The sequence below is a fragment of the Spirillospora sp. NPDC048823 genome, assembly GCF_043198445.1.
Taxonomy (GTDB): Bacteria; Actinomycetota; Actinomycetes; order Streptosporangiales; family Streptosporangiaceae; genus Spirillospora.
Genome location: NZ_JBICUT010000009.1, coordinates 272,246 through 327,695, shown reverse-complemented (window position 1 = coordinate 327,695; position 55,450 = coordinate 272,246). Strand labels below are relative to the sequence as shown.

General features: G+C 71.8%; 55 protein-coding genes and 1 pseudogene (2 of these 56 cut by a window edge). 35 read left to right on the top strand and 21 right to left on the bottom strand.

Annotated features, from left to right (window positions below):
• Positions 1–1,557, top strand: the 3' portion of a protein-coding gene (locus ACGFK0_RS22520; RefSeq protein WP_392907620.1) for a DUF222 domain-containing protein. The gene continues 75 nt to the left of window position 1, outside the view; 1,557 of the gene's 1,632 nt are visible here — the last part of the coding sequence; the start codon falls outside the window, past its left edge; it ends in the stop codon at positions 1,555–1,557.
• A gap of 91 nt (positions 1,558–1,648) precedes the next feature.
• On the opposite strand, the gene ACGFK0_RS22515 is transcribed toward ACGFK0_RS22520, so the two are convergent.
• Positions 1,649–1,981 (bottom strand): Rid family hydrolase, encoded by a 333-nt coding sequence (locus ACGFK0_RS22515; RefSeq protein ID WP_392907584.1) that lies wholly within the window; start codon positions 1,979–1,981, stop codon positions 1,649–1,651.
• A 193-nt stretch (positions 1,982–2,174) separates the two neighbouring features.
• Between ACGFK0_RS22515 and lhgO the strand changes: the two genes are divergently transcribed.
• Positions 2,175–3,377, top strand: coding sequence for an L-2-hydroxyglutarate oxidase (gene lhgO, locus ACGFK0_RS22510; RefSeq protein ID WP_392907580.1), 1,203 nt, complete (start codon positions 2,175–2,177; stop codon positions 3,375–3,377).
• A gap of 31 nt (positions 3,378–3,408) precedes the next feature.
• Here lhgO and ACGFK0_RS22505 read toward each other — a convergent pair whose 3' ends face one another.
• Complete coding sequence (locus ACGFK0_RS22505) at positions 3,409–4,980, bottom strand: FAD-binding oxidoreductase (protein WP_392907577.1); 1,572 nt, start codon at positions 4,978–4,980, stop codon at positions 3,409–3,411.
• A gap of 99 nt (positions 4,981–5,079) precedes the next feature.
• Entirely contained in the window at positions 5,080–5,979 is a 900-nt protein-coding gene (locus tag ACGFK0_RS22500) for a hydroxymethylglutaryl-CoA lyase (protein WP_392907575.1), read from the bottom strand.
• 115 nt (positions 5,980–6,094) lie between these two features.
• Between ACGFK0_RS22500 and ACGFK0_RS22495 the strand changes: the two genes are divergently transcribed.
• The 6 genes from ACGFK0_RS22495 (at position 6,095) to ACGFK0_RS22470 (ending at position 14,889) form a co-directional block, all read left to right on the top strand.
• A complete protein-coding gene (locus ACGFK0_RS22495) occupies positions 6,095–6,739 on the top strand; it encodes a GntR family transcriptional regulator (RefSeq protein WP_392907573.1) in 645 nt (214 codons plus the stop codon).
• 95 nt (positions 6,740–6,834) lie between these two features.
• Entirely contained in the window at positions 6,835–8,058 is a 1,224-nt protein-coding gene (locus ACGFK0_RS22490; RefSeq protein WP_392907570.1) for a CaiB/BaiF CoA transferase family protein, read from the top strand.
• Between the two features lie 22 nt (positions 8,059–8,080).
• Positions 8,081–10,144, top strand: coding sequence for a hydantoinase/oxoprolinase family protein (locus tag ACGFK0_RS22485; RefSeq protein ID WP_392907568.1), 2,064 nt, complete (start codon positions 8,081–8,083; stop codon positions 10,142–10,144).
• The gene (locus ACGFK0_RS22480; protein WP_392907565.1) at positions 10,144–12,042 is read left to right on the top strand and encodes a hydantoinase B/oxoprolinase family protein; all 1,899 of its coding nucleotides are present in this window, start codon (positions 10,144–10,146) and stop codon (positions 12,040–12,042) included. The genes ACGFK0_RS22485 and ACGFK0_RS22480 overlap by 1 nt, the downstream gene beginning before the upstream one ends.
• Positions 12,039–12,695: an isochorismatase family protein gene (locus ACGFK0_RS22475; protein ID WP_392907563.1), complete on the top strand. Its 657-nt coding sequence runs from the start codon at positions 12,039–12,041 to the stop codon at positions 12,693–12,695. Before ACGFK0_RS22480 ends, ACGFK0_RS22475 begins: the two co-directional genes overlap by 4 nt.
• Before the next feature lie 94 nt (positions 12,696–12,789).
• A complete protein-coding gene (locus ACGFK0_RS22470) occupies positions 12,790–14,889 on the top strand; it encodes an MMPL family transporter (RefSeq protein WP_392907560.1) in 2,100 nt (699 codons plus the stop codon).
• A gap of 78 nt (positions 14,890–14,967) precedes the next feature.
• Here ACGFK0_RS22470 and ACGFK0_RS22465 read toward each other — a convergent pair whose 3' ends face one another.
• The 3 genes from ACGFK0_RS22465 to pdhA form a co-directional block, all read right to left on the bottom strand.
• Positions 14,968–16,296, bottom strand: a complete 1,329-nt coding sequence (locus ACGFK0_RS22465) for a dihydrolipoamide acetyltransferase family protein (RefSeq protein WP_392907556.1) — start codon at positions 16,294–16,296, stop codon at positions 14,968–14,970.
• Positions 16,293–17,327, bottom strand: a complete 1,035-nt coding sequence (locus ACGFK0_RS22460) for an alpha-ketoacid dehydrogenase subunit beta (protein WP_392907553.1) — start codon at positions 17,325–17,327, stop codon at positions 16,293–16,295. Before ACGFK0_RS22460 ends, ACGFK0_RS22465 begins: the two co-directional genes overlap by 4 nt.
• Positions 17,328–17,390: 63 nt before the next feature.
• Positions 17,391–18,491: a pyruvate dehydrogenase (acetyl-transferring) E1 component subunit alpha gene (gene pdhA, locus ACGFK0_RS22455; protein WP_392907551.1), complete on the bottom strand. Its 1,101-nt coding sequence runs from the start codon at positions 18,489–18,491 to the stop codon at positions 17,391–17,393.
• Positions 18,492–18,611: 120 nt separating this feature from the next.
• On the opposite strand from pdhA, the gene ACGFK0_RS22450 reads away from it, so the two are divergent.
• The 6 genes from ACGFK0_RS22450 to paaE all read left to right on the top strand — a co-directional run bounded on the left by ACGFK0_RS22450 (position 18,612) and on the right by paaE (position 22,990).
• Positions 18,612–19,121: an Lrp/AsnC family transcriptional regulator gene (locus ACGFK0_RS22450; RefSeq protein WP_392907548.1), complete on the top strand. Its 510-nt coding sequence runs from the start codon at positions 18,612–18,614 to the stop codon at positions 19,119–19,121.
• A 91-nt stretch (positions 19,122–19,212) separates the two neighbouring features.
• Entirely contained in the window at positions 19,213–20,181 is a 969-nt protein-coding gene (gene paaA / locus ACGFK0_RS22445; protein ID WP_392907546.1) for a 1,2-phenylacetyl-CoA epoxidase subunit PaaA, read from the top strand.
• Positions 20,178–20,471, top strand: a complete 294-nt coding sequence (paaB, locus tag ACGFK0_RS22440; RefSeq protein WP_392907543.1) for a 1,2-phenylacetyl-CoA epoxidase subunit PaaB — start codon at positions 20,178–20,180, stop codon at positions 20,469–20,471. Before paaA ends, paaB begins: the two co-directional genes overlap by 4 nt.
• A gap of 17 nt (positions 20,472–20,488) precedes the next feature.
• Positions 20,489–21,409 (top strand): 1,2-phenylacetyl-CoA epoxidase subunit PaaC, encoded by a 921-nt coding sequence (gene paaC, locus ACGFK0_RS22435; protein WP_392907540.1) that lies wholly within the window; start codon positions 20,489–20,491, stop codon positions 21,407–21,409.
• Positions 21,406–21,903, top strand: a complete 498-nt coding sequence (gene paaD / locus ACGFK0_RS22430) for a 1,2-phenylacetyl-CoA epoxidase subunit PaaD (protein WP_392907538.1) — start codon at positions 21,406–21,408, stop codon at positions 21,901–21,903. The genes paaC and paaD overlap by 4 nt, the downstream gene beginning before the upstream one ends.
• 1 nt (position 21,904) lies before the next feature.
• Complete coding sequence (paaE, locus tag ACGFK0_RS22425) at positions 21,905–22,990, top strand: 1,2-phenylacetyl-CoA epoxidase subunit PaaE (RefSeq protein WP_392907536.1); 1,086 nt, start codon at positions 21,905–21,907, stop codon at positions 22,988–22,990.
• On the opposite strand, the gene ACGFK0_RS22420 is transcribed toward paaE, so the two are convergent.
• The gene (locus ACGFK0_RS22420) at positions 22,987–23,616 is read right to left on the bottom strand and encodes a TetR/AcrR family transcriptional regulator (protein ID WP_392907533.1); all 630 of its coding nucleotides are present in this window, start codon (positions 23,614–23,616) and stop codon (positions 22,987–22,989) included. The two genes, paaE and ACGFK0_RS22420, sit on opposite strands and share 4 nt — an antisense overlap.
• A 128-nt stretch (positions 23,617–23,744) precedes the next feature.
• Here ACGFK0_RS22420 and ACGFK0_RS22415 point away from each other — a divergent pair, with 128 nt between their 5' ends.
• A complete protein-coding gene (locus ACGFK0_RS22415) occupies positions 23,745–24,047 on the top strand; it encodes a putative quinol monooxygenase (protein ID WP_392907531.1) in 303 nt (100 codons plus the stop codon).
• Between the two features lie 660 nt (positions 24,048–24,707).
• Here the strand turns inward: ACGFK0_RS22415 and ACGFK0_RS22410 are convergent.
• Together ACGFK0_RS22410 and ACGFK0_RS22405 are read right to left on the bottom strand one after the other, a co-directional pair.
• Positions 24,708–24,914 carry a DUF397 domain-containing protein gene (locus ACGFK0_RS22410; protein WP_392907528.1) on the bottom strand — a complete coding sequence of 69 codons (207 nt, stop codon included), beginning with the start codon at positions 24,912–24,914 and terminating at the stop codon, positions 24,708–24,710.
• A gap of 24 nt (positions 24,915–24,938) precedes the next feature.
• Entirely contained in the window at positions 24,939–25,802 is an 864-nt protein-coding gene (locus ACGFK0_RS22405; protein ID WP_392907526.1) for a helix-turn-helix domain-containing protein, read from the bottom strand.
• 222 nt (positions 25,803–26,024) lie between these two features.
• Between ACGFK0_RS22405 and ACGFK0_RS22400 the strand changes: the two genes are divergently transcribed.
• Genes ACGFK0_RS22400 through ACGFK0_RS22385 form a run of 4 tightly spaced genes read left to right on the top strand, consistent with a single transcriptional unit; the run spans position 26,025 to position 27,341 of the window.
• Positions 26,025–26,279, top strand: a complete 255-nt coding sequence (locus tag ACGFK0_RS22400; protein ID WP_392907524.1) for a hypothetical protein — start codon at positions 26,025–26,027, stop codon at positions 26,277–26,279.
• The gene (locus ACGFK0_RS22395; protein WP_392907522.1) at positions 26,267–26,551 is read left to right on the top strand and encodes a hypothetical protein; all 285 of its coding nucleotides are present in this window, start codon (positions 26,267–26,269) and stop codon (positions 26,549–26,551) included. Before ACGFK0_RS22400 ends, ACGFK0_RS22395 begins: the two co-directional genes overlap by 13 nt.
• Complete coding sequence (locus ACGFK0_RS22390; protein ID WP_392907519.1) at positions 26,548–26,970, top strand: ATP-binding protein; 423 nt, start codon at positions 26,548–26,550, stop codon at positions 26,968–26,970. The genes ACGFK0_RS22395 and ACGFK0_RS22390 overlap by 4 nt, the downstream gene beginning before the upstream one ends.
• On the top strand, positions 26,967–27,341 hold the full coding sequence (locus tag ACGFK0_RS22385) for a hypothetical protein (RefSeq protein ID WP_392907517.1): 375 nt from the start codon (positions 26,967–26,969) through the stop codon (positions 27,339–27,341). The genes ACGFK0_RS22390 and ACGFK0_RS22385 overlap by 4 nt, the downstream gene beginning before the upstream one ends.
• A 5-nt stretch (positions 27,342–27,346) precedes the next feature.
• Here the strand turns inward: ACGFK0_RS22385 and ACGFK0_RS22380 are convergent, their stop codons facing one another.
• Positions 27,347–28,261, bottom strand: a complete 915-nt coding sequence (locus tag ACGFK0_RS22380) for a LysR family transcriptional regulator (protein WP_392907515.1) — start codon at positions 28,259–28,261, stop codon at positions 27,347–27,349.
• 104 nt (positions 28,262–28,365) lie between these two features.
• Here ACGFK0_RS22380 and ACGFK0_RS22375 point away from each other — a divergent pair, with 104 nt between their 5' ends.
• The 6 genes from ACGFK0_RS22375 to ACGFK0_RS22350 are packed head-to-tail and all read left to right on the top strand — an operon-like array spanning position 28,366 to position 34,263.
• Positions 28,366–29,319: a fumarylacetoacetate hydrolase family protein gene (locus ACGFK0_RS22375; RefSeq protein WP_392907512.1), complete on the top strand. Its 954-nt coding sequence runs from the start codon at positions 28,366–28,368 to the stop codon at positions 29,317–29,319.
• On the top strand, positions 29,316–30,263 hold the full coding sequence (locus tag ACGFK0_RS22370) for a cyclase family protein (RefSeq protein WP_392907510.1): 948 nt from the start codon (positions 29,316–29,318) through the stop codon (positions 30,261–30,263). The genes ACGFK0_RS22375 and ACGFK0_RS22370 overlap by 4 nt, the downstream gene beginning before the upstream one ends.
• Before the next feature lie 29 nt (positions 30,264–30,292).
• Positions 30,293–31,402, top strand: a complete 1,110-nt coding sequence (locus ACGFK0_RS22365) for an FAD-dependent oxidoreductase (RefSeq protein WP_392907508.1) — start codon at positions 30,293–30,295, stop codon at positions 31,400–31,402.
• Positions 31,399–32,391, top strand: coding sequence for an amidohydrolase family protein (locus tag ACGFK0_RS22360; protein WP_392907506.1), 993 nt, complete (start codon positions 31,399–31,401; stop codon positions 32,389–32,391). Before ACGFK0_RS22365 ends, ACGFK0_RS22360 begins: the two co-directional genes overlap by 4 nt.
• 1 nt (position 32,392) lies before the next feature.
• Complete coding sequence (locus tag ACGFK0_RS22355; RefSeq protein ID WP_392907504.1) at positions 32,393–33,325, top strand: VOC family protein; 933 nt, start codon at positions 32,393–32,395, stop codon at positions 33,323–33,325.
• Positions 33,325–34,263, top strand: coding sequence for a fumarylacetoacetate hydrolase family protein (locus tag ACGFK0_RS22350; RefSeq protein WP_392907502.1), 939 nt, complete (start codon positions 33,325–33,327; stop codon positions 34,261–34,263). The genes ACGFK0_RS22355 and ACGFK0_RS22350 overlap by 1 nt, the downstream gene beginning before the upstream one ends.
• Before the next feature lie 49 nt (positions 34,264–34,312).
• On the opposite strand, the gene efeB is transcribed toward ACGFK0_RS22350, so the two are convergent.
• The 4 genes from efeB to ACGFK0_RS22330 form a co-directional block, all read right to left on the bottom strand.
• Positions 34,313–35,551: an iron uptake transporter deferrochelatase/peroxidase subunit gene (gene efeB, locus ACGFK0_RS22345; RefSeq protein WP_392907500.1), complete on the bottom strand. Its 1,239-nt coding sequence runs from the start codon at positions 35,549–35,551 to the stop codon at positions 34,313–34,315.
• Entirely contained in the window at positions 35,548–36,021 is a 474-nt protein-coding gene (locus tag ACGFK0_RS22340; RefSeq protein WP_392907498.1) for a copper chaperone PCu(A)C, read from the bottom strand. Before ACGFK0_RS22340 ends, efeB begins: the two co-directional genes overlap by 4 nt.
• Positions 36,018–36,725, bottom strand: a complete 708-nt coding sequence (locus ACGFK0_RS22335) for an SCO family protein (RefSeq protein WP_392907496.1) — start codon at positions 36,723–36,725, stop codon at positions 36,018–36,020. Before ACGFK0_RS22335 ends, ACGFK0_RS22340 begins: the two co-directional genes overlap by 4 nt.
• A 95-nt stretch (positions 36,726–36,820) precedes the next feature.
• Positions 36,821–37,477: a hypothetical protein gene (locus ACGFK0_RS22330; protein WP_392907493.1), complete on the bottom strand. Its 657-nt coding sequence runs from the start codon at positions 37,475–37,477 to the stop codon at positions 36,821–36,823.
• Between the two features lie 285 nt (positions 37,478–37,762).
• Between ACGFK0_RS22330 and ACGFK0_RS22325 the strand changes: the two genes are divergently transcribed.
• Genes ACGFK0_RS22325 through cydC form a run of 4 tightly spaced genes read left to right on the top strand, consistent with a single transcriptional unit; the run spans position 37,763 to position 43,566 of the window.
• Entirely contained in the window at positions 37,763–39,154 is a 1,392-nt protein-coding gene (locus ACGFK0_RS22325) for a cytochrome ubiquinol oxidase subunit I (protein ID WP_392907491.1), read from the top strand.
• Positions 39,155–39,179: 25 nt separating this feature from the next.
• A complete protein-coding gene (gene cydB / locus ACGFK0_RS22320; RefSeq protein WP_392907489.1) occupies positions 39,180–40,283 on the top strand; it encodes a cytochrome d ubiquinol oxidase subunit II in 1,104 nt (367 codons plus the stop codon).
• 8 nt (positions 40,284–40,291) lie between these two features.
• Complete coding sequence (gene cydD / locus ACGFK0_RS22315) at positions 40,292–41,902, top strand: thiol reductant ABC exporter subunit CydD (protein ID WP_392907486.1); 1,611 nt, start codon at positions 40,292–40,294, stop codon at positions 41,900–41,902.
• A complete protein-coding gene (cydC, locus tag ACGFK0_RS22310; RefSeq protein ID WP_392907483.1) occupies positions 41,899–43,566 on the top strand; it encodes a thiol reductant ABC exporter subunit CydC in 1,668 nt (555 codons plus the stop codon). Before cydD ends, cydC begins: the two co-directional genes overlap by 4 nt.
• On the opposite strand, the gene ACGFK0_RS22305 is transcribed toward cydC, so the two are convergent.
• Positions 43,563–43,988, bottom strand: coding sequence for a hypothetical protein (locus ACGFK0_RS22305; RefSeq protein ID WP_392907481.1), 426 nt, complete (start codon positions 43,986–43,988; stop codon positions 43,563–43,565). The two genes, cydC and ACGFK0_RS22305, sit on opposite strands and share 4 nt — an antisense overlap.
• Positions 43,989–44,155: 167 nt before the next feature.
• Between ACGFK0_RS22305 and ACGFK0_RS22300 the strand changes: the two genes are divergently transcribed.
• A complete protein-coding gene (locus ACGFK0_RS22300; RefSeq protein WP_392907478.1) occupies positions 44,156–44,671 on the top strand; it encodes a cyclic nucleotide-binding domain-containing protein in 516 nt (171 codons plus the stop codon).
• Here the strand turns inward: ACGFK0_RS22300 and ACGFK0_RS22295 are convergent.
• Entirely contained in the window at positions 44,646–45,764 is a 1,119-nt protein-coding gene (locus ACGFK0_RS22295) for a class I tRNA ligase family protein (protein ID WP_392907476.1), read from the bottom strand. The genes ACGFK0_RS22300 and ACGFK0_RS22295 overlap by 26 nt on opposite strands.
• 215 nt (positions 45,765–45,979) lie before the next feature.
• On the opposite strand from ACGFK0_RS22295, the gene nhaA reads away from it, so the two are divergent.
• The 4 genes and pseudogenes from nhaA (at position 45,980) to katG (ending at position 51,143) form a co-directional block, all read left to right on the top strand.
• Positions 45,980–47,785 carry a Na+/H+ antiporter NhaA gene (gene nhaA / locus ACGFK0_RS22290; protein ID WP_392907474.1) on the top strand — a complete coding sequence of 602 codons (1,806 nt, stop codon included), beginning with the start codon at positions 45,980–45,982 and terminating at the stop codon, positions 47,783–47,785.
• Between the two features lie 145 nt (positions 47,786–47,930).
• Positions 47,931–48,578 carry a lytic polysaccharide monooxygenase gene (locus ACGFK0_RS22285; protein ID WP_392907472.1) on the top strand — a complete coding sequence of 216 codons (648 nt, stop codon included), beginning with the start codon at positions 47,931–47,933 and terminating at the stop codon, positions 48,576–48,578.
• Positions 48,579–48,740: 162 nt separating this feature from the next.
• Positions 48,741–48,878, top strand: a pseudogene (locus ACGFK0_RS22280) (transcriptional repressor); the annotation flags it as partial.
• Positions 48,879–48,917: 39 nt separating this feature from the next.
• The gene (katG, locus tag ACGFK0_RS22275) at positions 48,918–51,143 is read left to right on the top strand and encodes a catalase/peroxidase HPI (protein WP_392907469.1); all 2,226 of its coding nucleotides are present in this window, start codon (positions 48,918–48,920) and stop codon (positions 51,141–51,143) included.
• Positions 51,144–51,201: 58 nt separating this feature from the next.
• Here the strand turns inward: katG and ACGFK0_RS22270 are convergent, their stop codons facing one another.
• From ACGFK0_RS22270 to ACGFK0_RS22260, 3 genes are all read right to left on the bottom strand, one after another.
• The gene (locus ACGFK0_RS22270) at positions 51,202–51,642 is read right to left on the bottom strand and encodes a Fur family transcriptional regulator (protein WP_392907467.1); all 441 of its coding nucleotides are present in this window, start codon (positions 51,640–51,642) and stop codon (positions 51,202–51,204) included.
• Between the two features lie 126 nt (positions 51,643–51,768).
• On the bottom strand, positions 51,769–52,167 hold the full coding sequence (locus ACGFK0_RS22265) for a MerR family transcriptional regulator (protein WP_392907465.1): 399 nt from the start codon (positions 52,165–52,167) through the stop codon (positions 51,769–51,771).
• 90 nt (positions 52,168–52,257) lie between these two features.
• Positions 52,258–52,980, bottom strand: coding sequence for a spermidine synthase (locus ACGFK0_RS22260; RefSeq protein ID WP_392907463.1), 723 nt, complete (start codon positions 52,978–52,980; stop codon positions 52,258–52,260).
• A 124-nt stretch (positions 52,981–53,104) separates the two neighbouring features.
• On the opposite strand from ACGFK0_RS22260, the gene ACGFK0_RS22255 reads away from it, so the two are divergent.
• On the top strand, positions 53,105–54,724 hold the full coding sequence (locus tag ACGFK0_RS22255) for a peptide chain release factor 3 (RefSeq protein WP_392907618.1): 1,620 nt from the start codon (positions 53,105–53,107) through the stop codon (positions 54,722–54,724).
• Between the two features lie 15 nt (positions 54,725–54,739).
• Here ACGFK0_RS22255 and ACGFK0_RS22250 read toward each other — a convergent pair whose 3' ends face one another.
• The gene (locus ACGFK0_RS22250) at positions 54,740–54,967 is read right to left on the bottom strand and encodes a hypothetical protein (protein ID WP_392907461.1); all 228 of its coding nucleotides are present in this window, start codon (positions 54,965–54,967) and stop codon (positions 54,740–54,742) included.
• Positions 54,968–55,137: 170 nt separating this feature from the next.
• Positions 55,138–55,450 carry the end of a cytochrome c biogenesis CcdA family protein gene (locus tag ACGFK0_RS22245; protein WP_392907459.1) on the bottom strand. The gene runs 542 nt beyond the window's last position, so only the last 313 of its 855 coding nucleotides appear in the window; the start codon falls outside the window, past its right edge; the stop codon is at positions 55,138–55,140.

Below are 55,450 nucleotides of genomic sequence, written 5' to 3'. Positions count from 1 at the left end.
CCCGGCCCGCAACTGGCCATCTGCCTATCCGGCGGGAAACAACACCTGGCCGATCTGACCGATGACGAACTACTACAGGTCGCGGCCGCCGCCCGCCGCCAAACCTCCTGGGCCCAAGCCCGCGAACTCGCCGCCATCGCCGAACTCACTCAACGCCGCACCACCACCGAAACCACCACCACCGGACCCGACGGCGGCGGCGACTACCGGACCCTGCCCGCGCGTGAAGCGGTCACCGAAGAAATCGCCGCCGCGCTGACCGTCACCGGCAACACCGCCGCGACCCTGGTCCACCTCGCCCAACAACTGACCGGCCCACTCGCCGACACCGGCGCGGCCCTGGAAACCGGCCGGATCGACATGGCCAAAGCCCGCGTCATCTGCGACACCACCGACTCCCTACCCGACCAGATCACCCAACACGTCCAAACCGCCGCGCTGGACAAGGCGCCCACCCAGACCACCGGGCAACTCCGCCGCCGCATCAAGCGGATCGTGCACCGCCTGGCCCCCGAGGCGGCCGAGGAACGCAAACAAGAAGCCGTCCGGCAGCGCCGCCTGGAGTTGTGGGACACCGCAACCGGCACCACCGACCTGGCGCTCTGCGACCTGGCACCCGAAGACGCCCACGGCATCTTCAACAAGATCACCGCCGCCGCACACGGCCTCAAAAAAGACGGCGACACCCGGCCCCTGCACCTCATCCGCGCCGACCTGGCCACCCAACTCCTGCACGGCACCGACCTCCCCGCCGCCACCCGCACCCTCCTCACCCAGGCAACCCAGCACCAGGATGCCGGGACGGCCACCGCCGGGACGGCGGCCGGATGCGCCGCGTTCACCGGACCGAGCCCACTGAGCACACCTGCACCGACCGGCGTGGCGGGCGCATCGGCACGCACAGTCCCAACCGCCCCGGAACCGGGCGCGATGATCGACCGGCGGCTCGTCCATGCTCGCGACTTCAGCCCCGCACTCGAAGCGCTCGCCGCCATCGGCGAACCGCCCGACCAAACCGGGCACGAGACGACCCTCGCCGCCTCCTCTGATCCGCTGACCAGCACTGTCGATAGCCACGTCCCGGATGCGGGCGCGGCGGACCCGGTCATTGCGGGACTGGCGGCAACGGTCAACCGGCGGCTCACCCACCTGCGCGACCGCACCCGCCCGGCGGACATGCCCGCCGCCGTCAACCGGGCGGTACAGCAGCTCAACGACCGGCTCGCACCCCAACGCGACACCCTCTGCCAAGCAGACGCCGCGCGGCACGGAAGACCCGGCCACCGGCCACCCGACAACCTCAGGCGAGAAATCCAAGAACGCCACGCCACCTGCGTGTACCCCACCTGCAACCAGCCATCACACCGCTGCGACCTCGACCACACGGTGCCCTGGCGACCCGGAATCACCTGCCGCTGCAACCTGGCGCCACTCTGCCGACGACATCACCGGCTCAAACAAACCCCGGGCTGGACACTCCACCACATCTGGCCCGGCTTGCTGATCTGGACCACCCCGTCCGGCGCCTGGTACATCATCCGCCCCGACCGGCAGTAGAGGGTTCTCCCGCTGTGCTCACCGGCGCCGGACGTATCTCGCGGGGCGGTATCTCGCCCTCGTTCCCCGACTGGCTGATCACGCCGGGCCGTTACGCGGTGGTGCGCCGCGCGTACACCTCGATCTCGATCTTCATGCGGGGGTCGGCGAGTCCACACGTCAGCATCGTGGCGGCGGGCCGTACTTCACCGAAGGCGCCGCGCAACACCGGCCAGCAGGGCTCGAAGTCTGCGCGGTCGGGCAGCAGGTACCGCACCCGTACGACGTCGGCGAAAGTGCAGTTCGCCTCGGCCAACGCGGCTTCGATGTTGCGTAGGCACTGAGCGGCCTGCTCCACCACGTCGTCGGAGATCGTCATCGTGGTGTCGCGCGGTCCAGCGGGCCGGCCGAACCTCAGCGGCGGGCGTGACAAGGAGCCACCCATGCAGAGAACCATCGTGATGACGGGCGCGACCCGCGGGATCGGACGCGTCGCAGCCAAGGACATCCTCCGCCGGGCGATGCGGTCAACCCGGGAACGCTGAGGCGGGCCTGACGTACGCGATGGACTTCGGGTATGAATGTCCGGGCCCTTCGCGGCGCATTCCGCAGGGCAGGACGAACGAACGGAAACGCGTATGGCTGACGAGGTCACCGGCATCGTCGGGGCGGGCATCATCGGGCTCGCGGTCGGCCGGGAGATCACCCGGCGGCGTCCGGGGACCCGGGTCGTCGTGCTGGAGAAGGAAGACCGCGTCGCCGTTCACCAGACGGGGCACAATTCCGGCGTCGTGCACGCGGGCATTTACTACAAGCCCGGCAGCCTCAAGGCGGAACTGTGCACGCGCGGCAAGTCCATGCTGCGCGAATACTGCGCCGAACGGGAGATCCCCTACGACGAGTGCGGCAAGCTCGTCGTCGCCGTCGACGAGGAGGACGTGGCCCGCCTGGGCGACCTGGAGGCCAGGGCGGGCGTGAACGCCGTCCCCGGCATGCGGCGGCTGGACGCGGCCGGCATCCGCGAGATCGAGCCGTACGCCACGGGCCTGGCCGCGCTGCACTCCCCGCACACCGCCATCACCGACTACACGCGGATCGCCCGGTCGTTCGCCGACGACATCATCGGCGCGGGCGGTGAGGTCCGGTTCTCCTTCCCCGTCACCGGCATCAAGGCCGCCGGAGACGGGCTGGAGGTCGCGTCCGGTGACGAGACCGTGCGGGTCGGGAACCTGATCATCTGCGCGGGCATCCACACCGACGTCGTGTCCGGCCTCGCGGGCGACGACCCCGGGCCGCGGATCGTCCCGTTCCGGGGCGAGTACATGGCCATCGCCCCGGCGAAGACGCACATGGTCCGCGGCCTGATCTACCCGGTGCCCGACCCGCGCTACCCGTTCCTCGGCGTGCACTTCACCCGGCGCGTGTCGGGCGGCGTCGAGGTCGGCCCGAACGCCGTCCTCGCCCTCGCCCGCGAGGGGTACCGCCGCTCGGACGTGTCGCTGCGGGACCTGTCCGGCATCGCCGGCTGGCGCGGCTCCTGGCGCATGGCGCGGCGGCACTGGCGCACCGGCGTCCGGGAGGTGCACGGGTCACTGTCGAAGCGCGCCTACATGAAGGCGGCACGGCGGTACGTGCCGGAGATCGCCGCCGGCGACGTCGTCCGGGCGGGGGCGGGGGTGCGCGCCCAGGCCCTCGACCGCGACGGCGCCCTGGTGGACGACTTCCGCGTCCACCGGCTCGGCCGGGTCACCGCCGTCCGCAACGCGCCGTCACCGGCCGCGACCTCGTCCATGGCCATAGCCGAGTACATCCTCGACGTCATCGAAGGAAAGCCGGCCTGACGATCGCCGGGAACGGGACGGCGGGTGAACGTCAGCGGAGGGGCGAGGGGACGAGGACGCCCGGGTTGAGGATGCCCGCCGGGTCCAGGGCGGACTTCGCGGCGGTCAGCGCGGCGGCGAACGGGTCCGGGCGCTGGCGGTCGTACCAGGGGCGGTGGTCGCGGCCGACCGCGTGGTGGTGGGTGATCGTGCCGCCGTTCGCCGCGATCGCCTCGGAGACGGCGGCCTTGATCTCGTCCCACTGGGTGACGGTGGCGCCCCAGCGGCCGGGCGCGTAGACGCCGAAGTACGGCGCCGGGCCGTCCGGGTAGACGTGGGTGAACCGGCAGGTCACCACGCCACCGCCCGCGATCTCGTGGACCGCCCGACGGGCCGCCTCGGTGACGGCGCCGTGCAGGTCCTCGAACCGGTCCCAGGTGCACGCGGTCTCGAACGTCTCGACGATCAGCGAATGCCTGGCCAGGGCGTCCCGCTGATAGGGCATCCGCAGGAACGACGACCGCCAGGTGTCGCCGGCGCTTTCCCCGCGGAGCTCGTCCGGCGCCTCGCCACCGTGGTCGCGGCACAGTTCCAGCGCCCGCTCCAGCGACGCCTGCACCGGATGGTCGGCGGACTCGAACGCGATCAGCAGCACGCCGCCGTCCACGGCGACACCCGTGTTGACCAGCGCTTCGGCGGCGTCGAGGAGGCGGCAGTTCGCCGGGTGCAGCCCGCTCTGCGCGATCGCGCGGGTGGCCGCCACCGCCTCGGTGTAGTCGGCGAAGCGCACCGACGCCTTGGCCCGCCAGCGCGGACGTTCCTGCACCCGCATCCACGCCTCGGTGATGATTCCCAGGGCGCCTTCGCTGCCGAGGAACATCCGGTCGGGGGACGGCCCGGCGCCGGAGCCCGGCAGCCGCCGTGATGCGGAGACTCCGCTCGGCGTGACGACGCGCATCGACTCGACCATGTCGTCGATGTGCGTGTACAGGGTCGCGTAGTGGCCGCCGGCGCGTGTGGCCAGCCAGCCGCCCAGCGTGGAGAACTCGAACGACTGCGGGAAATGCCGCAGCGTCAGCCCGTGCGGCCGGAGCTGCTCCTCCAGGTGCGGGCCGAACACGCCCGCCTGGACGCGGGCGGCCCGGCTCACCGGGTCGATCTCCAGGACGCGGTCCAGCCGCTCCAGATCGACGGTGACCACCGGGCGGTCGTCGAACCGCGGCTCGATGCCGCCGACCACCGAGCTGCCGCCGCCGTAGGGGATGACGGCGATGCCGTCGCGGCCGCACCAGTCGAGCAGGTCGATCAGGTCGCGTTCGTCGCGGGGCCGGGCGACGAGGTCGGGCACATGCCGCAGATCCCCGTGCAGGTTGCGCACGATGTCCCGGAACGCCTTGCCGTGCGCGTGCGCGGCACGGTCGGCGGGGCCGGCGGAGCACAGGCCGGCGAGCGCGTCCGGGGCGCTGACCCGGGGGGCGGGCAGGTCGAGCGAGTCGACGTCCGGCGGTTCGTGGCCGGTCAGCTCACCGGGCGTCAGCGCGCGGACCCGGGAGAGCAGTGCGTCCAGCTCCTTGCCGCGCACCGCGTCCTCGGTGTTGCCCCATCCCCACCACGACCGCGTCATGATCGCTCCCTCCGGGTCGGGGCCACCGTATCCGCGGTGGACGCGGGCCGGGGCGGCGACCACCCGAACGACCGGTCGGTGCGGTCCGCCGACGTCGTGTCAGTTCGCGGCGGGGAAGGGGCCGGCGCGGCCGAGCAGCGCCTGCACCGGGCTGTCGAGACGTTCGGCGAGCCAGGCCGCCGTCTCGGTGACCGTGCTCATCTCGACACCGGTGGCGACGCCCGTGCGGTCCAGCGCGTACACCAGGTCCTCGGTCGCGATGTTGCCGGTGGCGGCGGGCGCGAACGGGCAGCCGCCGAATCCGCCGGTGCTGGCGTCCAGGGCGCTCACCCCGTGGTCGAGCGCGGTGAGGGCGTTGGCGTACCCGGTGTTGCGGGTGTTGTGGAAGTGGCAGCGCAGCGGGACGTCCGGCGCGATCTGCGCGGCGCCCGTCAGCAGCGTGCGGACCTGCGCGGGGACGCCGACGCCGATCGTGTCGGCGATGGCGATCTCGTCGGGTTCGCTCTCGGCGACCCGCCGGACGAGGTCGAGGACCTTGTCGGCCGGCACCTCTCCCTCGAACGGGCAGCCGAACGCGGCGGCGAGGGTGACCGTGCGGTAGAGGCCAGCCTCGCGGGCCTTCTCGGCGATGGCGGTCCAGTTGGCGACGCCCTCCTCGACCGAGCAGCCCTGGTTGCGCCGGCTGAACTCGTCGGTGGACACCACCACGACGTTGACCTCGTCGACGCCGGCCGCGATCGCCCGGTCGAGGCCGCGCCGGTTGAGGACGAGCCCGGCGTAGCTGACGCCGTCCACGCGGGGGAGCCGCTCCATCACCGCCTCCGCGTCGGCCATCTGCGGGACCCGCTTGGGGTTGACGAAGCTGACGGCCTCGATCCGGCGCAGCCCGGCGGCGACGCTGCGCTCGATGAGCCGGACCTTGTCGGCGGCCGGGAGGATCGCGGCCTCGTTCTGCAGCCCGTCCCGGGGCCCCACCTCGATCACTTCGACATCCGCCATAAAGCTCCCCTTGTATGCAATCTGCGGGTGGTATGTCGAATTTACTCAGGTCACAGCTTGTGTCAAGCCTCCATGAATGCGTATGTTGCATGCAATCGACTCCGAGGAGGTTCGGATGGTCCGAGCCGTGGACCGTGTCCACACTCGGCTGCGCGCCGACATCCTGGACGGCGTCCACCCGCCCGGCACGCGCCTCGGCGAAGCCGAACTGGCCGAGGCCACCGGCTCCAGCCGGACGCCGGTCCGGGAGGCGCTGCGCAAGCTGGAGGCCGAGGGGCTGGTCGAGATCCTGCCGCACCGCGGCGCGCGGGTCCCGGACTGGACGCCGGACGACCTGGAGGAGATCTACGACCTGCGGATGCTGCTGGAGGGCGCCGCCGCCCGGCGGGCCGCCACCCGGATCGAGCCCGGGGACACCGGCCGGATGGCGGAGCTGTGCGACCTCATCGAGCGGGCCGCCGAACCGGGCGACGGGCAGGACCTCGACCGGGTCGCCGAGCTGAACGCCGAGTTCCACGGCATCGTCCGCGCCGCCGCCGCCAGCGGCCGGCTGACGTCCATGCTCAGCGCCGTCACGCAGCTTCCGCTGGTGATGCGCACCTTCCACCGCTACTCGCCGGACGACCTCGCCCGCAGCTTCGCGCACCACCGCGAACTCGTCGCCGCCCTCCGCGCCGGCGACGGCACCTGGGCCGAGTCGGTGACGCGCGCCCACGTCCTCGCCGCGAAGGCGGTGCTGCTCCGCGCCACCGAAGCCTGAACCGGGCTCCCCGAACCGAACCGGGCGCCCCGAGCCGACCGAACACCACGCGAGCCGACCGAACACACGAAGGCACACGAAAGAGGACCCGCCAGATGTCCATCCAAAACGGCGCCGCACCGGACGCCCGAGGCCCGCTCTCCGACCTGCGCGTCGTGGAGATGGGCCAGCTGCTCGCCGGCCCGTTCTGCGGGCAGCTCCTCGGCGACTTCGGCGCGGAGGTGATCAAACTGGAGTCGCCGGGCGCCGGTGACCCGATGCGCCAGTGGGGACGGGAGAAGCCGCACGGCAAGTCCCTGTGGTGGCCGGTGGTCGCGCGCAACAAGAAGTCGGTGACGTGCAACCTGCGCACCCCCGAGGGGCAGGACCTCGCACGGCGGATCATCGAGCGGGCCGACATCGTGGTGGAGAACTTCCGTCCCGGGACGCTGGAGCGCTGGGGCCTGGACTTCGACCGGCTCCGGGAGACCAACCCGGGGCTCGTGCTGGTGCGCGTGTCGGGCTTCGGGCAGAGCGGCCCGTACGCCCCGCGCGCCGGATACGGGTCCATCGGCGAGGCGATGGGCGGCATCAGGTACGTGACCGGCGACGCGGACAAGGCCCCGTCCCGCGCCGGGATCTCGCTCGGCGACTCGCTCGCCGCGGTGTTCGCCACGATCGGCACCCTCGTCGCGGTGCATCACCGCACCCGCACCGGGCGGGGGCAGATCGTCGACTCGGCCATCTACGAGGCGGTGCTGGCGATGATGGAGTCGCTGCTGCCCGAGTGGGCCGTCGCCGGCTACCAGCGCGAACGCACCGGGTCCGTGCTGCCGAACGTGTCGCCCAGCAACGTGTACCCGACCGCGTCCGGCGAGATGATCCTGATCGCCGCCAACCAGGACACCGTCTTCGCGCGGCTCGCGAAGACGATGGGCCGCGCGGAGCTGAGCGACGACCCGCGCTACGCCGGGCACGCCGCCCGCGGTCAGAACATGGCCGAGCTGGACGAGCTGATCTCCGCCTGGTCGGCGGGCATCGAGACGGGCGAGCTCCTGGAGACCCTCCACGCGAACGGCGTCCCGGCGGGCCGGATCTACACCGCCCGGGACATGTTCGAGGACCCGCACTTCGCCGCCCGCGACGCGATCGTGCGGCTGGCGCACCCCGACTTCGGCGAACTGCCGATGCACAACGCGTTTCCCAAGCTCAGCGAGTCCCCCGGGTCGGTCCGGCACCCCGGCCCGGGGCTCGGCGAGCACAACCAGGAGGTGTACGGGGGCCTCCTGGACCTTCACAAGGACGAGATCGCCGCGCTGTCGGAGCGCGGGATCGTCTGACCCACGGCACCGGGAGGCCACGATGGGATATCGCCTAGGCGTTGATGTAGGAGGCACGTTCACCGACGTGCTGCTCGTGGACGAGGGGACCGGCGTCAGCCACCGGGCGAAGACGGCGTCCACCCCGGCCGACCAGTCCCAGGGCGTCCTCAACGGCATCCGGAAGGTGTGCCGGGACGCCGGGATCGACCTGACCGAGGTCGCGCACGTCCTGCACGGAACGACGGTCGCGACCAACGCGATCCTGCAGGGCAAGGGGGCGCGGGTCGGGCTGGTCACGACCCAGGGGTTCCGCCAGGTCCTGCAGATCGCCCGGTCGTACGTGCCGGGCGGCCTGGCCGGCTGGATCATCTGGCCGAAGCCGGAGCCGCTGGCCAAGCTGGAGCACACGGTGGAGATCCCCGGCCGGATCGCCGCCGACGGCTCCGTCGTCACCCCGCTGGACGAGGAGCGCGCCCGCGCCGAGCTGCGCAGGCTCGCCGGGGCGGGGATCGAGGCGCTGACCATCGCGCTGATCAACTCGTATGCGAGCGACGAGCACGAGCGGCGGGTGGCGGAGCTGGCGGCCGAGGAGCTGCCGGGCGTCCCGGTGTCGCTGTCCAGCCACGTCCTGCCGGAGATGCGCGAGTACGAGCGCACCGTCACGACCGTGGCCAACAGCTACGTCCAGCCGGAGGTGTCCCGCTACGTCAGCAATCTGGACCGTTCCCTGACCGGCAGCGGGATCACCGCGCCGCTGTCGGTGCTGCGCAGCGACGGCGGGCTGACCAAGGCCGCGAAGGCCGCGGAGGACCCGGTGGCGCTGCTGCTGTCCGGCCCCGCCGGCGGTGTGACGGGGGCGGCCTGGTTCGCCGAGCAGGCCGGCCACCCCGACTTCCTCACCTTCGACATGGGCGGCACCTCCACCGACGTGGCGCTCGTTCTCGGCGGGAAGCCGCGGATCGGGCGGGAGACCAGCGTCGGCGACCTGACCGTCCGCGCCACCAGCGTCGACGTCCGCTCGGTCGGCGCCGGTGGCGGCTCGATCGCGCACGTCCCCGAGCTGACCAAGGCGCTGCGGGTCGGCCCCCAGTCCGCGGGCGCCGACCCGGGCCCGGCCGCGTACGGGGCGGGCGGCACCGAACCCACCGTCACCGACGCCAACGTCGTCCTCGGCCACCTGCCGCAGGACCTCGCGGGCGGCGAGATCTCGCTGGACGTCGAGGCCGCCCGCAAGGCCGTACGCGGCGTCGCCGACGCGATGGGGCTGCCCAGCGTGGAGGCCGCGGCGGCGGGCATCGTCGACATCGTCAACGAGAACATGCTCGGCGCGCTCCGGCTGATCAGCGTCCAGCAGGGCTTCGACCCGCGCGACTTCGCGCTCGTGTCGTTCGGCGGCGCCGGGCCCCTGCACGCCAACGCGCTCGGCCGGCTGACCGGCTCCTGGCCGGTGATCGTCCCGCCGTCGCCGGGCGTCCTGTGCGCCTACGGGGACGCGACGACCTGCGCCCGCGACGAGGCCGCCCGCACGATGGTGCGCCGGTTCTCCACCCTCGGCGACGCCGAACTGCGCACCGCGCTCCTCGAACTGGCCGACACCGCCGCCGCGCGGCTGGAGGCGGAGGGCGTGCCGCGCGACACCCAGACCCAGAGCTACCAGATCGACCTGCGCTACCACGGGCAGGGCTTCGAGATCCCCGTCGAGCTGGAACGCGACGTCGTCGACGGCGATCTGCTGGCCGAGCTGGGCGCCGCGTTCGACGCCGAGCACAAGCGGCTGTTCTCCTTCCTGCTCGACAACGAGCGCGAGGTGATCAACCTGCGGGTCACGGTGAGCGGCCCGCGCCCGGAGGTCGCCTGGCGCACCCTTCCGGAGGGGACCGGCGACCCGTCCGCGGCGCTGGTCCGCGAGACCGAGGTGTGGATGGGCGGCGCGACCGCGTCCGCCCGCGTCTTCGACCGTTCCAAACTGCTCGCCGGGGACGTCGTGACCGGCCCGGCCGTGGTGGTCGAGATGGACTCCACCACCCTCGTGCTGCCCGGGCACGCCGCGACCGTGCACCCCAGCGGCAGCCTCCTGATCCGTCCGCTGAACGAGGAGATCTGATGGCCGAGATCATCCAGACCAACACGGAGCCGGCCGGCCGCGTCGACGTCGACCCGGTCACCCTGGACATCATCGAGAACGCGCTGCGCAACGCGCGCTACGAGATGGACGAGGTCCTCTTCCGCACCGCGCTGTCGCCGGGCATCCGCGAGCAGCACGACGAGTTCCCGCTGATCGCGAACCCGGACGGCAAGATGGTCGTCGGCCAGTTCGGGCTGTCGGTCCCCGACTTCCTCGACAACTTCGACGGGACGATCGGCGAGGGCGACATCCTGATGACGTCCGACCCGTACGCGTGCGGCGCGGCGATCAGCCACGCCAACGACTGGCTGCTGGTGGTGCCGATCTTCCACGAGGGCCGGCTGGTGGGCTGGTCGTCGATGTTCGGGCACATGTCGGACGTGGGCGGCAAGACGCCCAGTTCGATGCCCGCCGACGCCCGCACCATCTACGAGGAGGGCGTGATCGTCCCGCCCTTCAAGCTGTACGAGGCCGGCAAGCTCAACGAGGCCGCGCTGAACATCATCCTCAACCAGGTGCGCATGCCGGACTGGAACCGGGCGGACCTGAACGGGCTGACCGCCGCCTGCACCACGGCCGCGCGCCGGGTGACCGAGCTGTGCGACCGGTTCGGCGTCGAGACGTACCTGTCCGCGCTGGACAACCTGCTGGACCGCAACTACCAGGCCATGAAGGTGCTGCTGGCGACGCTGTTCGACGACGGCCAGACGCTGGAGTTCGCCGACTACATCTGCGACGACGGCTGCGGGTACGGCCCCTACGAGCTGAAGATCTCGCTGACCCGGACCGGCGAGAAGATCCATCTGGACTTCTCGCACGCCGCCCCGCAGGCGGTGGGCCCGATCAACTACTTCATCAACGAGAACCTCGTCCGGATGTTCTTCGGGATCTACGTGATCACGGTCGCGGACCCGCAGATCCTGTGGAACGACGGCTTCTACCCGCTGATCGACGTGACGATCCCCGAGGACTCGTTCTGGAAGCCCCGCCATCCCGCCGCGCTGAACGCCCGCAACCACGGCATCGGCCGGGTGTTCGACCTGTTCGGCGGGCTGCTCGGCCAGACCAACCCGGAGATCCTCAACGCCGCCGGGTTCTCGTCGTCGCCGCACTTCATGTACTCCGGGCACTACACGTCCGGGCCGCGTGAGGGCGAGTGGTTCCAGCTGTACTCGATCGGGTTCGGCGGCGTACCGGGGCGCCCGGTCGGGGACGGCCCCGACGGGCATTCGCTGTGGCCGTCGTTCGTCAACATCCCGTGCGAGTACCTGGAGTCGTACTACCCGCTGCGCATCGAGCGGTGGGAGACGATCGCCGACTCCGGCGGCGCCGGGCTGCACCGCGGCGGCAACGGCGTCGACGTCGCCTACTGCTTCGAGGAGCCGGGCACGATCGCGATCCACGACGACCGCTGGCTCACCTACCCGTGGGGCGTGAACGGCGGACGCCCGGGGGAGCGGGGCCGCAAGTGGATCGACCGGGCCGACGGCACCCGCGAGGTGCTGCCCAGCAAGATCCATGACGTTCCGGTCGGCCCCGGCGACGTCCTGCACTTCGTCACGTGGGGCGGCGGCGGATGGGGCGACCCCCTGGCGCGTCCCGCCGACGGCGTCGCGCTGGAGGTGCGGCGCGGGCTGGTGACCGCCGACGGCGCCCGCGACTACGGCGTCGTCTGCACCGCCGAGGGCGTGCTCGACGAGCAGGCCACCGAACGCCTCCGCGCGGAGATGACCGCCGCGCGGACGGAGATCCCCGTGTTCGACATGGGCCCGCCGCTGGAGGAGATCCTCGCCCGCTGCGAGGAGGAGACCGGCCTGCCGGCGCCCAGCCCGCCGGTCGACGTCCGTTCCGCCGCCGCCCTGCGCGCCCGGCGATGAGCGGCGGCGGGCCGGCGGGGGACCGCGACCTCGCCGAGGACTACCGCGGCTCCGGCTTCGGCGCGAGCCTCGGCTGCGGCACCTCACCCGCGGTGCTGGTCGTCGACCTGGCCCGCGCCTACCTGGTGGACGGGTCGCCGCTGCGCGCCCCGGTCGAGGACGCGGTGGCCGCGTCCATCACGCTGATCGGGGCGGCGCGGACGGCCGGGCTGCCGGTGCTGTTCACCCGGGTGAGCTACCGGCCCGGGGCCGCCGACGGCGGGCTGTTCCGCCGCAAGGTCCCCGCGCTGCGCGTCTTCGAAGAAGGCAGCCCCCTCGGCGATTTCGCCGAGGGGGCCGCCCCCGCGCCGGGCGAGACGGTCGTCACCAAGCAGTACGCGAGCGCGTTCCACGGCACGTCGCTCGCGGCCACGCTGACCGCGTCCGGCATCGACACCCTGCTGATCTGCGGCCTGACCACCAGCGGATGCATCCGGGCCACCGCGACCGACGCCCTCCAGCACGGGTTCCGGCCCCTGGTGGTGGACGAGGCGTGCGGAGACCGTGACCGCCGCCTGCACGAGGCCAACCTGCTCGACCTGGAGGCCAAGTACGCCGACGTCCTGTCCCTCGATCAAGCCCTGGCCACGATCAAGGGGGTGAGAGGTTACTGATCTGAGGCTTACGGGCCGGTGATGTTTGGTCGTCCGGCGGCGGGAAGATCCCTGAGGGCATGCCCGCTGAACCCGACGTCGCTAGGAACGGTGGATGTCCGCACCACGAGCCGTCCGCTGGATCATTCCGGTCGCCCTCGTCCTGGCCTGGCTGGCCATCGGCGGCGCGTTCGGCCCGTACGCGGGCAAGCTGGGCGAGGTCGCCACCAACGAGCAGTCCACGTTCCTGCCCAGCAGCGCCGAGTCGACGCGGGTGCTGGAGCAGCAGGCGGCGTTCCAGCGGCAGCCCACGGTCCCGGCCATCGTCGTGTGGGAGGCCCGCGACGGCGGCATCTCGCCTGATCAGCGCGCGGCGGCGCAGCGTGCGCTCTCGTCCCTCCAGGGCGCACCGTACATCGCGGGCGCCCCGTCCCCGATCATTCCGTCGCAGGACGGGGCGGCGATGAGCGGCGTCGTGCAGGTCGGCGCCGACGTCGGTGAGCGGGCCCCGGACGTCGTGGACCGCATCCGCGAGGCGGCGGGGCAGGTCCCCGGGGCGGGCGTCTACGTGGGCGGGCCCGTCGCCATCCAGGCCGACTTCTCCGAGACCTTCGCCGGCATCGACACCTTGCTGCTGCTCGTCGCCGTCAGCGTGGTGCTGCTGATCCTGCTGCTCGTCTACCGCAGCGTCCTGCTGCCTCTGGCGATCATCCTCGGCTCGGTGTTCGCGCTCGCGCTCGCCACCGCGGTCACCTACGCCCTGGCCGAGGCCGACATCGTGACGGTGAGCGGCCAGGTGCAGGGCATCCTGTTCATCCTGGTCATCGGTGCGAGCACCGACTACGGCCTGTTGCTGTCGGCCCGGTTCCGGGAGGAGCTCGCCGGGCGGCAGGACTCGCTGCCCGCCGTGTGGACCGCGTGGCGGCGGTCGGCCAGCGCCATCGTCGCCAGCGGCTCCACCGTGGGCCTCGGCCTCCTCGCGCTGCTGCTCAGCGAGCTGTCCAGCAACCGCGCGCTGGGACCGGTCGGCGCGATCGGCATCGGCTGCTCCCTGCTGAGCGCGCTCACCTTCCTGCCCGCCGTCCTGGGCCTGCTCGGACGCGCGGCCTACTGGCCCGCCCGGCCGGGCTCGTCCGGGCACGGGGTCTGGGACCGTGTCGCGGGCCTGCTGGACCGCCGCGCGCGCCGGGTCTGGGCGAGCTGCCTGATCGTGCTGGTCGCTGGTGCCGCGTTCATGCCCCAGCTGCGCACCGGAGGGGTTCCCCTGAGTGAGACGTTCGTCGGCGAGACGTCCTCGGTGAGGGCGCAGGAAGTCCTCGACGAGCATTTCCCGGGCGGCTCGGGAAACCCGGCCATCGTGATCACCGACGCGTCCGCGCTGCAGCAGGTGGTCTCCGCCGCGCGGAACACCGACGGCGTCTCCAGTGTCCGCCCCCGCACCGCGGACGGTGGACGGCCCCTCGTCGTCGACGGCCGGGCCCTGGCGGAGGTCACGCTGTCCGCACCCGCCGACAGCGACGCGGCCCGGACGGCCGTCGAGGAACTCCGCGAGAACGTCCACGGCGTCTCCGGCGCCGGCGCGCTCGTCGGCGGCTTCACCGCTCAGCAGGTCGACACCCAGGCGTCCGCCGAGCGCGACCGCAACGTCATCATCCCGGTCGTCCTCGCGATCATCCTGGCGATCCTGATCGTCCTGCTCCGCTCGCTGCTGATGCCGGTGATCCTCGTCGCGACCGTCGCGCTCAGCTACCTGGCGACCCTCGGCGTCGCCGCGATCGTCTTCCAGAACATCCTCGGCTTCACCGCCATCGATCCCTCGGTGGTCCTGTACGGGTTCATCTTCCTGGTCGCGCTCGGCGTCGACTACAACATCTTCCTGATGACCCGTGTGCGCGAGGAGTCGCTTCGGCACGGTGCGCGCAGCGGCGTCCTGCGGGGGCTCACCGTGACCGGCGGCGTCATCACCTCGGCCGGCGTGGTGCTCGCGGCCACCTTCGCCGCCCTCGTCGTCATCCCGCTCGCGTTCCTGCTCCAGATCGCCTTCATCGTGGCGTTCGGGGTCCTGCTGGACACCCTTCTCGTGCGGTCGCTCCTGGTGCCCGCCCTCGTCCGCGACGCGGGCCCGATCCTGTGGTGGCCCGGCGTCCTGTACCGGCGCGCACGCGACGCGAAGCACGCCGACCAGGCCGAACGCCCCGATCGCATCACCCACTGAAGGATCCGCCATGCGACGACGAGGGGATCCCCGGCCGGAACCGCACTCACGCACCGCAAGCTTCCGGGCCGAGTGGGCTCAGACGTGGGCGAGGAGGACCGCCGGGTTCTCGACGCAGTCGGCCACGTGGCGGAGGAAGCCGCCGGCGGTGCCGCCGTCGCAGACCCTGTGGTCGAAGGCGAGGGAGAGCTGGGCGACCTTGCGGGGCGTGACGGCGCCGCCGACGACCCAGGGCCGGTCGATGACGCGGCCCACGCCGAGGAGCGCCGCTTCGGGATGGTTGATGATCGGGGTGGACCCGTCCACGCCGAAGACCCCGTAGTTGTTGAGCGTGAACGTGCCGCCGGTCAACGCCTCGGGAGGCAGGTTGCCCGCGCGTGCGAGGCCCGTGAGCCGGGTCAGTTCCGCCGCCAGCTGCGCGGTCGTCATCCGGTGCGCGTCCCGGACGACCGGGACGACGAGGCCGCGGTCGGTCTGCGCGGCGAAGCCCAGGTTGACGTGCCCGTACCGGACGATCTCGGCCCGGCCGGTGTCGACCGAGGAGTTCAGTTCGGGGAACCGCCGCAGGCCGGACACGCAGATGCGGGCCAGGAGGGCGAGGAGCCCGATGCCGAGGTCCGGGCGGGCCTGCCGCAGTTCGTCCTTCATCGCGAGCAGGCCGGTCGCGTCGACGTCCACCCAGGTCGTCGCGTCGGGGATCTCGGTGCGGCTCCGGGTCAGCTTGTCGGCCACCGCCCGGCGCAGGCCGCGCAACGGGATGCGCTCCGTCGTTCCGGCGGGTGGGGTCGTTTCGGCGGGCGGGGTCTTCTCGGCCGGTTGATGCTCGTCTGCCGGTGGGGTCTTCTCGGGTGCCGCCTTAACGGCGACGGCCTGTTCGACGTCGCGGCGGAGGATCACGCCGTGCGGTCCGGTGGGGGTGACGGCGGTGAGGTCCAGGCCGTTCTCGCGGGCGAGCCTGCGGACGAGCGGGGAGATCACGCGGGGTGCCCGCGGCTTGCGGTCGTGGTGCCGCCTCCGCCGGGTGGGCGTGTGGCCGGTGCCGTAGCCGATCAGGACGTTGCCGGAGCCCGCCCGTTCCTCTTCGCGGTAGCGGGCCGCCGCGGGCTCGTCCGCTGGGGGCTCGTCCTGCGGGGGCTCGTCCGCGGGGCGTTCGTCCGCGGGGCCGACGTCGATGAGGGGCTCGCCGACCGCGAGGACGGTGCCGGGCTCCGCGTGCAGGGTCAGCACCGTCCCGGCATAAGGGACGGGTACCTCCACGGCCGCTTTGGCGGTCTCGACCTCGACCACGATCTGGTCGATCCCGACCGTGTCGCCGGCGGCGACCTTCCATTCGACGATCTCGGCCTCGGTCAGGCCCTCGCCGAGGTCGGGCAGCCGGAACACCTGCCGCGAGACGGCGGCCGTCATGATCGCTCCCGCGCCAGGTGGAGGACGTCGGGCTCGTCGTCGAACTGGAGCCGGTCGACCGCGTCGAGGATCCGGTCGGCGTCCGGAAGGTGTGAGTGCTCCAGTTTCGGGGGCGGGTAGGGGATGTCGAACCCGGTGACGCGCAGCACCGGGGCGGCCAGCGAGTGGAAGCAGCGTTCCTGCACGCGCGCCGCGATCTCCGCGCCGACCCCGGCGAACCCCTGTGCCTCCTGGACGACCACGCAGCGGCCCGTCTTGCGCACCGAGGACACGACGGTCTCGTCGTCGAACGGGACGATCGTCCGCAGGTCGACGACCTCCAGGGCGATGCCGTCCTGTGCTGCGGCCTCGGCCGCAGCAAGCGCCACCGGGACGGCCGGCCCGTAGGCGACGAGCGTGGCGTCCCGGCCCTCACGCCGTATCGCGGCCTGCCCGAACCCGGCCGCCCGCCGGCCGGCGGGCGTGACCTCGTCCTTGGACCAGTACAGCCGCTTGGGCTCCATGAAGATCACCGGGTCGGGGTCGGTGACGGCGTCGCGCAGCAGCCAGTACGCGTCGTCGGGGGTCGCGGGCGTGACGACCTTCAATCCCGGAGTGTGCGCGTAGTAGGCCTCGCTGGAGTCGCAGTGGTGCTCGACGCCGCCGATGCCGCCCGCGTAGGGGATGCGGATCACCATCGGCAGGGACATCCGGCCGCGGGTCCGGTTGCGGAACTTCGCCACGTGCGAGGCGATCTGCTCGAAGGCCGGGTAGGCGAACGCGTCGAACTGCATCTCGACGACCGGGCGGAAGCCGCCCATGGCCATGCCGACGGCGAGGCCCACGATGCCCGCCTCGGCCAGCGGGGTGTCGAAGCACCGGTCCTCGCCGAACTCGGCGGTCAGCCCGTCGGTGACGCGGAAGACGCCGCCGAGCGGGCCGACGTCCTCGCCGAAGACGAGTACGCGCTCGTCGTCGCGCAACGCGTCCCGCAGCGCCGTGTTCAGCGCCTGTGCCATGGTCAGCGCGGTCTGCGCGGTCTGTGCGGTCATGTCGGTTCTCCGGGGGCCGTCGGCATTGCCTGCGCCATGGTCAGCGCGGTCTGCGCGGTCATGTCAGTCCTCCGGGGCGGTCAGCTCGGACGCCAGCAGCGCCCGCTGCTCGCGCAGCTGGGGCGTGGGTTCGGCGAAGACGTGGTCGAACAGCTCGAACGAGTCCGTCTCGGGGTCGGTGTTCATCTCGTCGCGGACGCGTGCGGCGAACTCCTCGGCGGTCTTGTGCGCCGAGTCGATGTCCTCCGCGCCGAGCAGGCCCCGGTCGCGCAGATGGGTCTCCAGGCGGGCGAGGGGGTCGGCCGCCTCCCACTGCTCGACCTCCTCCGCCTCCCGGTACCGGGTGGGGTCGTCGGCGTTGGTGTGGGCGTCCATCCGGTAGGTGTGCGCCTCCACCAGGAACGGGCCGCGTCCGGTCCGCGCGTGGTCCACGGCGGCCGTCAGGACGGACAGCACCGCGACGAGGTCGTTGCCGTCCACCTGCTCGGACCGGACGCCGTAGCCGATCCCCTTGTAGGCGAGGGCGGGCGCGGCGGTCTGCTTGGCCAGCGGCACCGAGATCGCGTACTTGTTGTTCTGCACGAAGAACACGACGGGCGCGTGGAGGACGGCCGCGTAGTTGAGCGCCTCGTGGAAGTCGCCCTCGCTGGTGCCGCCGTCGCCGACGAAGGCCATCACGACGCCGTCCTCGCCCTTGCGGCGCAGCGCGTCCGCCATGCCCACGGCGTGGACGGTCTGGGTGGCGAGCGGTGTGCACTGGGGTGCGACGCGTGTCGCCGCCGGATCGTATCCGCAGTGCCATCCGCCCCGCAGCAGGGTGAGCGCCTCGACGGGGTCGATGCCGCGGGAGATCAGGGCCACCGTGTCCCGGTACGTCGGGAACAGCCAGTCGTCCTCCCGCAGCGCGAGGACGCCCGCGATCTGGCAGGCCTCCTGCCCGCGGCTGGACGGGTAGACGGCGAGCCGGCCCTGTCTGGTCAGCGCGGTCGCCTGGCCGTCGAAGCGGCGGCCGAGGACCATCCGGCGGTACGCCTCCACCAGCTCCTCGTCCGCCGGCATCGGGTAACCGGCGGGCGGTTCGACGGCCGTGCCGTCCTCGGCGACGAAGCGCACCGGGACGGGCGAGGGGAGCAGGTCGTCGATCGCCTGGGGATGTGTCCTCACGGCGAGGCCCACTTTCTCTGGACGCTTGACAGGCAAAGCGTCCGCCTCGCTGGCCATCTGTTCAAGACACCGGCAATGATGGGCGACAAGTGGTTCACAGAGAGGCTTGGAGAAGACCAAATGTCGACCGAAGAGGGTGCTGAGGGCGGCTGGCTCGGACGTTCTGCCGCACGGCTGGACGCGGTCGACCGCGCGATCATCGGCGAGCTGCTGCGCGACGGGCGGATCTCGGTGCGGGCCCTCGCCGAGCGCGTCCACATCTCCCGCGCCAACGCCTACGCCCGGCTCACCCGGCTGATGGACGACGGGGTGATCACCGGTTTCACGGCCGAGCTGGCGCCGCAGCGGGCGGGCCTGGGCACCAGCGCCTATGTGTCGGTCACCATCGAGCAGAACGCCTGGCGCGCGATGTCGGCGAGGCTCCGGGAGATCCCCTATGTCGAGCATTTCGCGATGGTCGGCGGTGACTACGACGTCCTGGTCCTGGTCAGGGCTCCGGACAACGAGGCGCTGAGGCATGTGGTGCTGGAGCGCATCCAGGACATCCCCGGTGTCCGCGCCACCCGCACGTGGCTGGTGTTCGACGAGGCCCGCGGCCGGGGTGCCGAGTGGGGATCTCGGAAGAGTTGACGTGCCCGTTGACCTGGACTTGTTGCGCGAATCGGGCGTCCGTGCGACCTTATTACTGACCGAGCGATAAGTAATTGTCTCGGAGGGGACGATGACGACGACTCCGGTGGAACCGGAACTGGAGGAGCGCCTCCAGGCGGCCTTCGACGCGACCATCGCGCGCCACGACCGCATCGAGCCCAGGGACTGGATGCCGGACGCCTACCGCAGGACGCTCGTGCGGCAGATCGCCCAGCACGCGCACTCGGAGATCATCGGCATGCAGCCCGAGGGCAACTGGATCGGCCGCGCCCCGTCCCTGCGCCGCAAGGCGATCCTGCTGGCCAAGGTGCAGGACGAGGCCGGCCACGGCCTCTACCTCTACTCGGCGTGCGAGACCCTCGGCGTCTCCCGCGCCGAGCTGACCGGCATGCTGCTGTCCGGCAAGCAGAAGTACTCGTCGATCTTCAACTATCCGACGCTGTCGTACGCCGACGTCGGCACGATCGGCTGGCTCGTCGACGGCGCCGCCATCGTCAACCAGGTGCCGCTCTGCCGCACCTCCTACGGCCCGTACGGCCGCGCCATGATCCGCATCTGCAAGGAGGAGTCCTTCCACCAGCGGCAGGGCTTCGAGCTGCTGATGACGATGATGCGCGGCACCGACGCCCAGCGCGCCATGGTCCAGGAGTCGGTCGACCGGTTCTGGTGGCCGTCGCTCATGATGTTCGGCCCGCCGGACGCCGAGTCCCCCAACAGCGCGCGGTCGATGGCGTGGGGCGTCAAACGCAACTCCAACGACGAACTGCGGCAGAAGTTCGTCGACATGACCGTCCCGCAGGCCGAGGCGCTCGGGGTGACGCTGCCCGATCCGAACCTGCGCTGGAACGAGGAACGCGGCCACCACGACTTCGGCGAACCCGACTGGGAGGAGTTCGCCGCCGTCGTCGGCGGCAACGGGCCGTGCAACACCCAGCGTCTGGCGCACCGCCGCGCCGCCCACGACGACGGCGCCTGGGTACGCGAGGCCGCGTCGGCGTTCGCGAACCGGCAGGGCTCCGCAGAAGGAGGTGCCAGATGAACGAGAACAGACGCGAGTGGCCGCTCTATGAGGTGTTCGTCCGTGGCAAGCGCGGCCTCAACCACGTCCATGTCGGGTCGCTGCACGCACCGGACGACACGATGGCCCTGCGCCACGCGCGCGACGTCTACACGCGGCGCAACGAGGGCGTGAGCATCTGGGTCGTGCGGGCCGACGCCATCACGGCGTCCAGCCCGGACGAGAAGGACCCGCTGTTCGCGCCGAACGGCGACAAGGTCTACCGGCACCCGACGTTCTACGACATCCCCGGGAACGTCCCGCACATGTGACCGGAGGACAGATCATCATGAGCGACGACCACGGCAGCATCTTCGACGGGCTCCTCGACGCCGTAGACACCTCGCAGTGGGCGTTCGGCACCGACTTCGAGGATCCGCTCGCCGGTGTCGACACGACCGTGCCGGACGGCGTCGACCACGCCGAACTCGCCGCGTACTGCCTCATGCTCGGCGACGACGCCCTGATCTTGTCGCAGCGCCTGTCGGAGTGGTGCAGCCGCGCGCCGGACCTCGAAGAGGACATCGCTCTGGCGAACACGGCCCTCGACCTCCTCGGGCAGGCGCGGCTGCTCCTGGCGCGGGCGGCCGCCGCCGACCCCGCCGTCGTGCCCGCCCTCCCCGAAGGCTCGCCGGTGCCCGCCGAGGACGCGCTCGCGTTCTTCCGCGACGCCGGGCAGTTCCGCAACGTGCGCCTCACCGAGGTGGCGAACGGAGACTTCGCGCACGTCGTCGTCCGGCTGCTGCTGTTCTCCGTGGCGAGGCTCGCCCTGCTGGAGCGGCTGCGGGCGAGCACCGACTCGGTGCTGGCGGCGGTGGCGTCCAAGGGCGTCAAGGAGGTCACCTACCACCGGGACTGGGCGGGCCGCTGGTTCCTCACCCTCGCGCAGGGCACCGAAGAGTCGCGCCGCAGGCTCGTCAAGGCCCTCGACGACCTTTGGCCGCTCCAGCCCGAACTGGTCTCCGCGCACCCCCTCGAACTGTCCCTCGCGCAGGCGGGCGTCGGCGTCGACCCGGCGTCCACCCGCGACGAGGTCGACGCCGTCCTCGACCAGGTGCTCGCGGTGAGCGGCGTCGACCGCCCGGACCGCCCGGCCCTGGCCGCCGTCGGCGGGCGGACGGGCCGGCACGGCATGCACACCGAGGCCCTCAGCCTTCTGCTCGCCGAGATGCAGGTGGTCGCCCGCGCACACCCGGGAGGCCGCTGGTGAACGTCAGGGAACGTGCCGCCGAGGTCGCCGCGCAGGTCCGCGACCCGGAGATGCCGATGCTCACCCTCGCCGACCTCGGCGTCCTGCGTGGCGTCGACGTGGAAGACGAGGTCGTCATCGCCTCGATCACCCCCACCTACACCGGCTGCCCGGCGATGGCGACCATGCGCGACGACCTCGTCCACCGGCTGAACGGCGCCGGGTTCCCCCGGGTCGAGGTGCGCGTCGTCCTCGACCCGCCGTGGTCGAGCGACTGGATCTCCGAACGCGGCCGGGCCGCCCTCCGGGACGCGGGACTGTCGGCGCCCGGCCCCGCCCGCCGCTCCGCCGGGCCCACGAGCGTCAACCTCGGGCCGACGCGGCTCGCCCCCGCCTGCCCGCGCTGCGGCTCGACGGCGACCCGGCTGACGTCGGAGTTCAGCGGCACCGCCTGCAAGGCCCTGTACCGCTGCACCGGCTGCCTCGAACCGTTCGAGCACGTCAAGGAGATCTGACTTGACCACTCCAGCTCCCACACGGACCCGGCCGGCCGCGGCCTTCCATGCGCTGACCGTGGCGGCGGTCGACCACCTGTGCGAGGACGCGGCGGCGATCACGTTCGACGTCCCCGCCGAACTGTGCGAGGCGTACGCGTTCAAGGCCGGTCAGTCGCTCACCCTGCGCCGCTTCGTGGACGGACGGGAAGAACGCCGGTCCTACTCGATCTGCGCCCCGGCCGGTGCCGCGCCGCGCATCGGCGTCCGCGAGATCCCGGACGGCCTCTTCTCCTCCTGGCTCGTCCGCGACGTGGTGCCGGGGACGCGCATCGAGGTGCAGACGCCGTCCGGCTCCTGGCAGGCCGACCCGGGGCCGGGTGAGCGGCACCTGTGCATCGCCGCCGGGTCGGGCATCACGCCGATGCTGTCGGTCGCGTCCACGGTGCTGGCCAACCCCGGGGCGCAGGTGTCGCTCCTGTACGGCAACCGGACCAGCCGCACCGTCATGTTCACCGAAGAACTCGGCGATCTGAAGAACCGGTACGGCGCCCGGTTCCAGATGGTCCACGTGCTCTCCCGTGAGCCGCGCGACGTCGAGCTGTTCTCCGGACGCCTCGACCGCGACCGGCTGCGCCGCCTGCTCACCGACCTGATCCCCGCCGAGACGTTCGACCACGTCTGGCTCTGCGGGCCGCTGCGGATGCTCGAAGACGCGCGGGCGGTGCTCGCCGACCTCGCCGTCCCCGCGACCGTGCACGTCGAACTGTTCTACGTCGACGAGCCCCCGCCGCAGCCGCGCCGCACCGTCGCCGGTCCCGGGCCCGGCCCGACGACCGAGCTGACGATGGTCCTCGACGGCCTGCGGACGACGTCGACCGTCCCCCGAGATATGACGCTCCTCGAAAGCGCCCAGCGGACGCGCGCCGACCTGCCGTTCGCCTGCAAGGGCGGCGTCTGCGGGACGTGCCGCGCCGTCGTCCGCGAGGGCGAGGTCGACATGCGCCGCAACTACGCCCTGGAACCCGCCGAACTCGATGCCGGGTTCGTCCTCACCTGCCAGTCGTTCCCGGTCGGCGACGACGTCACCATCGACTACGACGCTTAGGCCTCGTGCCGGGCCAGGCCGTCGAAGGCCATCGTGGTGATCGCGCCGGCGACCGTCGCCGGGTCGTACACCCCGTCCGCGCGGTACCACTCGATCAGCGAGTTCACCATGCCGAACAGCAGCCGGCTCACCAGCGCGGGCGGCACGTCGTCGCGCAGGGCGCCCTCCTTGACGGCGTCCGCGACGAGGGCGGCGAGCCGGTCGTCGAGCCAACGGCGCCGTTCCAGGGCGGCCAGCTCGACGTCGCTGTTCCCCCGCACCCGCAAGAGCAGCGTGACGGACGGCTGGTGCGCGACGAGGACCTCGACGCTGCGCCGCACCACCCCGCGCAGGCGCTCGTAGGCGGTCGCCCCGGCCCGCTCATGGGCGGCCTCGGCCACGACGGCGGTGAGTTCGTCGAGGGCGTCGTCCAACGCGCGGCTGAGCAGCTGTTCCTTGCTCGTGACGTGGTGGTAGATGGCCGCTTTCGTCAGCCCCAGCTCCTTGGCCAGGTCGCCCATGCTCGTGGCGTCGTACCCCTTGCGGTTGAACAGCTCCACCGCGGTGCGAAGGATCGCCTCCTGGTCGTAGCCGGGACGGCCGCGCCGACGGCGCTGGGGCGGTTCGCCGGAACCGGTCGTCGTCACACCCGCAGGATCTCACGGGGACGCAACGTGAGCGGTCGCCCGCGACCCACCGATGAGTTTCGGGTATTCGTGCTGTCTGTAGGTGCGAGATGGAAGACGCCTTGCCACATCGGAAGAGGAACGCATTCATGGTCATCGTCGCTGGACACATCACGGTCGATCCCGGTCAGCGCGAGTCCTACCTCGCGGGCTGCACGAGCGTCGTCGAACAGGCTCGCCGGGCGCCCGGCTGCCTCGACTTCGCCATCACGGCCGACCTACTCGACCCCGCCCGCATCAACATCTTCGAACGCTGGGAGTCGCAGGCGGCCGTGGAGACCTTCCGCAGCAGCGGCCCCAGCGACGACCAGAGCGCCGCGATGCTCTCGGCCTCGGTAGCCGAATACGACATCGCCGACGTGCGCTCCCTGACCGGCGCCGACCCGGCCTAACCCAGACCGCGCCGAAGCGACGCGGAAACCGGGGCGCTGGACGAAGACCCATCCCGGTCTGGCCGCCGCAGCCGCAGCCTGGGTGAAGCTCGGAGTTCTTGACGACCGCCCAGATCCACAGCGCCACATGGCCCACGCCAGTGCTCCACGGAATGCGGGGGCGAGGGGTTCAGTCGTTTATGCCGAGCCATGAGGCGAAGGACCTGAGTGTGCCGCTGGTTTGTCTCTCCATGCGGGCGACCTGCTGTGCGGTCTCCCGCACCTGGGGATGGAAGCGGGTGTGCTGAGCCGAGATGCCGCGTGCCTCATAGAGGCAGTGGAGGGCGCCGGACGGGTCGTTGCGCCACACGTGCGCTCGGGCGAGGTCGATCCAGTGGTGAGAGCGGCGCTCAGTGGGGGCGTCATCAGGGAGGCGAATATCCTTGGACCTGCCGATCGCGGCGAGCTGGCGTCGTTCAGGCCATCGGATGCGGCCTCAGCGCCGCCACGATCAACGACTCCGCCGGACGCCCGGCCAAACGGCATACGCCCTGGTTGCAGAAGCACATGACCGGCCGGCCTGACCCGGCCGGTCACGTTGCTGGCTCTGCCAGGCGCGGTAAGTGCGCGACGCGCGCTCAGACCAGTAGGGAAACTCACAGTGCGCGAAGTGCGAGCACGTCACGCGTTGTCGCTCGCCCCGCGCTTCACGGCATCCGTGAACGCGCGCCAGTCGGCACGCGTCAACATCAGCTTGGGGCCCGTGGGGTTCTTACTGTCGCGCACAGCGATGTCATGGTGCAGAGCGGCGACCTCCACGCAGTTGCCGCCGTTGCCGCTCCGGCTGCTCTTCCGCCAGACGGCGCGGGAGAGATCCGCGTTGGTCATGGCCCACTCCTCCCAAACGATGATTTACGCTAGCTCTTCGGCTACGCGAGTGATCATGGACAGCGACTCGTCGGGATCGAGCGCTTTGGCTATGAGGTAGTTGAACATCAGTGTATAACGCTCGATTTGGGGCGTCTCCTCCAGATAGAGGCTGCCGGTCTGGTTCTCCAGGTAGACCACATCGGGGTCGCTGGCTTCCGGAAAGTCCAGAATCGTGAACGATCCTTCCATGGCGGGGTGCGCTCCCGCCTTGAACGGAAGGACTTGGACGCTCACGTGAGGCTGGCGGGCGAGATCCACGACGTGTCGCAGCTGGTCGCGCATCGTTTCCTCGGTCCCGACGACTCGCTGAATGACAGCTTCGTTCACCACCGCCCAGAACTTGAGCGGACTTTCTCCGGTCAGACGCCGCTGACGGGCCGAGCGCACCTCGATCTTGTGTTCGATCTCGTCTTCGTTGCCTGCTGCGGGCGCGGCGTGCAGGAACGCTCGATAGTAGTCCGGGGTCTGGAGCAGGCCGGGCATGAGCTCTGACTCATAGGCCTGGATCGAAGCCGCCTCGGCCTCCAGGCCCACGAAGAACTGAAACCAGCTGGGGATGGCCGCGCCGTAAGAGTGCCACCATCCGCGCTGCCGGGCTTCGCGGGCGAAGGTGAGCAACACCTCGCGCCTGCTGGCGTCCACGTCATAGACGTCCAGCAGCACGCGCAGGTCAGTAGGGCGGATGCGTCGCTCACCCGTCTCCCATCGACTGATCGTCGAGCTGCTGAAGTCGCCTTCTGATCGGCTCACGACCTGATCGATCGTCAGACCGCGCTCTTCGCGCAGACGGCGCAGTTCGTAGCGCAATCGGCGGCCGCGCACGGTCGGACTCGGGCGTATCGGCACAAAGTCACCTCCTGTTTTGGGGAATTGCGAACGGGGACTTGCCAAAAGGGTAGCCCCGCTGCACGCTATAGCTTGTCAGCATCACAGACCGCGTGTGGGCGGTTCTGCTGAGTTACGAACGTCATCCGATCTCGCGGTGACGTGGCCGGAAAGATGGCGGCCCCGGGCCGGTGGTGGCACACCGCGTCCCAGGGCCTAGCCCGACTGGAAGGAGTCGGACCCGTGAGTGATGGTACGGGTAGGCCGTTGGAGCAGTTGGCGGCGCAGCTTGCGCAACGGGGTGTCCGGGCCGACGTGCATGGGGGGACGCTCGTCGTGTCGCTGGGTGCGCGTCGCGAACAGGTGATCGCTTGCGACGGTCGGTGGTTCCGGTGGGGTGGTGAGCGCGGGCACGTGGTCGGCGAGGTGGGGGCCGAGTCGGCGTCGGCGGACCGGGCGCTGATCGTGCTGAAGCAGCTGGCCCGGTGGTCGTGGTGAACGGCTACGGGGTGAGTGCGGATGCGACGTTCGAGCGGCTGGACGTGCTCGTCCGGCTGATGACGGACCTGCGCGGGCTCGGGCGGGGGTCGTGGCTTGCTCTTCCCGTCGCGGGGCAGCCGGTTCTGTACGTCCAGGCTCGTTCGGGACGGCTGGCGGTTCTGGGCGTGCAGGACCGCGGCGGCTGGTCGTACATGTGGGACGGCGGCCGTAAGGCTGCGGCGGACGGGACGCTCGTGGCGGCTCGGCAGATCGCCGGGGTGGCGCGGTGATCGTCTGGGACGAGGTGCACACCGAGCGGATGTGCTCGGGCGGGGGCCTTGACGTGCGGGAGGTCCGGGCGTGGGTGCGGCGGACGCTGGCCGGTGCGCTGGCGGGCGGCGTGGACGGGGTCGACCTGGACGACGTGGACCTGATGGTCTGCGAGATCGCAACCAACGCGATCCGGCACAGTGCCAGCGGCAGGCCCGGCGGCGGGGTGTGGGTGACGGTGCTGGTGTCGCGGGAGCGGCTGCGGGTGGAGATCCAGGACGACGGCGGTTCGGCGGGGCGTCCGCTGATCCCGGTGCAGGGTGCGGGCTGGAACGAGTCCGGCCGCGGCCTGATGGTCGTGGCCGGGCTGGCGGAGTGCTGGGGGACGGTGCCGGGCGACGACGGCCGGTACATGGTGTGGTTCGAGGTGGCGCGGTGAGCAGGAAAAGGGCGGTCGCGCAGGTGCTGCGGGACGCGTGGGCCAGGCTGGCTCTGCGGGGTGCAGGGCCTGGTGAGCGGCTTCCGGAGCCTTACCCGGAGACGGTGTTCTTGCTCGCCGGGATGGCGCCGGGCGCGCGGAAGGCGTTGGAGGTGTTCCCGCAGGAGGCTCGGGCGTGGCGGACGCTGGCGGAGATGGAGGCTGCGCGGGCCCGGGTGTGGTCAGGGCAGGGGCGGGTGTGGGACGCGGGAGTGTGTACCGGGCGGGCGCAGGCGTACCGGGCGGCGGCCGAGCAGGCGGAGGACGTGCTCATCGAGTCGCTTGAGCTGTGGGACGAGTACGAGCGGCAGACCGCCGAGGGCGGGAGGTGACCGGCCTACTCGGGCTCGTGTTCGATTTCTCGGCCGACTTCGGTGAGGGTTTCGCGTAGCCAGCGGTGGGCCGGGTCGGCCTGGTGGACGGTGTGGAACCAGAACGCCTCCAGGATCGGGACGGCCTCGAACGGGCAGGGATGCAGCCGGATCCCGCCAAGGGCGGAGAGGCGACGCGCCAGCCGTTCCTGGATGAGCGCGACCCTGGAGGTGCCGGGGATCAGGAACGGCAGGGACTGGAAGTTCTCCACGACGACCTCCACGTTCGGTTCGATGCCCAGCATGGTGAGCTGGCGTATCGCGAACGACGCGGCGGTCGGGCCGCGGAAGGCGGTGACCCAGGGCAGCGTCTCCAGATGTTCCATGGTGATCCCGTCCACCAGGGCGGGGTTCGCGGGGTCGGCGATGATGACCCATCGGTCGGAGTAGACGTCGGTGTACGGGTGGGTCGAGACGAACCCGTGGGGCATGATCAGCCCGTCCGTCGAGCGCAGGGTGGCGTCGATGTCGTCGACCCTCGGCACGTTGATCTGCAGGAACCGGATGCGTACCCGCGGGGCTTCGATCGCGAGCCTGCGCATCAGGGGGTTGCCCAGGACGGTGAGCACGTAGTCGGAGGCGACGATCGAGAACTCGCGGTCGCTTTCGGACGGGTCGAACCGCGGCCGGGCGGAGAAGACGCGGTCGACGACGTTGACGGCAAGGGCCGTCGGGTCGACCAGTGCGGCCGCCAGCGGGGTCAGCTCGTAGGAGTTGCCGACGCGGGTCAGCAGTTCGTCGCCGTAGTGGCGGCGCAGCCTGCCCAGGTTGGAGCTCATCGCCGGCTGTGACAGGCCGACCCGCCGCCCGGCCCGTGTCACGTTGCGTTCCTCCAGCAGTGCGTGCAGGGCCATCAGCAGGTTGAGGTCCAGGCTTTCCACGACCGCCCCCCATCCATCGCATCAATAGTTCATAGACAAACTATTGATTTCTCACATCGTTGTCTTTCGGTCACAGTGAGGGCAATCACATCGGAGGCATCGCCGTGGAAGCTTCTTTGACCTCGTCCGCGCGCTTCGCGCTCGGGACGTTCTCCGTCGACGGGATACCCGTCCCCGGTCTGGTCGTCGATGACCGTGTGGCCGACCTGCGGGGCCACTGGCCGTCGATGGAGGCGCTGCTGGCCGGCTGGGACGAGGCGCTCCCGGTCCTGGACGGGCTGGCGGGCTCCGCCGGGTGGCCCCTTTCCGACCTGGAGGTTCTGGCGCCGTTCACGCCCGGCCAGGTGATCCAGTCCGGGGCGAACTACCGGACGCACGTCGTCGATCTCGCCGTCGCGCACCGCGAGTTCTCCGACCCGGCGGAGGAGGCGGCGGCCCGCGTCGAGGTCGGCGCGATGATGGACCGGCGGGCGGCGGAAGGTACGCCGTACCTGTTCGTCGGCCTGCCGGGCGCGGTCGCCGGCCCGTACGACGACCTCGTCCTGCCCGGGTACAGCGACCGGCACGACTGGGAACTGGAACTGGCCGCCGTCATCGGGCGGCCCGCGTTCAGGGTGACGCGCGAGCAGGCTCTGGACCACGTCGCCGGATACACGATCTGCAACGACGTCACGACCCGCGACCTGGTGTTCCGGCAGGACATGAAGGAGATCGGCACCGACTGGTTCCGGTCCAAGAACGCGCCGGGCTTCCTGCCGCTCGGGCCGTTCCTGGTCCCCGCCCACGCGGCCGGCGACCCGATGGACCTTCAGGTCACGCTGACGGTGAACGGCGAGGTCATGCAGGACGAGTCGACCAAGGACATGCTGTTCGACGTCGCCGCCCTCGTCTCCGCCGCGTCCCAGATCGCCCGGCTACGGCCCGGGGACCTGATACTGACCGGCAGCCCCGCGGGCAACGGCATGGCGTCCGGCCGTTTCCTGCGCGACGGCGACGTCATGGAGGGCACGATCACTGGTCTGGGCACCCAGCGCGTCGTCTGCCGGGCCGAGTCATGAGCGCCGTGGAGAAGGCGATCGCCGAGGCCGCGCGCGAGTACTCCAACTGGGGACGCTGGGGCGAGGACGACGTCCGCGGCACCCTCAACTTCCTCGACGAGGCCAAGCGGGTGCAGGCGGCCGGGCTGGTCAGGCGGGGCGTGAGCTTCTCCCTGTCCCAGCGGTTCGACATGAACGGCCCTCAGCGCGGGTGGCGGCGGCGTACGAACCCGGTGCACACGATGCTCGACACCGGCGTCGATGCGGCGCTCGGCAAGCAGGGCTTCCCGCACGGGATCGGCGGCGCCGACGATGTGATCGCGATGCCGCTGCAGTGCTCCACCCAGTGGGACGGCCTCGGCCACATCTTCGACCGCGGCAACGCCTGGAACGGCCGTCCCGCCCAGGACGTGGTGACCAGCGGCGGCGACCAGGTGACCGGTATCGAGACGGTCGCCGACGCCGTCGCCGGACGCGGCGTCCTCCTGGACGTCGGCCGCGTGATCGGCGGCGGGGAACTGCCGGATGCGTTCGCCATCACCGAGGAGCACCTGGCCGCCACCGCCGCCGCGCACGGCGTCGAGGTCGGCCGCGGCGACATCGTGTGCGTCCGGACCGGGCAGCTCACCCGCGTCCGCCGCGACGGCTGGGGAGAGTACGCCGGCGGCCCCGCCCCCGGCCTGTCGTTCTGGACGGCGGGCTGGCTGCACGGCACGGAGATCGCCGCCATCGCCACCGACACCTGGGGCTTCGAGGTGCGGCCCAACGAGTTCGAGGACGCCTTCCAGCCCCTGCACCAGATCGTCATCCCCAACATGGGCCTGTTCGTCGGCGAGATGTGGGACCTGGACGCCCTCGCCGCCGACTGCGCCGCCGACGGCGTCTACGAGTTCCAGCTCATCGCGGCGCCGCTGCCCATCACCGGGGCGGTCGGCTCGCCCGTCAACCCCCTCGCTCTCAAATGAGCGTCCCGGCATCCGAACGGAGACCGCACATGACGAACGTCGGCAGCGTGCTGATCGTCGGCGGTGGCATCACCGGCACCGCGCTGGCCACCCTGCTCGCCCGCGGAGGAGTCCGCGTCGACGTGGTGGAGGTGAAGCCGACCTGGTCCGCGCTGGGGTCGGGCATCACACTGCAGGGCAACGCGCTGCGGGTGCTGCGCGAACTCGGCGTGTGGGAGCAGATCCTGGCCGAGGGTTACCCCTTCGGTTCCGTCGGCATCACCAAGCCGGACGGTTCCCTGCTGTTCGAGCAGGAGGACATGCGGACCGGCGGCCCCGACCTGCCCGCCACCCTCGGCATGGACCGCCCCGACCTGCAGGCGATCCTCGTGGAGACGGCCCGGCGGGCCGGCGCCCGCCTCACCACCGGCCGCACCGTCACCGCCCTGGACCCGGTGACCTTCGACGACGGCACCACCGGCGACTACGACCTGATCGTGGGCGCCGACGGCATCCACTCCGCCGTCCGCGCCATGATCGGCATCGACATCGGGCCCGAGCCGGTCGGGATGGGCATCTGGCGCGTGCACGCCCGCCGGCCCGGGTCGGTCGTGCGCACCGACCTTGCCTACGGCGGCCCCTGCTACATCGCCGGATACTGCCCGACCAGCGAAGACACCCTCTACGCCTACCTGGTGGAGAAGGCCCGCGACCGCACGTCCATTCCCGCGGCGCAGAAGGCGACGATCATGCGGGAGCTGGCCGAGCCGTACGGCGGCGCGTGGGACGACATCAAGGGCGACATCACCGACCCCGAGCGCGTCAACTACACCTGGTTCGAGTCGCTGCTGGTGCCGCGTCCCTGGCATCGGGGGAACGTCGTCCTCATCGGCGACGCCGTGCACGCATGCCCGCCCACCCTGGCTCAGGGCGCGGCCATGTGCCTGGAGGACGCCTCCGTCCTGGCCGAGATGCTGCTGGAGAACCGCGAGGCCGGCGACACGCTGCTCACCGCCTTCGCCGACCGGCGGTACCCGCGCGTCCAGGCCGTCGTGGACGGGTCGCTCCAGCTGGCCCGCTGGCAGATGGAACCCTCCGGCGACGCCGACGTGCCCGGCCTCATGGCCCGCACGAGCGCCCTGGTGAGCGAGCTGCCATGACGACCGTCGACGTCCACGCGCACGTCCTCCTCCGGGACGTCGAGCAGGCCGTCGCGGGCCGCCCGGAACTGGACGCCCAGCGCGCGCTCGACCTCCGCCGCAACGGCGCCGAGTCGACGGCCGTGTCCGGGAGGATGGTCGGCGACCGCCTCGCCCGGCTCACCGACGTCACGGTGCGGCTGGCCGACATGGGCGCGGCCGGCGTCGACGTCCAGATCGTCAGCCCGTCCCCGTCCCACTACCACTACTGGGCCGAACCGGAACTCGCCGGACGCGTCTACCGCCTGGCCAACGAGGGCACCGCCGGGCACTGCGCCGAGGCCCCCGGCCGGCTGCACGGCCTGGGCCTCGTCCCGCTCCAGCACGCCGGCATGGCCGTCCAGGCGCTCGACCACGCGCTCGACCTCGGCCTCAAGGGCGTGGAGATCTCCTCCCACGCCCCCGGCCGGGAACTGTCGGACCCGGCCCTGGAACCGTTCTGGGCCCGCGCGGCCGAACGCGGAGCCGTCCTGTTCCTGCACCCGTTCGGCTGCACGCTGGACGAGCGGCTCGACCGCTGGTACCTGTCCAACATCGTCGGTCAGCCCACCGAGAACGCCGTCGCCCTCTCCCACCTGATCTTCTCCGGGGTCCTGGACCGGCACCCCGGGCTGAAGATCGTCGCAGCCCACGGCGGCGGCTACCTGCCCACCCACATCGGCCGCGCCGACCACGGCTGGCACGCCCGCCCCGACACGAAGGGCTGCGCCGAGCCGCCCAGCTCCTACCTGCGGCGGCTCTGGTTCGACTCCCTCGTGCACGACCCCGGCGTCCTGCGCCACCTCGTGTCCGTCGCGGGCGCCGGCCAGGTCCTGCTCGGCTCGGACCACCCGTTCGACATGGGCTCCGACGACCCGCTCGGCGACCTGCGCGCCGCCGGGCTGGCGCCGGACGACGTGGACGCCATCGGCGGCGCCAACGCCGTCGCGCTCTTCTCACTCAAGGACTGACATGCGACTCATCACCCACCTGCGGCACGTGGACCTCGCCGTCCCCGACTTCGCGCGCCAGCGCGACTTCTACTCCGGCGTCTGGGGCCTGACGGAGGTCGCCTCGGACACCGGCATCAGCTTCCTGGCCGCCGAGGGGTCGCCGGAGCAGTACATCGTCCGGCTCCGCCGCGACACCGGCAAACGGCTCGACCTGATCGCCTTCGGCGCCGCGACCCCGCAGGACGTCGACGCCCTCGCCGCGCGGCTCCGCGACGCCTCCGTCCAGCTGATCACCGAGCCCGGCGGGCTCGACACCCCCGGCGGCGGCTACGGGTTCCGCTTCTTCGACCTGGACGGCCGGACGGTCGAGGTCTCCGCCGACGTCGCCGTCCGGAGGCACCGCAAGCTGGAGCCCAAGGAGGCCGTGCCCGTCCGGCTCTCCCACGTCGTGCTCAACGCCCCCGACATCGCCGCCACCCGCTCCTGGTACGAGACGCACCTGGACTTCGCGCTCTCGGACACGCTCGCGTCCCCGCACATGGGCGAGATCATGCACTTCATGCGCTGCAACCCGCAGCACCACAGCCTCGCCATCGCCCGCGGCCCCCACACGTCCCTGCACCACGTCTCCTTCGAGATGCGCGGCCTGGACGAGTACATGTACGGCACCGGCCGCCTCCTGCGCTCCGGCGCCCGCATGATCTGGGGACCCGGCCGCCACCTCGCCGGCGACAACACCTTCTCCTACTTCCTCGACCCGCACGGCAACACCGTCGAGTACACCACCGAGCTGGAACTGCTGGACGAGGACGCCTGGCACCCGTCCGTCCACGACCTCACCCAGCCGGACGTCGCCGACCAGTGGGGGACCGCCAACCCGATGAACGAGCTGATCGCCAAGGAATCGTTCAACGACCCCGACCGCGGCGTCTTCGTCGCCCCGCCCGTCTGATGCGCTACGCCACCTACACCCACGGGGGCCGGCGGCACTGCGGCGTCGTCCGAGGCGACGCCGTCCACCGCCTCGACGCCCCCGACCTCCTCACGGTCATCGCGTCCGGGGACCGGCCGGAGGCCGCGGGCCCGGCGGTCCCGCTGAGCGAGGTGACGCTGCTCGCGCCGATCCAGCCGCCGACCGTCCGCGACTTCGTGACGTTCGAGGAGCACGTCGAAGGGGTACGGCGCAGCGTCGGCGGCGAGGCCGGCGTCCCCGGCCGGTGGTACGCCGCCCCGACGTTCTACTTCACCAACCCCTACGCGGTCATCGGTACCGGCGCGCCCGTGCCCGTGCCGCCCGGCAGCGAGGTCCTCGACTTCGAACTCGAAGTGGCCGTCATCATCGGGAAGGAAGGCGGCGACCTGACGCCCGAGCAGGCCCGCGGCCACATCTTCGGCTACGCCGTCTTCAACGACTGGTCGGCCCGCGACCTGCAGGCCGCCGAGATGCAGGTCGGCCTCGGCCCGTGCAAAGGCAAGGACACCGCCACCACCCTCGGCCCGTGGATCGTCACCGCCGACGAACTGGAGCCGTACCGCGACGCCGACGGCTTCCTCGGCCTGGCGCTGTCCGTCTCCGTCAACGGCACCGAGATCGGCCGCGACCTGCTCTCCAACATGGGCTGGCCCTTCGAGGACCTCATCGCCTACGCCTCGCGCGGCACCCGCGTCCGCCCCGGCGACGTCCTCGGCTCCGGCACCTGCGGCAACGGCGGCTGCCTGGCCGAACTGTGGGGCGTCAGGGGCGACCGGACCCCGCCCCCGCTCCGGGTCGGGGACGAGGTCACCATGACCGTCGAAGGCATCGGCAGCATCACCAACACCGTCACCGAAGGCGCCGCGCCCCACCCGATCCCCGCCGCCCGCCCCCGCCCCCGCAACCGCCCGGACTGACCACCTCGCCGGGCCGATGTCCGGCGATGCTCTCCCGGCCCGGCGGTGATCAGGACTCCAGCAGGGCCCGGCCGACGTAGTCGCCTGGGGCGGCCCCTCCGGGCACGGCGAAGATCGCGCTGGATTCGTGGCGGATGTAGCGGGTGAGGCCGTCGGCGCCGTCGAGCTTGCGCTGCACCTGGATGAACCCGGTCGTCGGGTCCGCCTGCCAGGCGATGAACAGCAGGCCGGCGTCGGGCGCGCCGTCCGGGCGGAGCCCGTCGTGGTAGGAGAACCCGCGGCGAAGCATCGCCGCGCCGCCGTTGGACGACGGGGCCGCGACCCGGACGTGGGCGTCGCCGGGGATGGCGAGTGCCCCGTCCGGCCCGGCCGCCGACAGGTTCAGCGGCGTCGACTCCGTACCGCCCGACAGCGGGGCCCCGGTGTCCTTGCGGCGTCCGATCACCCGCTCCTGCCGGTCGGCGGGCAGCCGGTCCCAGGTGTCCAGCAGCATCCGGATGCGGCGGACGACCGCGTACGAGCCGCCGTTCATCCAGGCGTGCGGTCCGGTGCCGCCGCCCGCGAAGACCTTCGCCTCGAAGCCGCGTTCGGACGGACGCGGATTGCCGGTGCCGTCGATCTGCCCCATGAGGTTGCGGACCGTCCTCGGCCGGTCGGTGGCCCCGCGGGCACGGTTGAAGCCGCCCATCTGCCAGCGCACCTTCGCCGTGCCGGACGCCGCCCGCTGCAGGACGCGCAACGCGTGCACGGTGACGAGCGGATCGTCGGCGCCGATCTGCACCCACAGGTCGCCGCCGCTTCTGGACGGGTCCAGGGCGTCGGCGGAGAACGGCGGCATCTCCACCAGCGCGGGCGGCATGCGGTCGCCGAGCCCGGTCCTGCCGAAGAAGGAACGCCCGAACCCGAACGTCACGGTCAGCGAGGACGGTCCGGCGTCCAGGGCGATGTGGTCGTCGCCGGCGGGCGGCCGCCCCGCCGTCATCGCCTCGGCCGCCGCCGACCAGCGGCGCATCAGTGCCGCCGCGCCGCCCCGGTCCGCGCCGGGCCGCAGGTCGAACGCGACGAGGTGGCCGCACGCCTGCGCCGGGGTGGTGATCCCGGCCTGGTGGCGGCCGTGGAACGGGACGGCCGTGCCGCCGACGGTGCTGAGCGGCACCTCGTCGTCGCCGGTCCAGTTCCGGGAGGCGCCGGTCAGGCCGCCGGCGGCCAGCCCGGCGGCCCCGGCGGCGCCCGCGGCGCCGAGCAGACGCCGCCGCGAGAGACCACGGCGCCCGGACGACTCACTCATGATCGTTCTCCGTGGGGGGCGGGGGCGGGCCGGTGGTCCGTCGGCCGGACCGGTGCCTGCACGGTGATGGGGGACGAGATGGCGAAACGCAGTGTGAACGTGACCGTGTCGCCGATCTCCGGCTTGCTCTTCAGCTTCATCAGCATCAGGTGGTCGCCGCCCATGCGGAGCTCAAGGCGGCCGTGCGGTGGGACGGTCATCGACTCGACCTGTTTCATCGCGTTGTCCACGGTCGTGTGGAGCTGCACCTCTCCGGCGATGTCGGCGGTCGCCGCGATCAGTTCGTCGGCGTCCCGCCCGGTGTTGACCACCGTGAGGTAGCCGGCCGCCAGGTCGCGCATCGGCGGCTGCCGGACATAGGCGCCGGTCACCGCAAGGCGCGGCCCGTCCCCGTCCGTGTCCCGCGAGGTGCAGGCGGCCGACCCGGCGGCCAGCAGGAGCGCCGCGAGAGCGGCGGCGGAGCGCCTCATCGTGCCCCCTCGACGAGTTTCGGCAGGTCGGCCTCGTACTGCTGGGACGTGGTGCCCGACGTGTAGATCGTGTGGGCGCCGTCGTCGGCCGGGGAGAACGCCAGGACCTGGGCGCCGTGGTTGACGGTGTAGCCGCCGTCGGCCTCCTTCACCGGCTTCTCCACGAGGATGCCGAGGCCGCGCGCCGCCCGCTGGATGGCGTCGAAGTCGCCGCTCAGCCCGATGAAGCGCGAGTCGAAGGCGGCGAGCCATCTGTGCAGCCGCTGCGGGGTGTCGCGTGCCGGGTCGGTGGTCACGAAGACGACCCGAAGCCGCTCCTGGTCCGCCTCCGGCAGCTTCTTCACCGCGTTGGCGATGTCGGCCATCGTCGTCGGGCACACGTCCGGGCAGTGGGTGTAGCCGAAGTACACCAGCGTCGGCCTGCCCGCCGTCTGCTCCACCAGGTCGAAGGGGCGTCCCCGGTCGTCGGTCAGTGTCAGTCCGGGCTTCGGCAGCGGGCGGTCCAGCCGGACGGCGGTGCCGGACGGGGCCGCCGGGGACGACGCCCCGGCCGCGGCCGGGACGCCATCGGCCGGGGTGCCGCCGCACGCGGCGGCGGTCACGGCGATCGCCGCGACGGCGGCGGCCAGCCGGGCGGCGACGGCCATCCGGCGGGCGTGCGGTGCGCGGGAGAGGTCCGCGCAGGCGTGCGGAAGCACACGCATGAAAAGCCTCCAGGGAGAGGAACGCCGCGCGGGCACACGAGTGCCCCGGTGGGCGCGAGGAAAAGGGGACGGGTTGCTCCCGTCCGGATGTCAGCTCAGGCGGCGGCCGGTGCGGGCGGTCCGCGACGGACGACGGCATGGCCCAGCAGGACGACTCCGCCGCGCGGGGCCTCCTCCTCGCAGCGGCGTGGCATGCGGATCCGCGGCTTCGGCGGGCGGGGCGCGGGCCGTGCGAGGACGGCGGCGAGCATCCCGGCCAGAGGCCCGGTGAGCGCTCCGGCGGTTCGCACCGCGATCCGCACCGTCCGCCAGATGGCGTGTTCGCCCCGGTGCAGTACCCAGCCGAACACGAACGCGGCGGCCAGATGCATCGCGAACATCGCCGGATCGGGCATCAGGGGTGCGGGCATGCCATGGGCGTGCGTACCCGGCATGGCGGCCGCGTGACCCGGATGCGCGTGGGCCTGCCCCAGTGAGAACAGCACGTGCAGGACCGTCTGACCGCACAGCAGCGTCGCGGTGATGCCCGTCCTGGAGCGTTCCCGGCCCGCCAGCGGCGTCACCAGGAACAGCGTCACGACCCAGCCGGCCGCCAGCGGCCCCCAGGGCAGCCCGGCTCCGGACACCAGCGCGTGACCGGACGCGGACACCGCCACGCAGACGGCCGAGAACGCCGCCGACCGCAGCAGTCGCAGACCGGCGTCGGCGCGTATCACGTCGGCGCGCATCGTGTCGGTCACCGTGTCCGTCATCGTCCGGGGTCCCGGATCTCCCGCATCACCATCGGCACATGTACTACGAACGGTAGTACATCGGTCGGCGTGCCCGCGCGGCGGGCGGGAACGAGCCCCGCCGGTCCACGCCACCGGTACCGCGACGCCCTTCCAAGTTTTGACCGACGGTTGACGAGAGATCATTTTGCGAACCGGATGCCGGGGAAGTGTGCTGTATGCCGTCCCCTCGTGGCGTGCCCGACTCGATCGGCTCGCCGACCGGCCCCCCGAACGCAGGAGCGTCGCCGACGAGGAAGGGGCCCGGTGGAGACGACGGCCGTCCTGGACCGATGGCAATTCGCCGTCACGATCATCTACCACTTTCTTTTCGTGCCGGTCACGATCGGTCTCGCATGGTTCGTCGCCGGCATGCAGACGGCCTGGCACCGGACCGGGCACGAGCACTATCTGCGGATGACGCGGTTCTTCGGGAAGCTCTTCCTGATCAACTTCGCGCTGGGCGTCGTCACCGGAATCGTGCAGGAGTTCCAGTTCGGTATGAACTGGTCCGTCTACTCCAGGTTCGTGGGATCGGTGTTCGGGGCGCCGCTGGCGATCGAGGGCCTGGTGGCGTTCTTCCTGGAGTCCACCTTCATCGGCCTGTGGATCTTCGGCTGGGATCGGCTCCGGCCGAGAATTCACCTGGCGATGATCTGGCTCGTCGTGGCGGGCGTGACGGCGTCCGCGTACTTCATCCTGGCGGCGAACACGTGGATGCAGCGTCCCATCGGCTACGAGATGAACGAGGGACGCGCCGAGATGACCTCGCTTGGGGACGTCCTCCTCCAGCCCCTGCAGATCACGCACTTCTTCCACACGATCGCCGCGTCGCTGATCACGGCGGGCCTGCTGGTGATCGCCGTGTCCGCATACCGGATCCGCAAGGAGAAGGACGTGCGGCTGTTCCGGGGTGCCGCGCGCGGGGCGCTCTGGGTGACGCTGTGGTCGTCGGTCGTGGTGATCGGCGTGGGGCATTTCCAGGCACAGATCCTGGTGAACGAGCAGCCGATGAAGATGGCCGCGGCGGAGGCGCTGTACGAGACGCGGGCGCCCGCGCCGCTGTCCCTGCTGGCGATCGGCCCGTGGGAGAAGCATCCCGATCGCGTCAACGTCGACATCGCCCTGCCGAACGGCCTGTCGGTGCTGGCCACCAACGACTGGAACGGCGAGATCCGCGGGATCAACGACATCCAGCGCGAATACCGGGAGAAGTACGGGCCCGGCGACTACACACCGATTATCGGCAGCATCTACTGGTCCTGGCGGGTCATGATCGCCGTCGGTCTCCTCGTGCTGCTGTTCTCCGCCCTGTGGCTGTGGCTCGCGCGCCGGCGCGGGCTGGAACGTTCCCGCACGTTCGCCTGGTGGGCGTACGCGTTCCTCGGGCTGCCGTTCCTGGCCAACACCGCCGGCTGGCTGCTGACCGAGATGGGACGCCAGCCGTGGATCGTCCAGGGCCTCCTGAGAACCCATGACGCCATCTCCCCGAAGGTGGGCAGCGGCCAGGTGATCGGGACGCTCATCGGCTTCACCGTCCTCTACGGGGTGCTGGCCGTGATCGAGGCATGGCTGATCGTCCGCGCGGTCAAGGCGGGACCCGAGCAACCGGCCCCGGAGCTGACCCGCGAGGACCCGCTGCCGCCGATGCTCTACTGACCCGCCCCGCGAAAGGCGCATCACCATGGAGATCTCCGGCGACCTCAGCCTCCAGACCCTCTGGTTCGGGCTCATCGCGGTGCTGTGGATCGGGTTCTTCCTGCTCGACGGCTTCGACTTCGGCGTCGGGATGCTCTATCCGTTCCTCGGGCGCGACAACCCCGAGAGGCACGCGCTGCTGGCCACGATCCTGCCCGTGTGGGACAGCTACGAGGTGTGGATCATCGTGGCGGGCGGCGCCACGTTCGCCGCGTTCCCCGGCTGGTACGCGAGCCTGTTCTCCGGCTTCTACCTGGTCTTCTTCGCGCTCCTCCTCGCGCTGATCGTGCGCGGCGTCGCCATCGAGTACCGCAACAAGCACAACGACCCGTCCTGGCACCGGCGGTGGGACTACGCGCTGCCGATCTCGAGCGCGGCGATCCCGTTCCTGCTCGGTGTCGTCTTCGCCGAGATCACCCGGGGAGTGGCGATGGACGCCGACGGCAACCTCACCAGCGGACCGCCGGGGCCGTTCAGCGCCTACTCCGTCCTCGCCGGGTTCGCGCTCGTCGCGGCGTTCGCGCTGCACGGGGCGCTGTTCCTCGCCATCCGGACCGAGGGCGGCCTGGAGGAGCGGGCGCGCCGCACCGCGCTGGCGCTCTGGCCGGCGGCGGCGGTACTGCTGATCGCGTTCCTCGTCTGGACGGCGTTCCAGGCGGCCTCGTCCGCGCCGTACCCGCTGCCCGTGATCGTGCTGATCGTGCTGAGCCTGGCGGCCGCCGCGGCGGCCGGGCCGCTCGCCCTGCGCGGACGCGCCCTGGCCGCCTTCGCCGGCACGTCGGCCGCGACCGTGCTGCTGGTCGCGGCGCTGTTCGTCCGGCTGTACCCGAGGGTCATCGTGTCGTCGACGCCCGGCTCGCCGAGCCTGACGATCTACGACACGGCCTCCAACCACTACTCGCTCGTCGCGATGACGATCGTCGCGGCCGTGTTCGTGCCCATCGTGCTCGCCTACCAGGTCTGGGCGCTGTGGGTGTTCCGGGCACGGCTCTCCCGCGCGGACTTCGCGCGTCCGCCGCACCCGCTGCACATGATCACGGGAGAGCGGGGGCACAAGCGCGGCGACGCCTCCTCCGGGGGCGGGGAGTAGGCCACCGGATGCGCGCGACCGACCCGTGGCTGCCGTCGCATGTGCCCGGCATCCGCCGGTTCACGGTGACGGCGGGACTGCTCGCCGCCTGCTCGGCGGCCCTCACCATCGTCCAGGCGATCCTGTTCGCCCACATCGTCGCCTCCGGTTTCCTCCAGCACCGGGACGTCCCGGACCTGCTCGCGGCGCTGCTGGCGTTCGGAGGCGTCGGCGTCGCACGCGCCGCGACCGGCTGGACGGCGGACGCCTTCGCGCGAACCTCGGCGTCCCGGATGACCGGTGAGCTGCGCGGCCGGGTGCTACGCCATCTGCTGCGGGCGCGTCCGGGCAGTGTGCGGTCCGGCGAGGTCGTGACCGCCGCCACCGGCGGCGTCGAGGCGCTGGAGACCTACGTCTCCCGGTTCCTTCCGCAGCTGGCGACCGCGGTGCTGGCGCCGTCCGCGATCCTGCTGTGGGTGGCGTCCCAGGACGCCCTGTCGGCGCTGCTCATGCTGGTGACGCTGCCGCTGATCCCGCTGTTCGGGGCGCTGATCGGGCGGTCCACCCAGGCCAGGACGCGGGCGCGGTGGCTGGCCCTGGCCCGGATGAGCGGGCACTTCCTCGACGTCGTCAACGGGCTGACCACGCTGCGCGCCTACCGCCGGGGACGCGCCCAGGCCGCCACCATCGCCGCCACCACCGAGCGCTACCGGCGGGAGACGATGAAGGTCCTGCGGGTCGCGTTCCTGTCCGCGATGGTCCTGGAGCTGGCCGCCACGCTCGGCACGGCGGTGGTCGCGGTCGGGATCGGGCTCCGGCTGGTCGCCGGGGACCTGGCGCTGCACACCGGCCTGGCGGTCCTCGTCCTCGCCCCCGAACTGTACGGGCCGCTGCGCGGGCTCACCGCGGAGTACCACGCGGGCGCCGACGGGCTGACGGCGTCGCGGCGGCTGTCCGGCCTGCTCGCGCTTGCGCCCGCCGCGTCCACACCGGCCCGTCCCCGCACGGCCCGGTTCGGGGTCGTCCGCCTGGAGGGCGTCACCGCCGGTTACGACGACGGCCCGCCCGTGCTGGAGGAGATGACCCTGGAGATACGCCCAGGGGAACGGACCGTCCTCGTCGGAGACAGCGGCGCGGGCAAGAGCACCCTGCTGGCGCTGCTCATGCGCTTCATCGAGCCGTCCTTCGGGCTCATCACCGTGGACGGGACCGACCTGGCCGAGTTCGACCCGTACCGGTGGCGGCGGCTGGCCGCCTGGCTGCCGCAGCGCCCCCGGCTGCGTCCCGGCCCGGCGCTCGCCGCCATCACCCCCGCCGAGCCCGGCGACCTGAGCCCGGTCGCGGCGGCGGAACTGGCCGGGGCGTCCTGCCTGCTGCACCGCACGGTCGGCGAGGCCGGCACCGGGCTCTCCGCCGGCGAACTGCGTCGCCTCGCCCTGGCACGGGCGCTGGCCCGGCCCGCGCCGCTCCTGCTGCTGGACGAGCCCACCGCCCACCTCGACGCGGCCACCGCCCGGGGCGTCATCGACGCGATCAACGGCGTGACCGGCCGCACCGTGGTCGTCGCGACGCACGACCGGCGGCTCGCCGACACCGCCGACCAGGTGATCGACCTCGCCGGCGCGGAGATCCGCACGTGACCGGGCGTCCGCTGCCGGCGATGGTCGCGGCGGCCCGTCCCGCCGCACACCGGTTCGCCGTCTCGACCCTCTGCGGCGCGCTCGCCTTCGGCTCGGCCGTCGCGCTGATGGGTGCCTCCGGCTACCTCATCTCGCGTGCCGCGCAGCGTCCGGAGGTCCTCGCGCTCGCCGTGACGATCACCGCGGTTCGCGCCCTCAGTCTGTCGCGCGCCGTGTTCCGCTACGCCGAACGCCTCATCTCCCACGACGCGAGCCTGCGGCTGCTGCGCGCGTTGCGCGTCCGCTGGTTCACCCGGCTGGAACCTCTCGTCCCGGCCGGCGTGCCCGGCACCCGGAGCGGGGAACTGCTCAGCGGATTCGTCGCCGATGTCGAAGCCATGCAGCACCTCTACCTGCGCGGCCTCGCCCCGCCGCTGATCGCACTCACCGTCGGCGCCGGCTCGGTCGCGGCCGCCGGGTGGCTGCTGCCCGCCGCCGGGATCTGGCTGGCGCTCGGGCTGCTGCCCGCCGCGCTCGTCCTGCCCGCCGCGTCCGTCGCGCTGACCCGCGCCGCCGCCCGCCGCCAGAGCGCGGCCCGCGCCGCGCTCAACGCCGAGACCGTCGAACTCCTGCACGCCGCCCCCGACCTGGTCGCCTTCGACCAGGCCGACGACCAGCTCGCCCGCATCGGCGCCGCCGACACCACGCTGGCCCGCATCAGCCGCCGTGACGCGCTCACCGCCGGGTTCACCTCGGCGGCGGTGACGCTCCTCACCGCCGCCACGACGCTCGCCGTCCTCACCGCCGGCCTGCACGCCGCCCGCCGGGGCGTCCTTCCCGGTGTCCTGCTCGCCGCCCTCGGGCTGATCGCCATGGCCGCGTTCGAGGCCGTCCGGCCGCTGCCCGACACCGCCCGCGACCTGCTGGCCGCGCACGACGCCGCCACCCGCCTCACCGCGCTGACCGCCCCCGACCCGCCCGCCTCCGACCCCCGGCGCCCCCTCGCGGCCCCGCGCGGCGACCTGCTGCGATGCCGTGCCGTGCGCGCCCGCTACGCCCCCGGCTCACCCTGGGTCCTGGACGGGATCGACCTGGACCTGCGCCCCGGACGGCGTGTCGCGCTGCTCGGCCCGAGCGGCAGCGGCAAGAGCACCCTGGCCCACCTGCTCGTCCGTTTCCGCGACCCCGACGAGGGCCGCATCACCCTCGACGGCCACGACCTGCGCGCCTACGCCCAGGACGACGTCCGGCGGGTGATCGCTCTGGTGGACCAGCACGCCCACCTGTTCGCGACCACGATCCGCGCCAACGTGGGCCTCGCCAGGCCCGACGCCACCGAACCGGAGATCATCGACGCGCTGCGCCGCGCCCGCGTCTGGGACTGGATCGCCACGCTCCCGGACGGCCTGGACACCCACGTGGGCGAGCACGGCGACCGCGTCTCGGGCGGCCAGCGCCAGCGGATCGCGCTCGCCCGCGCCTTCCTCGTCGGCGCCCGCATCATCGTCCTGGACGAACCCACCGCCCACCTTGATCCCGGCACCGCCGACGACCTGCTCACCGATGTCCTGGACATCGGTCCCGGCACCGGCGTCCTGCTGATCACGCACACGCCCCCGTCCCCCGGCGCGGTCGACCAGATCGTCCACCTTCCGGGACCGCGATCGTCTCCCGAACCCGCCTAGACCTGCACCGGGTGCAGAGCGGACGCGATCTCCTGCAGCCGCCGCGCCGCCGCGGGGGAATCGGCGAGGGTGAGCGTCAGCCCCGGGTGGCGCAGCAGGCCGGTCGGCTCCGCGCCGGGGACGGGACGGTGGAACCGGATGCACACACCCTGTTCGGTGCCGGTGCCGAAGGTGAGCCCGCGGTCGGCGGCCGACAGGTGCACACCGAGCACCTTCCAGGCGGAGAAGGGGCCGGTGACCTCGGCACCGGCCACATTGTCCAAGGCGGTCCGCACCGACCAGCGCCCGAAACGGACGTCCAGCCTGGACGTGGTGATCAGCAGGTAGCACGTTTCCGGCCGGATCCCCAGCATCCGCAGCGGGCGCGGCAAAGGGCGGTCGAAGGCGAAGCCGAAGCGCTCGCCATTGGGTTCTGAAGGCATCACAACTCCCGTTTGACCAGGTGACCTGTGATGCCTACCCATCCTGGCGGCGAGTACCGCGAGCGCCTCTGGGGGCAGAGGTCCGCACGCGAAAGGGCCGTTCGGCCCTGTGGTGCAGGCCACGCCGGCGGGTCTCATGGAAGGTGGCCGATGAGAAGGAGGACGTCATGACCCATGTGGCCGTCGGTTACGACGGGACGGATCTCGCGCGTGAACCGTTCCTGAGCGGCATGCGGAGCGCCGACCTGCGCAGGCTGGCGACGGCGGCCCGGTCCATCGAGATACCGGCGGGACGGCGCATCTTCGACGAGGGCGCCCCGGCGGAGCGGTTCTGGCTCGTCCAGGACGGGACCGTCGCCGTGGACGCCGACGTTCCCGGCCGCGGGACGGTCGTCATCGACACCTACGGCCCGGGTTCCGTGCTGGGCTGGTCATGGATGTTCCGCCCCTACCGGTGGCGGTTCGGGGGAGTCACCTGCACGCCCGTCCGGGCCATCGAGTTCGACGCGCGGCTCGTCCGGACGTTCTGCGCGGTCGACCCGTCGCTCGGGTACGAGCTGACACGCCGCGTCGCCGAACTGGTCGTGGACCGCCTTGAGGCGACCCGGACACGGCTCGTCGGGCTCTCCGCCGAGGCCGAGGCCGGGGCAGGGGCGGCTAACCGAGCGCCAGGACCCGCATGACCAGGCGGGCGGTGCGGCCGCCCTCCTCCTCGGCGATGGCGAGCGCGGCCGGCACGTCGAGATCGTCGAGCAGAGCGCGGGTCGCGGCCGCCTCCGCCGCGTCCGACGACGCGCGGCGGCCCGCGCCGAGATGGAGCGCGTCCAGGCGTGCCGTCGCGGAGTCGAGGGTCCCGGCGGTGTAGTCCCACTCCTCCCGCCAGGGGGCGGTGATGAGCATGAGCCGGATCGCCGCGGCCGGGTGGTCGTGGATCAGCTCGGAGACGAGGACCAGGTTGCCGGTGGACTTGGCCATCTTGACGCCGTCCACGCGAACCATGCCCACGTGCAGCCAGGCGCGGGAGAACGGCCGGACGCCGGTCAGCGCCTCGGCCAGTGCGGCCTCGTAGGCGTGGTGGGGGAACCGCAGGTCGGCGCCGCCGGAGTGCAGGTCCAGGGCCGGCCCGAACGTCGTCATGGCCATCGCGGTGCATTCGGCGTGCCAGCCGGGCCGTCCCGAGCCCCAGGGGCTGGGCCAGGCGGGTTCCCCGGAGTTCGAGGGCCGCCAGAGGGCGATGTCGAACGGATGCTCCTTGCCGGGATCCTCGGGTTCGTCGCCGTACTCGGCCAGCAGCTCCCGCGCCTCCTGATCGCCGAGCCCCGCGCGCCCCGGGACGTCGGCGCCGCGGAAGTAGACCCCTCCGTCCCGGATGTAGGCGTGGCCGGACGCGAGGAGCCCCTGCGCGAGCGCGACGACCTCCCTGATGTAGTTGTGCGCGCGTGGCTGGTGGTCGACGGTATGGACGCCGAGGGCCTCCAGGTCGCGTTCGAAGTAGAACTGCTGGACGGCGGCGAAGCTGTCGTACGGGCTGCCGGCACGGTCGGCGGCCTGGTTCAGTACGTCGTCGACGTCGGTGACGTTGCGGCATACGCGCACGTCACCCCCTGCATGGCGCAGGACGCGGGCGGCGACATCGGCCCAGACGAACGTCCGCGCGTGACCGAGATGGGTCGCGTCGTACGGGGTGATCCCGCAGACGTACATCCGGGCGGGGCCGACGACCGGCAGCGGGCGGCCGCCGATCCGGAGGGTGCGGTCCGGTGCGTTGAGATCCACGAGAGACCTCTTACCCAGACCCGCCGAAAAGATCTCTTATTCGGGCCCGCCGGAAAGGCACCGCCACACCGCCGGGCGCGGGCCCACCTGGGCGTGCTGATTGCGTATCGGTGCTCTGGATCCGGTATGACGGACCGGTGATGTGGACGAGGAAGCGGGCCGGTTCTCAGACGCGGGCCAGGAGGCAGGCGCTTCTCGCTCAGCTTTCCGGGCCTGTGCAGCGGTTCCTGGCGACGGAGGTGGGCGGCTCGGCCCTGCTGCTGGTGGCCGTCGTGGCCGCTCTGCTCTGGGCCAACTCCCCATGGTCGGACCAGTACGAGTCCCTGTGGGCGACGGAGGCGTCCATGTCGCTCGGGGGCGCCGAGCTGTCGATGGACCTGGGGCACTGGGTCAGCGACGGCCTGATGGCCCTGTTCTTCTTCGTGATCGGCCTGGAGGTCCGGTACGAGTTGTCCGTCGGTGAACTCAGGGAACCCCGCCGCGTCGTCCTCCCGGTCGTGGGCGGCGTCGGCGGAATGCTGGTTCCCGCGCTCCTGTACCTGCTGGTCGCGCCCGGGGGAGAGGCCGCGAACGGCTGGGCCATCGTCATCGGCACCGACACGGCGTTCATGCTGGGCGCTCTCGCCGTCGTCGGTCCCACGTTCGCGACGCAGCTGCGCATCTTCCTGCTGGCGCTCACCGTCATCGACGACATCGTGGCCGTGAGCGTGATCGGGTTCGTCTATTCGGAGACCGTCCGCGTACTGCCACTCCTCGCCATGTTCGTCCTCTGCGGGGTGGCGGTGCTGCTGAGCCGGCGGGGTGTCTGGCGTGCGGCGCCGTATGTCGTCGCCGTCCTGGCGCTGTGGCTCGCCACGATCCAGGCGGGCCTGCACGCGTCCATCGCGGGGATGCTCGGCGGTCTCCTCGTCCCCGCGCACAGGCCCGTGAGGGAAGCGGTCGAGAAGGCGGCCCGGAGTTTCCGCGCCTTCCGGCAGTCCCCCATGGCGGACGTGGGGATGACGGCCCGGATAGGGCTGCAGCGCGCGGTGTCGGTCAACGAGCGGCTGCAGACGACGCTGCACCCCTGGAGCAGCTACTTCATCGTCCCGGTGTTCGCGCTGGCGAACGCCGGCGTCGATCTCCGCGGCGGTCTTCTCGGCGACGCGCTCACCTCACCGGTCACCTGGGCGGTGATCATCGGTCTTGTGCTGGGCAAACCCCTGGGAGTCGGGCTCAGCACCGTCCTCGGCACACGCTTCGGCCTCGGGAGGCTGCCCCAGGGGGTCAGCCTGGAGCACGTGTTCGGCGGCGCGGCCCTGTCCGGCATCGGGTTCACCGTCTCGCTGCTGATCGTCCGCCTGGCCTTCGATGACGAGACGACCCGCGACCAGGCGACCGTCGGCGTGCTGCTGGCGGTGGTGCTCGCGACCGCCCTCGGGTGGCTCGTGTTCCACGCCGCCGCGGTTTTGCGCGGCCAAGACCAGGCGGATCTGCCGCGGTTCCTCGACCGGCCGGTGGACCCGGAAGTGGACCACATCAGAGGTCCGCACGACGCACCGCTCACCCTGGTGGAGTACGGCGACTTCGAATGCCCGTTCTGCGCCCGCTCCACGGGGGTCGCGGACGAATTGCAGGAGCGCTTCGGCGATGACCTGCGGTACGTCTTCCGGCACCTGCCCCTCCCGGACGTGCACCCCTACGCCGAACTCGCCGCCCACGCGGCCGTCGCCGCCGACGCGCAGGGACGGTTCTGGGAGATGCACGACCTCCTGTTCGAGCACCAGGACGAACTCCAGTACGAGGACGTCGCCGGCTACGCCGCCGACCTCGGGCTGGACGTCGAGATGTTCCTCCGGGACCTCGACGACGAGAGCACGTCCGCCCGGATCCGGGCGGACGTCACCAGCGCCGAGGCCAGCGGAGCACGCGGCACACCCACCTTCTTCGTCGGAGAACGCCGCCACACCGGCCCGTACGACGCGGAAACCCTCGCCCGGAGACTCCGGGAATCCGCCGCCGGCGGGCCATCTGCCGGGTGAAGGGCCGGCTGGGACGGACTGCTAGCGGGCCCGGCGTGAAAGCTTTCACGGGCCGGATGACGGATCGTCCGGATCGGAGTTAGCCTCTGTCCGGGAGCGCTCCCAATCCGGCCATACCCCCGCAACCGGAACGGAGACCTCGCACATGCACCACCGAATACGGCGTGCCGCGACCATCCTGTTCGCGGCCGTGCTCGTCCCGCTCTTCTGGGTCGACACGGCCTCGGCGCACGGATCGGTCATCGACCCCGCGTCCCGCAACTACGGCTGCTGGGACCGTTGGGGCGACGACCACCTGAACCCCGAGATGCAGCAGCTCGACGCGATGTGCTGGCAGGCATGGCAGGACAACCCCAACGCCATGTGGAACTGGAACGGGCTCTACCAGAACAACGTCGGCGGTGACCACCAGGCCGCGGTGCCCGACGGGCAGCTGTGCAGCGGCGGCCACGCCGAGGGCGGGCGCTACCGGTCCATGGACGCCGTGGGCGCGTGGAAGATGACCGACATCGGCACCGACTTCACGATCAACCTGTACGACCAGGCCAGCCACGGCGCGGACTACTTCCGCGTCTACGTCACCCGCCAGGGCTACGACGGCCTGAACCAGCCGCTGCGCTGGAGCGACCTGGAGCTGGTCCGCGAAACCGGACGCTACGGCTCCAGCAACAACTACGTCATCAGCGACATCAACGCACCCGGTCGCAGCGGCCGCCACGTCGTCTTCACGATCTGGCAGGCGTCGCACATGGACCAGGTGTACTACATCTGCAGCGATGTGAACTTCCGCTAGTCCCCCCGCCTCACGATCCCCGTCCCGCCGGACGCCGCGCCGCGTCCGGCGGGACGACTTTTCCGCGGCGAACCGGCCAAGCTTGACGGCTCCCAATTCTTGACTGGTTCCAGATACTGAGCCAGTCTGTCGGACGTGGCAACGCCCTCGGACCACCGGCAGATGCCGCGCGGGGCCGCTCTGCGCGTGACCCGTCCCCGTGCGGAGGTGCTGAGCGCGGTCCACGCGCATCCGCACGCCGACACCGACTCGATCATCGGGGTCGTGCGCCGGGGGCTCCCGAAGGTGTCCCACCAGGCCTAGTTCCTGACTCGGCATGCATTGCCTGGGAGGATCCCCATGTCGGAAAACCAAGAGTCGGCCGTCAACGAGACGAACGCCGAAGGCCGCTGTCCGGTCGTCCACGAGCGCGCCCCGCACCCCACCCAGGGCGGCGGCAATCGCGGCTGGTGGCCGAACCGGCTCAACCTGAAGCTCCTCGCCAAGAACCCCGACGTGTCGAACCCCATGGACGAGGACTTCGACTACGCCGAGGCGTTCACGAGCCTCGACCTTCCCGCCGTGAAGCGGGACATCGCCGAGATCCTCACCACCTCGCAGGACTGGTGGCCCGCGGACTTCGGCAACTACGGCCCGTTCATGGTCCGGATGGCGTGGCACAGCGCCGGCACCTACCGCGTCAGCGACGGCCGCGGCGGCGCCGGGTCCGGCCAGCAGCGCTTCGCGCCCCTCAACAGCTGGCCCGACAACGGAGGCCTCGACAAGGCCCGCCGGCTGCTGTGGCCGGTCAAGAAGAAGTACGGCCGGCAGATCTCGTGGGCCGACCTGTTCATCCTGACCGGCAACGTCGCCCTGGAGACGATGGGCTTCACGACGTTCGGCTTCGCCGGTGGCCGCGAGGACGTCTACGAGCCCGAGGAGGACGTCTACTGGGGCCCCGAGACCACCTGGCTCGACGACCGGCGCTACAGCGGCGACCGCGACCTCGAGAACCCGCTGGGCGCGGTCCAGATGGGGCTCATCTACGTCAACCCGGAGGGCCCCAACGGCAACCCGGACCCGGTCGCCGCGGCCCGCGACATCCGCGAGACGTTCCGCCGCATGGCGATGAACGACGAGGAGACCGTCGCCCTGATCGCCGGCGGGCACACGTTCGGCAAGACGCACGGCGCGGGCCCGGCCGACCACGTCGGCCCCGAGCCCGAGGGCGCCCCCCTCGAAGAGATGGGCCTAGGCTGGAAGAGCACCTTCGGCACCGGCAAGGGCGGGGACGCGATCATCAGCGGCCTTGAGGGCATCTGGACCGACACCCCGACCACGTGGGACAACAGCTTCTTCGAGATCCTGTTCGGCTACGAGTGGGAGCTGTTCAAGAGCCCCGCCGGCGCCTGGCAGTACCGGCCGAAGGACGGCGCCGGGGCCGGTACCGTCCCCGACCCGCACGACCCGTCCAAGAGCCACGCCCCCACGATGCTGACGACCGACCTGTCGCTCCGGTTCGACCCGGTCTACGAGCCGATCTCGCGGCGCTTCAAGGACGACCCCGACGCGTTCGCGGACGCCTTCGCCCGCGCGTGGTTCAAGCTGACCCACCGCGACATGGGCCCGGTGGCGCGCTACCTCGGGCCGGAGGTTCCGGACGAGACGCTGGTGTGGCAGGACCCCGTTCCCGAGCGGACGCACGAGCTCGTCGACGCCGGCGACATCGCCGCCCTCAAGGCCCAGATCCTCGCCTCCGGGTTGTCGGTCTCCCAGCTCGTGTCGACCGCGTGGGCGTCGGCCGCGACGTACCGGGGCACCGACATGCGCGGCGGCGCCAACGGCGCGCGCATCCGCCTCGAACCGCAGAACGGCTGGGAGGTCAACCAGCCCGACGAGCTGGAAAGAGTCCTGCGCGCCCTGGAGGGCGTCAAGGAGTCCTTCGACTCGGCCCAGACCGGCGGCAAGCGGGTCTCGCTCGCCGACCTGATCGTCCTCGGCGGATGCGCCGCCGTCGAGCAGGCCGCCAAGACCGCCGGTCACGACATCGAGGTCCCCTTCACCCCGGGCCGGACGGACGCGTCGCAGGAGCAGACCGACGTGGAGTCCTTCGCCGAGATGGAGCCGACCTCCGACGGGTTCCGCAACTACCTCGGGAAGGCCAGCCCGCTGCCGGCCGAGTACTCGCTGATCGACCGGGCGAACCTGCTCACGTTGAGCGCACCCGAGATGACGGTCCTCGTCGGCGGCCTCAGGGCCATGGGCGCGAACCACCGGCAGTCGTCGTCGCTCGGCATCCTCACCGACAGCCCCGGGTCGCTGACGAACGACTTCTTCGTGAACCTGCTCGACATGGGCACGACGTGGAAGCCGACGTCCGAGGAGGCGGAGACCTTCGAGGGCCGCGACGCCTCGGGTGCGGTCAGGTGGACCGGCAGCCGCGTCGACCTCGTCTTCGGGTCGAACTCGGAGCTGCGCGCGATCGCGGAGGTCTACGCCGCCGACGACGCGCGGGAGAAGTTCGTGCGCGACTTCGTCGCGGCGTGGGACAAGGTGATGAACCTCGACCGGTTCGACCTCGCCTGATCCCGGCGCCCGGGCCGGCCTGCACGGGCCGGCCCGGGCGTACTGGCTCGGGTGGTGTTCAGCTCGTCGTCGCCGGGCGGCACTGCGGGCACAGGCCCCAGAAGGTGACGTCGGCCTCGTCGACCAGGTAACCCGCGTCGTCCACCGGGTCGAGGCAGGGCGGGTGCCCCACGGCGCAGTCGACGTCCTTGACCGCGCCGCAGCTCCGGCACACCAGGTGGTGATGGTTGTCGCCGACCCGTCCCTCGAACCTGGCGGGGCTGTCGCCGGGTTCGAGGCGCCGCACGAGCCTGGCCGCGGTGAGCGCGTGCAGGGCCTCGTACACGGCCTGGAGGGAGATGTGGCCCACGCGGTCGCGCACCCCGGAGGCGATCGCCTCGACGTCGAGGTGGTCACCGTCCCGGACGGTCTCCAGCAGGGCGACGCGGGCGGCCGTCACCCGCAGGCCGGCACCGCGCAGCTCCTCGGCGGTCGTCGTCGGGGGCTGGGATGCGGTCATGGCGGTGACCTACCTTCACAAACGCGACCTACTTGAGACAACGAATGACACAAGTCTAGTGGCAGGTCCATACCGGATTTTCTGGGCGGGCTGCGACGTCCGGACAAGCCGCCCGGCCGGAACCGGCTATGGGCGGTGCTTGCGCAGTTCCGCCGAGAGTTCGGCGGAGAACTGCTCGGCGTCGGCGAGGCGGGTGCGGATCTTCTCGCAGCGCTCCTCGACCAGCGAGCGGTAGACGGCGAGGCGTTTGGTGAGGTCGTTGCGGGTGGCTCCGCCGGTGTCGGCGGACTGGAGCCGGTCCAGGATGTCCAGCAGGTCGCGCATCTCTTCGAGGGTGAAGTCGAGCGGCTTCATCCGCTTGACGACCAGGAGGCGGGTGACGTCGTCGTCGGTGTAGAGCCGGAAACCGCCTTGGGAGCGCGCCGTGGGGAGGGCGAGCCCGACCTCCTCGTAGTGGCGGATGGTGCGCAGGCTCAGGCCGGTCCGGTCGGCGACCTCGCCGATCTGCATGTGCCTGCCGTCCATCAGGGTCCTCCTCGCACCGCCGGCCGTCCCGCCGGAGGCGGATGATCCATACCGTCGGTCAAGCTTGCCATCTTCGCGGCGGTCCCGTTCTCAGCGCGGGTGCGTGCGCGCGACGTACACGGTGTTGGCCGCGGTGCCGCCCTGGACGTGGTTGGGAAACTCGACGACATGCGCCGTGACCTCGGCGAAGACCTCGCCGAGGACGGCCGTGAACGCATCGTCCGGGGGGTCGTTCGACCACAGCGCGAAGACGCCGCCGGGGTGGATCCGCGCGGCGAGCCGGCCCAGCGGCCCGGGGCGGTAGAAGGAGGCGTGGCCGGTGGCGAGGAGATGGCTCGGCGAATGGTCGATGTCGAGCAGGACGGCATGGAAGCGGCCGCCGGGCGTCCGCGGGTCGAGCCCCGTCTCCGACGAGGCCATGGCGAAGAAGTCGCCCTGTACCAGCCGGCAGCGGTCGTCGGTCGTCAGCCGCTCCCCGAGCGGCACCAGCTTCGCGCGGTGCCAGTCGATCACTTCGGCGAGCGTCTCCACCACGACGAGCGAACGGACCCGCGGCTCGTCCAGGGCGGCATCGGCGGTGTAGCCGAGCCCGAGGCCCCCGACGGCGACATTGAGGCCGGTGCCCTCCGCCGCGGCCAGGCCGAGCCGGGCGAGCTCGATCTCACCGGCCGTCCACAGGCTCGACATGAGGAAGTCGTCATCGAGTTTGATCTCGTAGACGTCGATGCGGAGGGACGGGTCCCGGCGCCGCCGTAGGCTGATGGCGCCCATGGGCGTCGGACGCCAGTCGAGTTCCTCGAACAATGCGCCCATCGCGGTCCCGTTCTTCGTAGCCGGCGAGCACGCTCTGGAACCGACCGTGCACAAGATACCTTAACGTAAGGTTAGGTTGACGGAGACGGTCCTCGGATGGTGGGCGGATGCAGAGCAGACACGATTGCCGTTCGCGGTGAGCGGCGGGACGGGCACACCGCAGGACGTGGCGGCGGAGGCGGCGCGGCGGCGGACGTTCGCGGTGATCAGTCACCCGGACGCGGGCAAGTCGACGCTGACCGAGGCCCTCGCCCTGCACGCGGCGGCGATCGAGCATGCCGGTGCGGTGCACGGCAAGGCCGGGCGGCGGGGCGTGCGGTCGGACTGGATGGACATCGAGCGGTCCCGGGGCATCTCGATCACCTCCTCGGTGCTGCGGTTCGAGTTCGGTGACGCGCTGCTGAACCTGCTGGACACCCCCGGCCACGCGGACTTCTCCGAGGACACCTACCGGGTGCTGGCGGCGGTGGACGGGGCGATCATGCTGCTCGACTCGGCCAAGGGCCTGGAGGCGCAGACGCTGAAGCTGTTCGACGTGTGCCGGCACCGCGGCATCCCCGTCATCACCTTCGTCAACAAGTGGGACCGTCCCGGCCGCGAACCCCTGGAGCTGCTGGACGAGGTCGAGCAGCGCATCGGGCTGCGTCCGGCCCCGCTGAACTGGCCGGTCGGCGTAGCGGGAGACTTCCGCGGGCTGATCGACCGCGCCGGCGGCTCGTTCACCCGGTTCAGGCGCACGCCCGGCGGCGCGACCCGCGCGATCGCCGAACACGTCCCCGCCGAGCAGGCCGCCGCCGAGGAAGGCCCGGCGTGGGAGACCGCGAACGAGGAGCTGGCGCTGCTGGACGAGATCGGCGCCGTCCTGGACGCCGACGCGTTCGCCGCCGGGATCTGCACGCCGGTGCTGTTCGGCGCCGCGCTGCCCAACTTCGGCGTGGCGGAGCTGCTGGAGGCGGTGTGCCGGCTGGCGCCCGCGCCGTCGGCGCGCGCGGACGCCGACGGAACCGAGCGTCCGGTGTCGGCGCCGTTCTCCGGGCAGGTGTTCAAGGTGCAGGCGGGCATGGACAAGGCCCACCGCGACCGGCTGGCCTTCATCCGGGTGTGCTCGGGCCGCTTCGAACGCGGCATGTCGCTGACCCACGCCCCCACCGGGCGCCCACTGGCGACCAAGTACGCCCAGACGATCTTCGGGCGCGACCGCTCCACCCTCGACGCGGCCTACCCGGGCGACGTGATCGGGCTGCCGAACGCGTCCGGACTGACCGTGGGCGACACCCTGTACGCCAAGACCCCGGTGTCGTTCCCGCCGATCCCGGCGTTCGCCCCGGAGTACTTCATGGTGATGCGGGTGACCGACAACAGCCGCGCCAAGCAGTTCCGCCGCGGCGTCGACCAGCTCGACAGCGAGGGCGTCGTCCAGGTGCTGCGCAGCGACCTGCGCGGCGACCAGGCACCGGTGCTGGCCGCCGTCGGGCCGCTGCAGTTCGACGTCGTCACCGCCCGGATGGCCGACGAGTTCAACGCACCCGTCGACCTGAACCGGCTGGACTACTCCACCGCCCGCATCACCGACAAGGAGTCCGCCGAGACCCTCGCCGGACGACGCGGCGTGGAAGTCCTCACCCGCACCCTGGACGGCTCACTCATCGCGGTGTTCGTCGACAAATGGCGCCTGCGCGCCATCGAACGCGAACACCCCGGCCTCACCCTCACCCCGATGCTCGCCGCGGGCGTCCCCGACTGACCCGCCGGCGGAGGGTCACTTCGCCATGCGCCGCACGTGCTCGGTCACCCAGATCCATGCGCCGTTGTTCTCGTTGAGGCGGCGCTGTACCTGTTCCACGTCGTCGAGGCGCAGTTCGAGGACGGGCTGCCAGTCGCCCTTCACCCGGTCTTCGAAGTAGATCTGCTCGTCGTCCGTCCGGAGACGGAGCGCCCGCACCGTCTGCGGGGCGCCTTCCTGTTGCTGGATTCGGTAGGTCGGCATGATCCCTCTCGTGTCGGCCGGACCCGCCCGCTGCCGCATGGCGGGGCGGGGCAGCACCGGCCACTCCGACGGCACACTACTCTCACGTTAAAAGAGGGTGCGGAGGCGGGGGTGACCCAACGCCCGCCGGGACGCCCGCGCGCGGGAGGACGCCGCGACGAGAGGGAGTCTCACTTCGTAGCGGTCGGCTCCCGGGGCGTGCGCCGTGCACGCGGCAGGAGCCTGCGTGCCGCCACGGTTCCGGCGGCGAGGGCGGCGAAGGCGGCGGCGATCCACCAGATGCCGATCTGGTCGACCCAGCCCGACACCGTGCCCTGGATCTCCGTGGCCGCGCCGACGACCGGGGAGTCGGCCGAGGCGCCCCCGTTGACGCGCACCTCGTACCAGCCGTAGTAGGCGACGTAGAGCCCGGCCGCGAGCAGCAGGCCGCCGCTGGCACGGGCGACGTACGGCAGGATCCGGCGGGTGCGCGCCACCGCGGCG

What these genes read in the sequence shown, in the direction of transcription:
- ACGFK0_RS22515 (WP_392907584.1), bottom strand. Translation starts at nt 1,981, where the DNA reads ATGGGTGGCTCCTTGTCACGCCCGCCGCTGAGGTTCGGCCGGCCCGCT.
- lhgO (WP_392907580.1), top strand. Translation starts at nt 2,175, where the DNA reads ATGGCTGACGAGGTCACCGGCATCGTCGGGGCGGGCATCATCGGGCTC.
- ACGFK0_RS22505 (WP_392907577.1), bottom strand. Translation starts at nt 4,980, where the DNA reads ATGACGCGGTCGTGGTGGGGATGGGGCAACACCGAGGACGCGGTGCGC.
- ACGFK0_RS22500 (WP_392907575.1), bottom strand. Translation starts at nt 5,979, where the DNA reads ATGGCGGATGTCGAAGTGATCGAGGTGGGGCCCCGGGACGGGCTGCAG.
- ACGFK0_RS22495 (WP_392907573.1), top strand. Translation starts at nt 6,095, where the DNA reads ATGGTCCGAGCCGTGGACCGTGTCCACACTCGGCTGCGCGCCGACATC.
- ACGFK0_RS22490 (WP_392907570.1), top strand. Translation starts at nt 6,835, where the DNA reads ATGTCCATCCAAAACGGCGCCGCACCGGACGCCCGAGGCCCGCTCTCC.
- ACGFK0_RS22485 (WP_392907568.1), top strand. Translation starts at nt 8,081, where the DNA reads ATGGGATATCGCCTAGGCGTTGATGTAGGAGGCACGTTCACCGACGTG.
- ACGFK0_RS22480 (WP_392907565.1), top strand. Translation starts at nt 10,144, where the DNA reads ATGGCCGAGATCATCCAGACCAACACGGAGCCGGCCGGCCGCGTCGAC.
- ACGFK0_RS22475 (WP_392907563.1), top strand. Translation starts at nt 12,039, where the DNA reads ATGAGCGGCGGCGGGCCGGCGGGGGACCGCGACCTCGCCGAGGACTAC.
- ACGFK0_RS22470 (WP_392907560.1), top strand. Translation starts at nt 12,790, where the DNA reads ATGTCCGCACCACGAGCCGTCCGCTGGATCATTCCGGTCGCCCTCGTC.
- ACGFK0_RS22465 (WP_392907556.1), bottom strand. Translation starts at nt 16,296, where the DNA reads ATGACGGCCGCCGTCTCGCGGCAGGTGTTCCGGCTGCCCGACCTCGGC.
- ACGFK0_RS22460 (WP_392907553.1), bottom strand. Translation starts at nt 17,327, where the DNA reads ATGACCGCACAGACCGCGCAGACCGCGCTGACCATGGCACAGGCGCTG.
- ACGFK0_RS22450 (WP_392907548.1), top strand. Translation starts at nt 18,612, where the DNA reads ATGTCGACCGAAGAGGGTGCTGAGGGCGGCTGGCTCGGACGTTCTGCC.
- paaA (WP_392907546.1), top strand. Translation starts at nt 19,213, where the DNA reads ATGACGACGACTCCGGTGGAACCGGAACTGGAGGAGCGCCTCCAGGCG.
- paaB (WP_392907543.1), top strand. Translation starts at nt 20,178, where the DNA reads ATGAACGAGAACAGACGCGAGTGGCCGCTCTATGAGGTGTTCGTCCGT.
- paaC (WP_392907540.1), top strand. Translation starts at nt 20,489, where the DNA reads ATGAGCGACGACCACGGCAGCATCTTCGACGGGCTCCTCGACGCCGTA.
- ACGFK0_RS22415 (WP_392907531.1), top strand. Translation starts at nt 23,745, where the DNA reads ATGGTCATCGTCGCTGGACACATCACGGTCGATCCCGGTCAGCGCGAG.
- ACGFK0_RS22410 (WP_392907528.1), bottom strand. Translation starts at nt 24,914, where the DNA reads ATGACCAACGCGGATCTCTCCCGCGCCGTCTGGCGGAAGAGCAGCCGG.
- ACGFK0_RS22370 (WP_392907510.1), top strand. Translation starts at nt 29,316, where the DNA reads ATGAGCGCCGTGGAGAAGGCGATCGCCGAGGCCGCGCGCGAGTACTCC.
- ACGFK0_RS22365 (WP_392907508.1), top strand. Translation starts at nt 30,293, where the DNA reads ATGACGAACGTCGGCAGCGTGCTGATCGTCGGCGGTGGCATCACCGGC.
- ACGFK0_RS22360 (WP_392907506.1), top strand. Translation starts at nt 31,399, where the DNA reads ATGACGACCGTCGACGTCCACGCGCACGTCCTCCTCCGGGACGTCGAG.
- ACGFK0_RS22355 (WP_392907504.1), top strand. Translation starts at nt 32,393, where the DNA reads ATGCGACTCATCACCCACCTGCGGCACGTGGACCTCGCCGTCCCCGAC.
- ACGFK0_RS22350 (WP_392907502.1), top strand. Translation starts at nt 33,325, where the DNA reads ATGCGCTACGCCACCTACACCCACGGGGGCCGGCGGCACTGCGGCGTC.
- efeB (WP_392907500.1), bottom strand. Translation starts at nt 35,551, where the DNA reads ATGAGTGAGTCGTCCGGGCGCCGTGGTCTCTCGCGGCGGCGTCTGCTC.
- ACGFK0_RS22340 (WP_392907498.1), bottom strand. Translation starts at nt 36,021, where the DNA reads ATGAGGCGCTCCGCCGCCGCTCTCGCGGCGCTCCTGCTGGCCGCCGGG.
- ACGFK0_RS22335 (WP_392907496.1), bottom strand. Translation starts at nt 36,725, where the DNA reads ATGCGTGTGCTTCCGCACGCCTGCGCGGACCTCTCCCGCGCACCGCAC.
- ACGFK0_RS22330 (WP_392907493.1), bottom strand. Translation starts at nt 37,477, where the DNA reads ATGACGGACACGGTGACCGACACGATGCGCGCCGACGTGATACGCGCC.
- cydB (WP_392907489.1), top strand. Translation starts at nt 39,180, where the DNA reads ATGGAGATCTCCGGCGACCTCAGCCTCCAGACCCTCTGGTTCGGGCTC.
- cydD (WP_392907486.1), top strand. Translation starts at nt 40,292, where the DNA reads ATGCGCGCGACCGACCCGTGGCTGCCGTCGCATGTGCCCGGCATCCGC.
- ACGFK0_RS22305 (WP_392907481.1), bottom strand. Translation starts at nt 43,988, where the DNA reads ATGCCTTCAGAACCCAATGGCGAGCGCTTCGGCTTCGCCTTCGACCGC.
- ACGFK0_RS22300 (WP_392907478.1), top strand. Translation starts at nt 44,156, where the DNA reads ATGACCCATGTGGCCGTCGGTTACGACGGGACGGATCTCGCGCGTGAA.
- ACGFK0_RS22285 (WP_392907472.1), top strand. Translation starts at nt 47,931, where the DNA reads ATGCACCACCGAATACGGCGTGCCGCGACCATCCTGTTCGCGGCCGTG.
- katG (WP_392907469.1), top strand. Translation starts at nt 48,918, where the DNA reads ATGTCGGAAAACCAAGAGTCGGCCGTCAACGAGACGAACGCCGAAGGC.
- ACGFK0_RS22270 (WP_392907467.1), bottom strand. Translation starts at nt 51,642, where the DNA reads ATGACCGCATCCCAGCCCCCGACGACGACCGCCGAGGAGCTGCGCGGT.
- ACGFK0_RS22265 (WP_392907465.1), bottom strand. Translation starts at nt 52,167, where the DNA reads ATGGACGGCAGGCACATGCAGATCGGCGAGGTCGCCGACCGGACCGGC.
- ACGFK0_RS22260 (WP_392907463.1), bottom strand. Translation starts at nt 52,980, where the DNA reads ATGGGCGCATTGTTCGAGGAACTCGACTGGCGTCCGACGCCCATGGGC.
- ACGFK0_RS22250 (WP_392907461.1), bottom strand. Translation starts at nt 54,967, where the DNA reads ATGCCGACCTACCGAATCCAGCAACAGGAAGGCGCCCCGCAGACGGTG.